Here is a 57671-nt window from a genome sequence, read left to right on the forward strand (position 1 = left end):
TACCAGCGTACGGCCCACAGAATGATGTCACGCTGAAAATGCCGGCCTTTGAATGGGTTCATGTGCAGCTCCATCAGCAAAAGGGGATGATAAGTTTATCACCACCGACTATTTGCAACAGTGCCGGAGGGATGATGAAAACGATTGGTCTGTTAGGCGGTATGAGCTGGGAATCAACGATTCCTTACTACCGGTTGATAAATGAAGGTATTAAAGCACGCCTCGGCGGTCTGCACTCCGCCAGCCTGCTGTTGCACAGCGTCGATTTCCACGAAATTGAAGCCTGTCAGTCAAACGGCGACTGGGAACGCGCGGGCGAGATCCTCGCGCAGGCGGCCTTCGGCCTGCAGCAGGCGGGCGCCGAAGGGATCGTCCTGTGTACCAACACCATGCATAAAGTCGCGCAGGCGATAGAAACGCGCTGCGACGTGCCGTTTTTGCATATTGCCGACGCTACCGGACGAGCGATTATCGCAAAGGGCCAGCGCCGCGTTGCGCTATTAGGCACGCGCTATACCATGGAACAGGATTTTTATCGCGGCCGCCTGCAGCAGCAGTTTGCTATTGATACGCTGATTCCGGAAGCTGAAGATCGCACGCGGATTAACCAGATCATTTTTGATGAACTGTGCCTCGGCGTCTTTAACGCGCATTCACGCGACTACTATCTGCAGGTCATTGACGCTCTGGCGGAGCAGGGGGCGGAAGGGGTCATTTTTGGCTGCACCGAAATCGGCCTGCTGGTACCGGAAGAGAGCAGTCCGCTGCCGGTGTTTGATACCACAGCGATTCATGCGGCGGACGCGGTTGAGTTTATGCTTTCGTAAGTACCGCTTCGAGCGGGGTCAGGATGCGAGACATGCTGTTTTGCAAATGCAGTGCAAACGCATCGACCAGCGCGGATCCCGGGCGGTGGAGCGGGCGAACCAGGCTTACGGTAAAAGGCACTTCAACGCTAAAGCGTCGGACCACCACGCCGTTCCCGGCATAATCGAGCGCGGTGAGCGGGTTAACCACTGAAATGCCGACTCCGGCGCGCACCATAGCGCAAATGGAGGCGGCGCTGTGCGTTTCCACCACCATCCGCCGTTTCACCTGATGTTCATGAAACCGCGCATCGAGCAGCTGACGGTAGCTGTCGGTGCGCGACAGGCTAATATAGTTTTCACCATTAAAGTCTGCAGGCGTTAATGCTTGCTTAGCGGCAAGCGGATGGCCCTGCGGCAATACGCACACTTCATTCAGGGTCAACAGGGGCGTACGCTCGGTTCCGGCGGGAGTATGCAGGGTCTCCGTCAATCCCAGATCGTGGCGCTGGGCGGAAAGCCACTCCTCCAGCAGCGGCGACTCCTGCGGGACGATTTGCAGGCTGACCTCCGGGTAGCGCGTCAAAAAAGGCTCCAGCAGTAGCGGCAGGAATGATTGGGAAAATACCGGCAGACAGGCGACCGACAGTTCGCCCTGGCGGAACTCGCGCAGGCTTTCCGCAGCGCTGACGATTCTGTCCAGGCCGTACCAGGAGCGCTGCACCTCTTCAAACAGGCGTAAACCCTGAACCGTTGGCTGCAGACGGCCGCGGGCGCGGGCGAACAGCGTTAATCCCAGCACCTTTTCAAAACGCGCCAGCTCGCGGCTGACGGTCGGCTGCGAGGTATGCAGCATTCTTGCGGCCTCGGTCAGATTGCCGGTGGTCATGACGGCATGGAAGATTTCAATATGACGCAGATTAACGGCGGGCATGAGTGTTCCTTAAGTAACGCAAGCCATATCATTTTTGCATAGACTGGCAATAAAACGATATTTTTTATTCCCCACGCGCTGTGGCGTAATCGTAAAAAAACAGAGATAACGCACACACAGCACCGGAGTTCTTTATGCCACACTCGCTTTACGCCACCAATACCGACCTGAACGCAGACAATCTGCTGCGTTTGCCCGCCGAGTTCGGCTGCCCGGTTTGGGTCTACGACGCGCAAATTATCCGCCGCCAGATTGCTCAGTTGAGCAAGTTCGACGTAGTGCGTTTTGCGCAGAAGGCCTGCTCGAATATCCACATCCTTCGCCTGATGCGCGAGCAGGGCGTGAAGGTGGATTCGGTGTCGTTGGGCGAGATCGAGCGCGCGCTGGCTGCCGGATACGATCCGCATCAGCATCCGGAAGATATCGTCTTTACCGCTGATCTGATCGACGATGCAACCCTGGCGCGGGTGAAAGAACTGCAGATCCCGGTCAACGCCGGCTCAATTGATATGCTGAGCCAGCTGGGCGAAGTTTCACCGGGCCATCGCGTCTGGTTGCGGGTTAACCCGGGGTTCGGTCACGGTCATAGCCAAAAAACCAATACCGGCGGCGAAAACAGCAAGCACGGCATCTGGCACAGTCATTTAACGGCGGCGCTGGAAGTGATGCGTCGTTATCAGCTACAGCTGGTGGGAATTCATATGCATATCGGCTCCGGCGTAGACTACGGCCACCTGGAGCAGGTCTGCGGCGCGATGGTGCGTCAGGTTGTCGAATTCGGTCAGGATCTGCAGGCGATCTCCGCCGGCGGCGGGCTGTCGATCCCTTACCGCGAAGGCGAAGAGGCGATCGATACCGATCACTATTTCGGCCTGTGGAACGCGGCGCGTGAACAGGTCGCTAAACACCTGGGCCATCCGGTCGCGCTTGAGATCGAACCGGGTCGCTTCCTGGTGGCGGAATCCGGCGTGCTGGTTTCTCAGGTTCGCAGCGTAAAAGAGATGGGCAGCCGCCACTTCGTGCTGATTGACGCCGGTTTTAATGATTTGATGCGTCCGGCGATGTACGGCAGCTATCACCATATTACCGCTCTGGCCGCGGACGGCCGCGATCTGAGCGCCGCAGCGGAGATAGAAACCGTGGTGGCCGGGCCGCTGTGCGAATCGGGCGATGTCTTTACCCAGCAGGAGGGAGGGAAAGTGGAAACCCGCCTGCTGCCTGCGGTGGTGCCGGGCGATTATCTGGTGCTGCACGATACCGGCGCTTACGGCGCGTCGATGTCCTCAAACTACAATAGTCGTCCGCTACTGCCGGAAGTGCTGTTCGACAACGGTAAAGCGCGGCTGATCCGCCGCCGTCAGACTATCGAAGAGCTGCTGGCGCTCGAGCAGCTGTAAGGCGCTGCCCGATGGCGCTTTGCTTATCGGGCCCGCTAATTATGCGTAATACGGCCCGGTGGTGACCGACTCGCGCAGCACCAGTTTGCCGGTAAACGGCGGTATGGTTTCGATCGGCTGACCGTTAGCCAGCTTGATCGCCTGATCGATAGCGGTGGTGATCATGTTATCGATCGGCAGATAGACCGTCGATAGCCCCGGTTCCAGCCATTTAGCGCTCGGCGCGTCATCAAAGCCAAACAGCGAAATATCCTGCGGGATCCGCAGCCCTGCCTGGTGCAGCGCCTTCGAAGCGCCCAGCGCCATATCATCGTTACAGGAAAACAGCGCGCTAAACGGCGTTTTCTCTTCCAGCAGCTCGCAGCAGAGTTCATAGCCGCGGCTCATGGTGGAGTCGCCGTATTTCACTTTCGCCGGATCCCACTTAATGCCGTGCTTTTTCAGCGCGTTACGATAGCCTTCCAGGCGAGCTTTACCCGTCGGCGTGTGCATCGGCACGGTAATACAGGCGATATCGCGATGGCCCTGGGTTATCAGATATTCCACCGCCTGAAACGCTGCATCCTGCTGTTCGAAAAACACGCAGCGCTCTCTCGCCTGGCTTACATCACGGTTAATCACCACCAGCGGCATGTCGATGGATTCAATCAGCGACATGATTTTCTTTTCGCTCATATGGCGGGTGTAAAGCACGATAGCATCGCACTGGCGGTCGGCCAGCATCTGCACCGCCTCTTCTTCACGTTCCGGCGCATCGTGGCCGTCGGTAACGATCAGCTGTTTACCCCAGGCTTCCGTCTGGCGGGAAGCCTGCTGCAGCAGGCGGCCAAAATAGAAGCCGTCAAAGGTAGAAACCACCAGTCCGATACTGTTGCTGGTGCGGTTCGCCAGCGAGCGGGCGAGAAAATTAGGCCGATAGCCCAGCTCTTCCATCGCCTTAAAAACCTGTTGGCGGGTGCTCTCTTTCACCTGACCCGTGCCGTTCAACACGCGGGAAACCGTCGCTTTAGAGACGCCTGCGCGAATTGAGACATCCAGCATTGTAGCCATTCATCCGATTCCTGATATCACGTGGTAACCCGCAGTTTATCACAGACATTCAGGGGGATATGGCTTGATGGCGGCGCAAAAAACTATCGCGATCACGCTTTTACAGGAATTGATCGCGCGGAAAATAAAACTGTAAATGCGGTATGCCAATTTCCGCCTTTCTGGAATACCAATAAACGAGTTGGGAGCTTAATCACAGAACTTATTCTCACCAGTGGCTATTTTTTGGTATGCCAATAGGTGTTTGGCTGTACACCTGGTGCGCTAAAAGCCCTTAAAACTGAGGTATCCTCTATGGCATTGCAGGACAAATTGATCGACTCACTGGGGAGTTTCGCCACGAAATTCAACAGCTACCGCTACATCATGGCGATAAAATCCGCCTTTATTACCCTGATGCCGGTGATCATCGTTGGCGCCTTTTCGGTGCTGATCTCCAATATGGTGCTGGATCCAAAAAACGGCCTCGCCAGCTTTCAGGCGCTCTCGTTTCTGGCGGCGCTCAAACCTATTACCAGCGCGATCAACTACGCCACCCTTAACTTTCTCAATATTGGCGCGGTGTTCCTTATTGGCATTGAGCTGGGGCGGATTAACGGCATTAAGAGCCTGTTCCCCGGACTGCTGGCGGTGATCTGCTTTATCTGCGTCACGCCGACCACCGTCGAGATGATGGTCGACGGGCAAATGCATGAAGTGAAGGATGTCCTGCTGCGCCAGTTCTCCGATACCCGCAGCCTGTTCCTTGGCATGTTTATCGCTATTATGTCGGTGGAGATCTACTGCTGGCTGGAGGGCCGTAAGGGGCTGAAGATTAAGATGCCGGATACCGTGCCGCCCAACGTATCGGCATCATTTTCCGCGCTGATCCCGGCCATTATCACCACCACGGTGATTGCCACCTTTGGCTTTATTTTTCATCAGGCGACCGGCATGTATCTGTATGACGCGGTCTATCAGGTGGTGCAGCAGCCGCTGGAGCGGGTGGTGCAAAGCCTGCCGGGGATCCTGCTGCTGATGTTTGTCGCGCAGCTGTTCTGGGTTATCGGCATTCACGGTAATCAGATGATCAAACCGATCCGCGAACCGCTGCTGCTGGGAGCCATTACCGTCAATATGAGCGCCTTTGAGCAGGGCAAAGAAGTGCCGAATATCATCACCATGCCGTTCTGGGATGTCTATATGAGCATTGGCGGATCGGGACTGACGATTGGTCTGCTGATTGCGGTGATGATTGCCACTAAACGCAAAGAGATGAAAGAGATCGCCAAGCTATCGATTGGACCGGGCCTGTTCAATATCAACGAACCGGTCATTTTCGGGATGCCGATCATGCTCAATCCGATCCTCGCGATCCCCTTTATTATTACGCCGCTGGTGACCGGCAGCATCGGCTACTTCGCGACTGCCGCCGGTTTTGCCGGTAAAGCGGTGGTGATGGTGCCCTGGACCACGCCGCCGCTGATCAACGCCTGGCTGTCAACGGCGGGCTCGATGGGCGCGGTGGTGACGCAGCTTATCTGCATCCTGACCGCGGTGCTTATCTACCTGCCGTTTGTCAAAATTGCTTCCCGTCGCGCGGAAAACGCCCAGCGTCAGGCGGACAACGCGCAAGCCAGCGAAAATGCATGAGGACACCATGACGACAGTAAAGATGGCCATTCCCCGCGACTTTATCCTCGGCGCCGCCGCTTCGGCGTGGCAAACCGAGGGCTGGAGCGGCAAGCAAGAGGGTCAGGATTCCTGGCCCGATCTCTGGTACAAGAACGACCGTCACGTCTGGCATAACGGCTACGGTCCGGCTGTGGCGACGGATTTTATCAACCGCTTCCGCGAAGATGTGCAGTTGATGAAGCTGGCCGGGCTCACCCACTACCGTACGTCGATAAACTGGTCGCGCTTTCTCACCGATTATGAAAACGTCACGGTCGATGAAGCCTATGCGACGTACTACGACCAGTTGTTCGATGAACTGCTGGCCAACGGCATCGAGCCGATGATCTGCCTTGAGCACTATGAACTCCCCGGCTATCTGCTGGAGCAGTACGGCGGTTGGGCGTCAAAAAAGGTGGTTGCGCTGTTTGTGCAGTATGCAGAGAAAGTTTTCGCCCGCTATCACCGCAAGGTTACGCGCTGGTTTACTTTCAATGAGCCGATCGTCGTGCAGACCCGCGTTTACCTGGACGCGCTGCGCTGGCCCTACGAGCAGAATACCGGCACCTGGATGCAGTGGAACCACCACAAGGTGCTGGCGACGGCAAAAGTGGTCCAGCTGTTCCGCGAGAAAGGCTATCGCGGCACGGTAGGTTGCATTCTTAACCCGGAGGTAACGTACCCGCGCTCAACAGCGCCGCATGACGTGCGCGCCGCCGAGCGCTACGATCTGTTCTATAACCGGATTTTTCTCGACCCGCTGGTCCACGGCGAATACCCGCCCGAGCTGCTGGCCCTGCTCGAACAGCACGAGGTTGCATGGGATTATCGAGCGGAAGAGCTGGCGATTATCCGCGAAAACACCGTCGATGAGCTGGGGATTAACCTTTACTATCCGCATCGCGTTAAAGCGCCATCGCGCGCCTGGCACCCGCAGACGCCGTTCCATCCGGCTTACTACTATGAGCCCTTTGAACTACCGGGACGACGGATGAATCACTCCCGCGGCTGGGAAATTTATCCGCAAATCATTTTTGATATGGCGATGCGGATCAAACGGGACTATCGCAATATTCCGTGGTTCGTGGCGGAAAGCGGCATGGGTGTGGAAAACGAAGGGCAGTTTCGCAATAGCGAAGGCACTATCGCCGACGACTACCGGATCCGTTTTATCAGCGAGCATCTTTGGCAGACGCTGCGCGCGCGGGAAGCGGGAGCCAACTGCCAGGGTTACATGCTATGGGCATTTACCGATAACGTTTCGCCAATGAACGCCTTTAAAAACCGCTACGGGCTGATTGAAATCGATCTGCAAAATAATCGTGCCCGGCGGCCCAAGGCGTCCGCCAGCTGGTTCCGTAAGCTTGGCGAGAGTCGCGAATTGACGCTGGATATTGATGATGAGTGGCGCTAGCCGGGCTGAAATTTTGCTAAGATAGCGGCCGATATTGACTCGCAGGCTCATAACGCACAGGTGATATTGTGGAGAAGGCTATCATTCCGCCGGAAAAGAAACCCTACCAGGAAATAGGTGATGATTTACGCGCACAGATTGCGCAGGGGCGCTATCCTATCGGGTCGCGCCTGCCGCCGGAACGCAATATCGCCGAGACCTACGGCGTGAGCCGTACCATCGTCCGTGAAGCGCTGTTGATGCTGGAGCTGCAGGGGACGGTTGATATCCGCCAGGGCTCAGGGGTGTATGTGATGCGCATCCCGCACGAGGACGATAGTGAGGAAGAACAGATGCTGAGCAGCGACGTCGGGCCCTTCGAAATCCTGCAGGCCCGCCAGCTGCTGGAGAGCAACATCGCCGCCTTTGCCGCCAAAATGGCCACCCGCGCCGATATCGATAACCTGAAGCGCATTATCGAGCAGGAGCAGCGGGCCATTGCCGCTAACGATACCAGCCAGGACAACGCCCGGCTGTTTCACCTGGTGCTGGCCGGCGCGACGCAAAATCAGATGCTGCTGGCGACGGTCGAGCGCATCTGGCTGCAGATGGACAGCAGCCCGCTGTGGCAGCAGTTCAACGTGCATATTGCCAGCCGGGCGTATCGCCTGAAGTGGCTCGGCGATCGGCAAACGCTTCTCGCCGCCCTGCGTCGTCGCGATGTGATGGGGGCCTGGCAGGCTATGTGGCAGCATCTCGAAAACGTTAAAAACAGTCTGCTGGAGCTGTCCGATGAAGACGCGCCGGACTTTGATGGCTACCTCTTTGAATCGGTGCCTATTTTTCAGGGGAAGCTGGTGTGATGATCCAACCCCTCTACGCCGCGCCGCAGCACGCTTCACGCGTGACGGAATGGCTATGGCGGGCTTTTGGCGGTGAAACGCTGCCGCAGGCGTTCTTCGCCAGTATTGTCGGGCATAGCCAGACGCCGGGGGCGCTGCCTATGACCTTTATTGCCGCTGAGGGGGAGACGCTGTTAGGCACCGTCGGCCTGTGGCGCTGCGATTTAATCAGCCGTCAGGACCTTTATCCATGGATGGCGGCGCTCTACGTGGCTCCTGAAGCGCGCGGGCAGGGGCTGGCCGGGAAACTACAGCAGCACGTTATCGACTATGCCCGAAAGCAGGGCTATGGCGAGCTGTTTCTCTACTCCGCCTGCCGCGATTTTTATGAACGTTTCGGCTGGCAGTACATCGGCGAAGGCCTGGATTATCCGGCCGCCGCCGTCAGTTTATACCGCTACGATTTGTCGCTATCGAGAGGCGCAATCACCGAGTGACGGCGGACCAGCGTAGGGCTGAAAAGATGCGTTATCTCCGGCGGAGGCCGATGTTCCGCCAGCGCTAATGCCAGCTCAGCGGCCTGAGTCGCCATGGTGATAATCGGATAGCGCACGGTAGTCAGCCGCGGCCGCACGTAGCGTGAAATCAGCACGTCATCAAAACCAATCAGCGAAATCTCGCGCGGCACATCAATCCCGTTATCGTTCAGGACGCCCATCGCGCCGGCGGCCATTGAGTCGTTATAGCAGGCGACGGCGGTAAAATTTCTGCCGCGGCCCAGCAGCTCGGTCATAGCCAGTTCGCCGCCGCTCTCATCGGGTTCGGCAAAGGTCACCAGCCGATCGTTGCACGGCAGGTTGCTCTCTTTTAACGCCGAATAGTAGCCCTGCAGCCGATCTTCGGCATCGGAAATGGCGTGGTTTGAGCAGAGATAGCCGATACGGGTGTGCCCCTGCTGAATCAGGTGGCGGGTAGCGAGCCACGCGCCGTAGCGGTCATCCAGCGCCACGCAGCGCTGCTCGAAGCCGGGCAGGATGCGGTTAATCAGCACCATGCCGGGGATTTGCTTCATCAGCGAGGCCAGCTCGTCGTCGGGGATAATTTTGGCATGAACCACCAGCGCAGCGCAGCGGTGGCGGATCAGCTGTTCAATCGCCTGACGCTCTTTGTGAAGGCTGTGATAGCCGTTGCCGATCAGCAAAAAATTGCCGGTATTGTAGGCAACCTGCTCGACGGCTTTGACCATCGCGCCGAAGAAGGGGTCGGAGACATCACCCACCACCAGGCCGACGGTTTCTGTTGACTGCTGCGCCAGCGCGCGGGCGTTGGCGTTGGGGTGATAATTTAGCGTTTCCATCGCCGCGCCTACTGACTGGCGCGAGGCTTCACTGGCTTTCGGTGAATTGTTAATCACGCGGGAGACGGTAGCGACAGAAACGCCTGCGAGTCGGGCTACATCCTTAATGGTCGCCATACCAGACCTTTTTTAGGGTAAGCGTTTACATACCGGTTATGGTACGGGAAAGCGCGGCAGATTCAAGGCCTGGTCGTTTCAGGTTAATGCAATTGTGACGCAGAGTAGCGTTGCCGGTGAAATAGTTACCCACAGGGGAACGGAGAATGATACCGGGAAACGATAATTCACACCTTTGCTTACACTTTGCGATTAGCTGTTGCGAATGTTCGCTGGTTAACCCATTCAGTGCATTGATACTCTGGCTATCCCAGAGGTATTGATAGGTGGAGTCGACTTCAGGTTGACCACTCTAATTACACCAGCCTGCGCAGATGCGCAGGTTTTTTTTTGCCTGCCGCTGCCGTTGTTACAGTTAGCGAAAATAGCAATAACTGGTTGCACTTAGGCTTATTCCCTTGCGTTTTATGGCTGGCACCGGCGGAGGAAAAAACGAGACAATCAGGATCCCAGAGGTATTGATTGGTGAGTTTTTTACGTACGCTCTTCGTACTGATTATCTTGCACCGACCTGCGCGGATGCGCAGGTTTTTTTTGTCCTGAATTCCGCTCCCCACACTGCATTTCCCGCCGCTTCTCGTGTAACCTGCTTTGACTGATTAACCGGTCAAACGGAGTTGTTATGCTTTTGGGATTTTTTAGACTGCTATTCAAAGGATTGTATCGGGTAAGGCTTACCGGTGACACGCAGGCGCTGTACCAGCAAAAGGTACTGATCACCCCAAACCATGTCTCTTTTATTGACGGCGTTCTGCTGGCGCTTTTCCTGCCGGTGCGCCCGGTCTTTGCGGTCTATTCCTCGATTAGCGAGCGCTGGTTTATGCGCGCGCTAAAGCCGCTGATTGATTTTGTCCCGCTGGATCCCACCAAACCGATGTCGATAAAGCATCTGGTACGCCTCATTGAGCAGGGGCGCCCGGTGGTGATTTTTCCGGAAGGGCGCATTTCGGTGAGCGGTTCGCTGATGAAGATTTACGACGGCGCGGCTTTTGTGGCGGCGAAGTCGCAGGCAACCATAGTGCCGTTGAGAATCGAAGGCGCCGAATTAACCCATTTTAGCCGTCTGAAGGGGCTGGTCAGACGCCGCCTGTTCCCGCGCATTCAGCTGCACCTGCTGCCGCCGACTCATTTGCCGATGCCCGAGGCGCCGCGCGCCCGCGACCGGCGAAAAATTGCCGGTGAGATGCTGCATCAGATCATGATGGAGGCGCGGATGGCGGTGCGCCCGCGCGAAACGCTGTACGAGTCGCTGCTGGCGGCCCAGGACCGCTTCGGCGCGCGTAAAAACTGCGTGGAAGATATCAACTTTCAGCCGGACACCTACCGCAAGCTGCTGACCAAAACCCTGTTCGTGGCGCGTATTCTGGAAAAATACAGCGCTCAGGGCGAAAAAATCGGCCTGATGCTGCCGAATGCGGGAATTAGCGCGGCGGTGATTTTCGGCGCGATCGCCCGTGGACGGATCCCGGCGATGATGAACTATACCGCCGGAGTGAAAGGCCTGAGCAGCGCCATTACCGCGGCGGAAATCAAAACCATCTTTACCTCACGCACCTTTCTCGATAAAGGCAAGCTCTGGCACCTGCCCGAGCAGTTGACTCAGGTGCGCTGGGTGTTTCTCGAAGATTTAAAAGGCGACGTTACCGCCGCCGATAAGCTGTGGATTTTTGGCCATCTGCTGATGCCGAAGCTGGCGCAGGTGAAGCAGGAGCCGGAAGATGCGGCGATGATCCTGTTTACCTCCGGCTCGGAAGGCAATCCGAAAGGAGTGGTACATAGCCACAAGAGCCTGCTGGCCAACGTCGAACAGATTAAAACAATTGCCGACTTTACCGCTAACGACCGCTTTATGTCGGCGCTGCCGCTGTTCCACTCCTTTGGCCTGACGGTCGGCCTGCTGACCCCGCTGTTTACCGGCGCGGAAGTCTTCCTCTATCCCAGCCCGTTACACTACCGCGTGGTGCCGGAACTGGTATATGACCGTAACTGTACCGTGCTGTTCGGCACCTCCACCTTCCTCGGCAACTACGCCCGCTTTGCGAATCCCTATGATTTCTATCGCCTGCGTTACGTTGTCGCCGGCGCAGAGAAGCTGCAGGAGAGCACGAAGCAGATCTGGCAGGACAAGTTTGGTCTGCGCATTCTTGAAGGCTACGGCGTCACCGAATGCGCGCCGGTGGTGTCGATTAACGTGCCGATGGCGACAAAAGTGGGCACCGTTGGCCGAATTCTGCCTGGAATGGATGCGCGTTTGTTGGCGATGCCCGGAATTGAAGAGGGAGGCCGGCTGCAGCTTAAAGGGCCGAACATCATGAACGGCTATCTGTGGGTGGAAAATCCGGGCGTACTGGAAGCGCCCGCGGCGGAGAATCAGCACGGAGAAGTGGAAAACGGCTGGTACGACACCGGAGATATCGTCAGCTTTGACGAGCAGGGCTACGTGCGGATACAGGGCCGCGCGAAGCGCTTTGCCAAAATCGCCGGCGAGATGGTGTCGCTGGAGATGGTCGAGCAGGTGGCGCTGGCGGTTTCGCCGGACAAAATGCACGCCACGGCGATTAAACAGGACGCCAGCAAAGGCGAGGCGCTGGTGCTGTTTACCACCGATAATGAACTGAATCGTGAAAAACTGCTGCGCTATGCCCGCGAACACGGCGTACCGGAGCTGGCGGTACCGCGCGACATTCGCTGGCTGAAACAGCTCCCGGTATTGGGCAGCGGCAAGCCGGACTTTGTCACTCTTAAAAGTATGGTTGATCGGACGGAAGATTCGGATGAGTGAGTCAGTACACACTAACAATTCGCTGTACTCGAAAGGAATGATAGCGGTTATCTGCGCCCAGTTTCTCTCAGCATTCGGCGACAACGCGCTGCTGTTCGCTACCCTGGCGCTGATGAAGCAGCTGTCCTACCCGGAGTGGAGCCAGCCGGTATTACAGATGTTGTTTGTGGGCGCTTACATTCTTTTTGCGCCGTTTGTCGGGCAATTTGCCGATAGCTTCGCTAAGGGACGAGTGATGATGGTAGCCAACGGCCTGAAGCTTATCGGCGCGGGCTGCATCTGCTTCGGCGTGAATCCGTTTCTCGGCTATACCCTGGTCGGTATCGGCGCCGCCGCTTATTCTCCGGCTAAATACGGCATCCTTGGCGAGCTGACCACCGGCGATAAGTTAGTGAAAGCGAATGGCCTGATGGAGTCATCCACCATTGCGGCGATCCTGCTCGGCTCGATGGCGGGCGGTATTCTCGCCGACTGGCACGTTGTGGCGGCGCTCAGCGTCTGCGCGGTGGTGTACGCCGGGGCGGTCGTTGCCAACCTGTGGATCCCGAAGTTGCCCGCGGCGCGTCCGGGGCAATCCTGGCGCTTCAGGCCGATGACCCACAGCTTTTTCAGCGCCTGTACGACCCTATGGCGCAACGGCGAAACCCGCTTTTCATTAGTCGGCACCAGCTTGTTCTGGGGAGCGGGCGTGACGCTGCGCTTTCTGCTGGTGCTGTGGGTCCCGGTAGCGCTGGGCATTACCAGCAACGCGATGCCGACCTACCTTAACGCGATGGTGGCGGTGGGGATCGTGCTGGGAGCTGGCGCGGCGGCGAAGCTGGTGACGTTGGAAACGGTGTCGCGCTGTATGCCTGCCGGGATATTAATTGGCGTGGCGGTCATCTTTTTCGCCATTCAGCAGGCGCTGCTGCCGGCGTTTGCTCTGCTGCTGCTGCTCGGCGCGTTTGGCGGCTTCTTTATCGTGCCGCTCAATGCGCTGCTCCAGGAGCGCGGCAAGCATACGGTCGGCGCGGGCAACGCTATCGCGGTGCAGAACCTGGGCGAAAACGTGGCGATGCTGCTGATGCTGGGGCTCTATTCGCTGGCGGTGAGCATCGGCATTCCGGTGGTCGGCGTGGGGATGGGTTTTGGCGTAGTGTTCGCGCTGGCAATTACCGCCCTGTGGATCTGGGGACGGCGCAAATAACATCCCCGGCTCGCGCTGCGCTTAGCCAGGCTACCGTTCCGCCTATGCGGTGACGCTGTAGCCCGGATAAGGCGTCAGCCGCAATCCGGGAGCTTTTAGAACTTGTATCCCGAAAAGATGCTTAGCATTGCCTCCGGGAAAGAGGCCTGCATGGTTGCGCCATTTTGTCGCCCGGACAAGGCGTTCACGCCGCGACCGGGACTTTACGCTCTTACGGCGCCGGGTAGGTATAAACCTGATGCACCGCTTCAATCTCCGCTAACACCTCTGCGCTCAGCTCCAGATGGAGGCTTTCGACGTTGGTTTTCAGCTGTTCCATGGTCGTCGCGCCCAGCAGGGTACTGGCGACAAACGGCTGACGACGCACGAAGGCCAGCGCCATTTGTGCCGGGTCAAGGTTATGCCGCTTCGCGATATCGACATAGGCCGCCACCGCTTTTTGCGTTTGCTCGCCGCTATAGCGCGTAAAACGGCTGAACAGCGTATTGCGCGCGCCGGCCGGTTTTGCGCCATTGAGGTACTTCCCGGTCAGCGTACCGAACGCGAGGCAGGAATAGGCCAGCAGTTCAACGCCTTCATACTGGCTAACTTCCGCCAGGCCCACTTCATAGCTGCGGTTCACCAGGCTGTACGGGTTCTGGATCGTCACAATGCGCGGCAGGTCGTGTTTATCCGCAAGATGAAGGTAACGCATGACGCCAAATGCTGTTTCGTTGGAAACGCCGATATAGCGAATTTTGCCGGCACGCTGGAATTCAGCCAGAGCATCCAGCGTATCCAGGAGAGTGACGACCGGCGCGGAATCGGCCCAGGTGTAGCCCAGTTTGCCGAAACAGTTGGTTGGGCGCTGCGGCCAGTGTACCTGATAGAGATCGAGATAATCGGTCTGCAGGCGCTTCAGGCTGTCGTGAAGCGCCTCGCGGATATTTTTACGATCCAGTTTGTGGTCAGGACGGATGCTGCTGTCGTTATTGCGGGCAGGGCCGCTGACTTTAGAGGCGATAACCAGCTTCTCGCGGTTACCGCGCTTCGCCAGCCAGTTGCCGACGTAGGTTTCCGTCAGACCCTGGGTTTCCGGGCGCGGCGGGACGGGATACATTTCAGCGACATCGATCAGGTTTATGCCCTGGCTCACGGCGTAATCGAGCTGCTCATGGGCGTCTGCCTCGCTATTCTGCTCACCAAACGTCATTGTGCCCAGCCCCAGCGTGCTGATTTCAAGAGAACTGTGTGGGATACGGTGATACTGCATAGCCGGCTTCCTTTTTTTATCAACAAGGTCAGGCGTTCCCCGACAAAGGAATATAAAAATGGCAGAGGGGAAGAAAAAGGGGAAGTAAAAAAATCAAAAAAGCCGGGCTGGCGGAATCAGGCCTGACGAATCCTCACGGACAGATCAGGTGTATCCCGACTTTTATTTTAATGCTGAAGAATATTGAAACCTGCTCAGGCGAGCGATAAAGGAGCCATCGCTGCGTAGCGGCGAGTCTTAACGTTTAATAATCTGCGAAACGTCATCACGATTGATCTGCATTTTATTACCCTGCTGATCTTCGTAGCTGATAAGGCCGGTATCGTCGTCTATAGCGGGTTTGCCGTCAGTCAGAATCATGCGACCATCTTTGGTTGCCATGACGTAATCGCTGCTGCAACCTGAAACCGAGAACGCCAGTCCTACGGCGGAAATCAATACTGCCCATTTTTTCATCGTTATCACCCCTATTATAGCCGCACCTCGTACCAGTATATTAATAGCCTGATTTGTGAGACATAAAAAGCAGTTAAGTCTTAAAAAAAGATTGCAGCCCGTTTCAGGGCTGCATTTTAGCGCTCTACAGCGGATTTTTTTTATTTCGCAGCAGGTTGAGGCTCTCAACCGCAATCGAGAAGAACATGGCGAAATAGATGTAACCTTTCGGCACGTGCACGTCGAAACTTTCGAGCATCAGCGTAAAGCCGACAAGGATCAAAAACGACAGCGCGAGCATTTTTACCGAAGGGTGGCGATCGACAAAATCGCCTATCGAGCGGGCGGCAACCATCATCACCAGCACCGCGATAACTACTGCCGCCATCATTATAAACAGATGATCCGACAGCCCAACGGCGGTAATGACCGAATCGAGGCTGAAAATAATATCCAGCAGCATAATCTGCACGATAGCGCCCATAAATGAATGGACGTTGGTTTTCAGCCCTTCTTCTTCGCCTTCGATGGATTCGTGGATCTCTTTACTCGCTTTCCAGATCAGAAACAGCCCGCCGAGCAGCAGGATCAGATCGCGAAAAGAGATCTCCTGACCTAATACGGTAAAGAGAGGGTTAGTGAGCTTGACGACCCATGCGATTGACGCCAGCAGCGCCAGACGCATGATCATCGCGCCCATCAGCCCAATGCGGCGGGCATGTGCCCGTTGCGCCGTGGGCAGCTTAGCGACCACCAGAGAGAGGAAAATAATATTATCGATCCCGAGCACTATCTCCAGCAGCGTCAGCGTACCAAGCGCCAGCCAGGCGTTAGGATCGGTTACCCATGCAAATAACATCGTTCAAAGTCCTGCAAAATAGAAAGAAGCAATTATATGCAACCGTCATGGCAGAACAAAAAATTAATCATCATCCAGGCCGTTCAGCTTTGGTTTCCCTTATTGTTAGCCGATTGCGCTGACCCAGGTCGCGTAAGGTTTCTACGCTTCGGCAGGCGTTTAATGACCGCCGTGAAGCAAGCCGATTTATTTAGGGTAAAGAAGAAAATGGCGGGCGAGCAGGGCGGCGGTAAAATTTTTCTTCAGATAGAAACCGCGCGGTAAGGTGAGGATCGGTTCGCCGCGGGCGCCTACGGCCTCGGTCAGCGCTTTGCTGTTGGCCGCTTTCGGGCGCAGCTGCAGAACTTCGCCGTGGCGAGCGGTGATACGTTCGACCTGGCCAAGGACGATCAGGTCCATCAGCTCTTCCCAATCCATACGTAGCTGTCGCTCTTCTTCTTCGCTGGGGCTCCACAGCAGCGGAGCGCCAACGCGGCGGTCGGCTAAAGGGATCGCGCGATCGCCCTCTACCGGTACCCACAGCACGCGCTTAAGCTTGTGACGAACGTGGCTGCTCTCCCAGGTAACGCCGCTGTTGCCGGTTAGCGGCGCGACGCAGACGAAGGTAGTTTCCAGCGGCCGGCCAAAAGCATCGATGGGAATCGTTTTCAGCTCAACGCCGAGGGCGGCGAAATCCTGCTCCGGCTTGCTGCCTGCGCTCGCCCCCAGCCATATTTCCAGCAGAATACCGATCCAGCCTTTATCACGTTTTAAATCGCGCGGAATGGGAATTCCGGCAAGCATCGCCAGCTCTCCCAGCGAATAGCCTGCCAGCTGCTGCGCCTGGGCCAGCAGTTGCGCCTGGCTTTGCGGGGGGGATAACAGCGGCGCGATGGTCGACATAACGTAAAACCTCTGGCTAAAAAATGAGCGGTAATTTCATCCGTTGTGGATAGAGTTTACCTTTTCTTGGGTAAGTATGACAATTTGATGATTCATATAGCTTTTTTTGCGATTTTTTGCCGCGATGAAATTTGTAAAACCGGGTTTTCCAGAACTGGTCACCGACAATGAACAGGATCTTACACCATGTTATCCACAGAAAAATGGGATAACTGGGGAAAAGCCCCACTACTGTTTCCATTTACAGCCTTGACGTGAGAGGAAAATCGAGTTTTTAGACAAAATATGCCCAGAGCGCTTGCGTAATCTGTGGATAAAACCAACATTGCTCGATCTTTCATCAGTTCCAGGATCGCTTATGTGATGATCGTCACGTTATGCAGTGGATTATGAAATTTTACCATGCTAACTTAATGAAAATTAGGTCATTATTATCGAGGGTTATGACTACGCCGTTCGGATGATTCCGGGTTTTCCCTGGTTAATTCCGTACTTCTTCACAACTCTATCCACAGAAAAAGTGAATAAAATCGTCCGGGTACGGCTTTCGCTGTTTATAACTCCGGGTATTACTGTGAGTTATTCAAATGTTATTCGATCTCATCGCCCTCACAGAGTGGTTTACCGTTTCCAGCGAGTGTGAAACAATCATTCACATTGAAGCTTATTTTGAGGTAGTCCGGTGATTGATGACGATGGCTACCGCCCAAATGTCGGTATTGTAATCTGTAATCGCCAGGGCCAGGTTATGTGGGCCAGGCGCTATGGTCAGCACTCGTGGCAGTTCCCGCAAGGGGGCATAAATCCAGGAGAATCAGCAGAGCAGGCGATGTATCGGGAATTGTTCGAAGAAGTCGGGCTTAGCCGCAAAGATGTGCGGATCCTCGCTTCAACCCGTAACTGGTTGCGTTACAAATTGCCTAAACGTTTGGTGCGTTGGGACACAAAGCCGGTATGTATCGGCCAGAAACAGAAGTGGTTTCTCCTGCAATTGATAGGCAGTGATGCAGATGTCAATATGCAAACCAGCAGTACACCTGAGTTTGATGGCTGGCGATGGGTAAGCTACTGGTACCCGGTGCGTCAGGTGGTGTCGTTTAAGCGCGACGTATACCGCAGGGTGATGAAAGAGTTTGCCAGCGTCACAATGGCGCTGGCGGAAAACACGCCTAAGCCGCAAAGCGCGCCTGCATATCGACGTAAAAGAGGTTAAGCCACGCACATTATGCTCACTCGGTTGCGAGAAATAGTCGAGAAGGTCGCGAGTGCGCCACGTTTAAACGAGGCGCTGGATATCCTGGTAACCGATATCTGCGCTGCGATGGAGACGGAAGTTTGTTCGGTTTATCTGGCTGATCATGACCGACGCTGTTATTACCTGATGGCGACGCGCGGGTTGAAAAAGCCCCGCGGGCGCATCGTTGCGCTTGCTTTTGATGAAGGCCTGGTCGGCCTGGTCGGCCGCCTGGCGGAACCCATCAACCTCGCCGACGCGCAAAAGCACCCCAGCTTTAAATATATTCCTGCCGTAAAAGAGGGCCGCTTTCGCGCTTTCCTCGGGGTGCCGATTATCCAGCGGCGTCAGCTGCTCGGCGTGCTGGTGGTACAGCAGCGCGAGCTGCGCCAGTTTGACGAAAGCGAAGAGTCTTTTCTTGTCACGCTGGCCACGCAAATCGCCGGCATTCTCTCCCAGTCCCAGCTAAACGCGCTATTTGGTCAGTATCGTCAGACCCGCATCCGCGCGCTGCCCGCATCGTCCGGCGTAGCAATTGCCGAAGGCTGGATGGACGTCAGCCTGCCGCTGATGGAGCAGGTTTATGAAGCCTCAACCCTCGATACCGCTTCCGAGCGCGAGCGGCTGACCGGCGCGCTGGAAGAGGCGGCGAATGAGTTTCGCCGCTACAGCAAACGCTACTCTGCCGGCGCGCAGAAAGAGACGGCGGCCATTTTTGACCTCTATTCACACCTGCTCTCTGACGCGCGCCTGCGCCGCGAGCTGTTTGCCGAAGTGGATAAAGGCGCGGTGGCCGAATGGGCGGTGAAAAAGATCATCGAGAAATTCGCCGAACAGTTTGCCGCGCTCAGCGATGGCTATCTGAAAGAGCGCGCGGGCGATCTGCGCACGCTGGGCCAGCGGCTGCTTTTCCATCTCGACGACAGTATTCAGGGGCCAAATACCTGGCCGGAGCGCATCGTGCTGGTGGCGGATGAACTGTCGGCCACCACCTTAGCGGAGGTTCCTCAGGATCGTTTAGCCGGCGTGGTGGTGCGCGATGGCGCGGCGAACTCCCATGCCGCGATTATGGTCCGCGCGTTGGGCATTCCGACGGTGATGGGGGCGGATATCCAGCCTTCGTTGCTGCACGGCCATACGCTGATTGTCGATGGCTATCGCGGCGAGCTGCTGGTCGACCCGGAGCCGGTGCTGCTGCAAGAGTATCAGCGCCTGATCAGCGAAGAAAACGAGCTTAGCCGCCTGGCTGAGGACGATCTTGAACGCGCTTCGGAACTGAAAAGCGGCGAGCGGGTAAAAGTGATGCTCAACGCGGGCCTGAGCCCCGAGCATGAAGAAAAGCTCGGCAATTTCGTCGACGGGATTGGACTTTACCGTACCGAAATCCCCTTTATGCTGCAAAGCGGCTTCCCCTCTGAAGAGGAGCAGGTTGCCCAATATCAGGGCATGCTGCAGATGTTCAACGATAAATCGGTGACGCTGCGCACGCTGGACATCGGCGCGGACAAACAGCTGCCGTACATGCCGATCAGCGAAGAGAACCCGTGCCTTGGCTGGCGTGGGATTCGGATCACGCTCGATCAGCCGGAGATCTTTCTGGTTCAGGTCCGCGCGATGCTGCGTGCCAACGCGGCGACCGGAAACCTCAGCATCCTGCTGCCGATGGTTACCAGCCTCGATGAAGTGGATGAGGCTCGTCGCCTGATCGATCGCGCCAGCCGCGAAGTGGAAGAGATGATCGGCTACGCCATTCCCCGCCCGCGTCTTGGCGTGATGCTGGAAGTGCCGTCGATGGTCTTTATGCTGCCGCAGCTGGCGAACCGCGTCGATTTTATTTCCGTCGGCACCAACGATCTGACCCAGTACATTCTGGCGGTGGATCGCAATAATACCCGGGTCGCCAGTATGTATGACAGCCTGCATCCTGGGGTTCTGCGGGCGCTGGCGATGATCGCCCGCGACGCCGAGCGTTTTGGTATCGATCTGCGCCTGTGCGGAGAAATGGCGGGCGATCCGATGTGCGTGACGATCCTGATTGGCATGGGTTATCGTCATCTGTCGATGAACGGCCGTTCGGTGGCGAGAGTGAAGTACCTGCTGCGGCGCATCGATATCAATGAAGCTCAGGAGCTTTCACAGCGAAGCCTGGAAGCGCAGATGACCGCCGAAGTGCGCCATCAGGTCGCGGCATTTATGGAACGACGAGGACTCGGCGGCCTGATTCGCGGCGGCCGTTAGCGCGGGCTACGGTTCAAGAATTTGTAGCCCGGGTAAGGCGTTAGCCGTGGCCCGGGACAACGCTGACGAGGTTCGAGCGGCCTGAGGGTTGGGTAGCCCGGACAGGCGCAGCGCGCCGCCTCCGGGAATGCTCAGCCGCGAATTCGCATTCGTATACATATCTTTTACATGTCCAACGGGGATCGCCCCTGGCGCTTATGCTATCATTCGCAGCCTTTGGAGCGCCCGTTTCTGACGCGCGTGAACGATCCCCGCTGTCCACTTTCGGCGGAATAACAAGTCTTTATGGTGACAGATGAATAGTGGCTACCTGCATTTTCCGGAGTTTGATCCGGTAATTTTTTCCATTGGACCGGTCTCCCTCCACTGGTACGGCCTGATGTACCTGGTTGGGTTTGTTTTTGCGATGTGGTTGGCCACCCGTCGGGCCAATCGTCCAGGCAGCGGTTGGACAAAAAACGAAGTTGAAAACCTGCTGTACGCCGGATTCCTTGGGGTTTTCCTCGGCGGGCGTCTTGGCTATGTCTTCTTCTACAACCTGCCGGTGTTCCTCGACGATCCGCTCTATCTGTTCCGCGTCTGGGACGGCGGTATGTCCTTCCACGGCGGCCTGATCGGCGTGATTCTGGTGATGATCATTTTCGCCAAACGCACCAAGCGTACCTTCTTCCAGGTTTCTGACTTCATTGCGCCGCTGATTCCGTTTGGCCTCGGCGCCGGGCGTCTGGGTAACTTTATCAACGGTGAACTGTGGGGGCGCGTCGATCCGAACTTCCACTACAGCATGATTTTCCCCGGCTCTCGGGCGGAAGATCTGGCGCTGCTGCCATCGCATCCGGAGTGGCAATCGCTGTTCGATACCTACGGCGCGCTGCCGCGTCATGCTTCGCAGCTCTATGAACTGGCGCTGGAAGGTGTGGTGCTGTTCCTGATCCTGAACCTCTTTATCCGTAAGCCGCGTCCGGCCGGTTCGGTTTCCGGGCTGTTCCTTATCGGCTATGGCTTGTTCCGCATCATCGTGGAATTCTTCCGCCAGCCTGATGCGCAGTTTACCGGCGGCTGGGTACAGTACATCAGCATGGGGCAGATTCTTTCGATTCCGATGGTGCTTGCGGGTATCATAATGATGGTCTGGGCGTACCGTTCTCGTCCGCAGCAACAAAATTCTTGAGGAACCATGAAACAGTATCTTGATTTGATGCAGAAAGTGCTCGACGAGGGCACGCAAAAAAATGACCGCACCGGTACCGGCACCGTCTCTATTTTCGGCCACCAGATGCGTTTTAACCTGCAGGAAGGATTCCCGTTGGTGACGACCAAGCGCTGTCATTTACGCTCCATCATCCATGAACTGCTGTGGTTCCTGAAGGGTGACACCAACGTCGCGTATCTGCACGAAAACAACGTCACTATCTGGGATGAATGGGCGGATGAAAACGGCGACCTGGGTCCGGTTTATGGCAAGCAGTGGCGTTCCTGGCCCGCGCCGGACGGCCGTCACATCGACCAGATTAGCACGGTGATGGAACAGCTGAAAAACGATCCGGACTCTCGTCGGATTATCGTCTCGGCCTGGAACGTCGGCGAACTGAACAAAATGGCGCTGGCGCCGTGCCATGCGTTCTTCCAGTTCTATGTCGCCGACGGCAAGCTCTCCTGCCAGCTCTATCAGCGCTCTTGCGACGTGTTCCTCGGCCTGCCGTTCAATATCGCCAGCTACGCGCTGCTGGTGCATATGGTAGCCCAGCAGTGCGACCTCGAAGTGGGCGATTTTGTCTGGACCGGCGGCGACACGCACCTGTACAGCAACCACATGGAGCAGACGCACCTGCAGCTAAGCCGCGAACCGCGGGCGCTGCCGAAGCTGGTGATCAAACGCAAGCCAGCGTCGATTTTCGACTACCGTTTTGAAGATTTCGAAATCGAAGGCTACGACCCGCATCCGGGGATAAAAGCACCGGTCGCGATTTAACCCCGAAGTCATGATGAAAACCGGCGCCTGCGAGCGCCGGTTTCTTTATGCGCCAGCCCGGCCGAGCCGCGGCTGTAAGCCGCTGGTCGTACGGATTTTTTGCGAGCAGATTTCCTGTACTTTTGTAATCCGTTGCAACGCCTTGAATACTCTCCGAGGCGCGACGCAAAGCGCCATTTTCCCGTTCGTATAAAGCCTCAATGCTACGCATACTCGGCCCATGAACAGAGAACATGGCTATACCCTGATTGAAACCCTGGTCACCATGGTCGTCGTCGTCATTCTTGGCGCCAGCGGACTTTATGGCTGGCAGAGCTGGCAACAGCAGCAGCGTCTGTGGCAAACCGCCTGCCAGGTTCGCGATTATCTGGTGCTGCTACGCGATGACGCCAACTGGCACAACCGCGACAGGGTATTAAGCGTCGACCGAAGCGCGGAGGGCTGGTGCCTGAGCGTCAGCGGAGCGACGAACGACTGTAGCGTCAGCAACGCTTTCACGCTGCAGCCGCTATGGCCGGAGGTTTCGCTCAGCGCGATGACGCCGGGGCTAGGATTTTACGGCCTGCGAAATACCGCCTGGGCGGGACATATCCGCCTGCAAAGCGCGGCGGGCGGCTGGAATATTATCGTTTCCAACTGGGGGCGAATCCGCCTGTGCCGCGGCGAGGAGACGGCATCATGTCTGTAAAACGTCGCGGTTTTTCGCTGCCGGAAACGCTGATCGCGATGGCTATTAGCTCCGTGCTATTGCTCGGCAGCGCGCGTTTTCTCCCGGCGCTGCAGTGGGCCGCGCTTCGCCAGACCCGGCAGCAGGCGCTGGAAAATGAACTATGGCAGCGAATCTACACCGTAGCGAAGCATCTGCAGCGCGCAGGTTATTGCCGTGGCCGCTGTAGCGGGCAACCGCTGTATATCGCAGAGAGCGGCGATTGCCTGCTTGTTCGTTGGGATGGCAACAGCGATGGCGTCTGGAATCGCTCTCCGTCATCAGAATCTGATACTACCGGATTTCGCCTGCGCGACGGGGCGCTGGAAACCCTGAGAGGGGCGGAGGAGTGTAGCGGCAAGGGCTGGGAGAAAATGACCAATCCAGCGGCGATTCAGGTCACCGTTTTTCAGGTTACCCGGCAGAATAAAACGGATTTTTCGCCTGAGTTGTCGATAACGCTGGCGGCGCATTCCGTTGCCGACCCGCAAATCCGCGCGCGAGCGGAATATGGCGTAACGGGGTATAACCTGTGAATCGCCAGCGCGGGCTCTCTTCGCTGCTGATGGTGCTACTGCTTTTAGCGCTTGGCACACTGTTACTCCAGGGGCTGCACCAGCAGCAGCGTTCGCTGTTAGCGCAGACGGCCAGCGAAACGCGGGCGCTTCGCGACGCTGCTGATGCGCATTCCGCGCTGCAGTGGGGAAAAACGCTGACCTGGCCGTTGCAAGAAGCGGTTAGCTGCCAGCAGAAGGCTGCACTCGACTGGCGCGCCTGTCTGAGGATCTTTAGCGACGCCTCGGTATTGCTCATTGGCAGCAGCGGCGGTGGCAGAATGCTGCTGTGGCAGTCGGGCGCTGTGGAACAAAACCGCGTCCATTTTTCACCACACGGCTGGAGCGATTTTTGCCCGTTAAAGGAGACGAGCCTATGCCAGATGCCCTGAGCCGGCAGAGAGGGTTTAGCCTACCGGAAACGCTCCTGGCTTTAGTCTTGCTGATCGTCACCGTTACCGCGCTGGCGGGCTATCAACGCGGGCTGGCCAGCAGTTCTATACAGCTCACCCAGTACCGTCAGCTGTGGCGCGATGCGTGGCGATTTGGTCAGCTTAGCCCTCCGGCGATTGCCGGGGGCCACCAGATATCCCGTATGCAGACATCGATGCAAAGATGTGTCAGCATCACGGTAACGATCACGATGCCCGCAGCCAGGCGGGCGCAGATGACCCGGCTCCATTGCCCGGTCAGTCAGTAGCCAGGAGCGAATATGTTAAGGGTGTACCACTCAAACCGTCTGGATGTGCTTGAAGCCTTGATGGAGTTTATCGTCGAGCGCCAGCGGCTGGATGACCCTTTTATGCCGGAAATGGTGCTGGTGCAGAGTACCGGGATGGCGCAGTGGCTGCAGATGACGCTGGCGAAGCGCTTCGGGATTGCGGCCAACATTGAGTTCCCGCTACCCGCCAGTTTTATCTGGGACATGTTCGTGCGGGTGCTGAAAGATATTCCCGGAGAAAGCGCGTTCAGCAAGCAAAACATGAGCTGGAAACTTATGACTCTGTTACCAGAGCGGCTTAATGATGAATCTTTTACGCTACTGCGCCACTACCTGCATGACGATAGCGACAAGCGTAAACTGTTTCAGCTGGCCGCCAGAGTGGCGGATCTCTACGACCAGTATCTGGTTTATCGCCCGGAGTGGCTGATGCGCTGGGAGGCTGACCAGCGCGTTGACGGGCTGGGAGAGGCGCAGGAGTGGCAGGCGCCGCTGTGGAAAGCGCTGGTGGAATATACCGCTGAGCTGGGCCAGCCGCTGTGGCATCGCGCCAACTTGTACCAACGTTTTATCAGCGCGCTTGAAGACGCCGAACAGCCGCCCGCCGGGCTGCCATCGCGGGTCTTTATTTGCGGAATATCGGCGCTGCCGCCGGTGTATCTGCAGGCGCTCCAGGCGCTGGGTAAACATGTTGATGTATATGTCCTCTTCACTAACCCGTGCCGCTACTATTGGGGCGACATCAAAGATCCGGCATTTCTGGCCAAACTGCTGTCCCGCCAGCGGCGCCACCACCGCGAAACGGCGCGAGAGCTGCCACTGTTCCGCGATGCGGAACAGGCGCCGGGGCTGTTCAACGACGCCGGTGAGCAGGATGTCGGCAACCCGCTACTGGCCTCCTGGGGTAAGCTGGGGCGCGACTATATCTACCTGCTGGCGGGTCTTGAACGCTATGAAGAGCTGGACGCTTTTGTCGATATTGTGCCGGATAACCTGCTGCATAATCTTCAGGCGGACATTCTCGAACTGCGCAATGAAGCCGTGGCCGGGCGCAGCGCCGAAGAGTTTGCCAATAGCGGCAGCAAGCGGCCATTGGCAGCGGACGATCGCAGCCTGACGATTCATGTTTGTCATAGCCCACAGCGAGAAGTTGAGGTGCTGCACGATCGGCTGCTGGCGATGCTCGAAGAGAATCCCGAGCTCACGCCGCGCGATATTATCGTCATGGTGGCGGATATCGATAGCTATAGCCCGTATATTCAGGCGGTTTTCGGCAGCGCCAGCGGCGAACGCTGGCTGCCGTGGGCGATTTCCGATCGACGCGCCCGTGAATCGCATCCGGCACTGCAGGCCTTTCTCACGCTCCTTTCGCTGCCCGATAGCCGCTTTGCCAGCGAAGATGTGCTGGCGCTGCTTGACGTGCCGGTGCTGGCGGCGCGCTTTAACATTGACGAAGAGGGGCTGCGCTACCTGCGACAGTGGGTGAACGAATCCGGCGTACGCTGGGGGATGGATGATGACAACGTGCGTGAACTCGACCTCCCGGCAACCGGCCAGCATACCTGGCGCTTTGGCCTGACGCGCATGTTATTGGGCTATGCCATGGACAGCAGCGAGGGTGAGTGGCGCTCGGTGCTGCCTTATGATGAGTCGAGCGGGCTGATTGCCGAGCTGGTGGGCAACCTGGCATCGCTGCTGATGCAGCTTAATCTCTGGCGTCGCGGGCTGGCCCAGGAGCGGCCACTGGCCGAGTGGCTACCGGTATGCCGCGATCTGCTGAACGACTTTTTCCTCCCGGATAACGAAACGGAAGCCGCCCTCGCGCTGATAGAACAGCAGTGGCAGGCGGTGATTGACGGCGGCGTCGACGCCCAGTATGGCGAAACGGTACCGCTCTCCTTGCTGCGCGATGAGCTGTCCCTGCGCCTCGATCAGCAGCGTATCAGCCAGCGCTTTCTCGCCGGGCCGGTTAATATTTGCACCCTGATGCCGATGCGTTCGATTCCTTTCAAGGTGGTCTGCCTGCTGGGGATGAACGACGGTGTTTATCCGCGCACGCTTGCGCCGCTGGGCTTTGACCTGATGAGTCAGAAGCCGCAGCGCGGCGACCGTAGCCGTCGCGATGACGACCGCTATCTGTTCCTTGAAGCCCTGATGTCCGCCGAGCAGAAACTCTATATCAGCTATATCGGCCGTTCTATTCAGGATAACAGCGAACGCTATCCCTCGGTTCTGGTTCAGGAGCTGGCGGACTATATCGGTCAGAGCCACTGCCTGGAAGGAGACGAAGATCTGGATTGCGATGCCAGCGAGCGTCGCGTTAAAGAACATATTACTCATCTGCATACCCGCATGCCTTTTGATGCCGCGAATTTTCTGGCGAACGAAGATCAAAGCTATGCCCGGGAATGGCTGGCGGCTGCCAGCCAGCAGGGGGAAGCCCACGGTGAGTTTATCCAGCCGCTACCGGTCCCTGAACTCGATCACCTGCCTCTGGAACAGCTGCTGCGCTTCTGGCAGCATCCGGTACGCGCCTTCTTTCAGCAGCGGCTGCGGGTGAATTTCCGCTCGGAAGAGAGCGAGATCCCTGACGATGAACCTTTTACCCTCGAAGGGCTGAGTCGCTATCAGCTGAACCAGCAGTTGCTTAATACGCTGATTGAGCAGCAGGACGCCTCGGCAATGTATCGCCGTTTTCGTGCCGCCGGGGAGCTACCCTATGGCGCATTCGGCGAACTGGCCTGGGAAACGCAGCGTCAGGAGATGCAGAACCTGGCAGAGCGGGTGATAGCCTGCCGTCAACCGGGGCAGAGCATGGAAATCGATCTGCAATGTAACGGAGTCAACATTACTGGCTGGCTACAGCAGGTACAATCCGACGGTTTGCTGCGCTGGCGGCCATCGTTATTAAGCGTGGCGCAGGGAATGCAACTTTGGCTGGAGCATCTTGTCTATTGTGCTAGCGGCGGTCGCGGCGAAAGTCGGCTGTTTGTGCGCAAAGAAGGCGAGTGGCGCTTTCCCCCGCTGGCGCAGGAACAGGCCCAGGAATACCTGAATGAGCTCGTTGACGGTTACCTGCAGGGAATGTCAAAACCGCTGCTGTTGCTGCCGGAAAGCGGCGGCGCATGGCTAAAAGTCTGTTATGACGCCGAAAAGAATGTCATGTTAATGGACGAAGAGACGCAGCAAAAAGCGCGCAGTAAATTTCTTCAGGCTTATGAAGGGAACATGGTGGTCAGAGGCGAAGGTGCCGACGTCTGGTATCAGCGCCTGTGGCGCACCCTGGAGCCGGAATACTATGAAGAGATCCTTACGCAAACGCAGCGTTATTTGCTACCGGTGTTTCGTTTTCATCAGTCCGAATAACATTGTAATAGTATAAAAATTGCGCAATAGATGGCACTTCATTTATGATGCGCAACCAATCACGGACTGATGTTTTATAAAGGCTGCATAGCGTGCAGCGCCAGGTTTGTTAATGATGAGGTCCGTGAATGCCCCGCAGTTTATGGTTCAAGGTTATTGTTTTACTGGCCGCCCTCTGGGCGCCGTTAAGTCAGGCAGACACCGGATGGCAACCGATTCAGGAAACCATCCGTAAAAGCGACAAAGATACCCGTCAATATCAGGCGATCCGCCTCGATAACGGCATGGTGGTATTGCTGGTTTCCGATCCCCAGGCGGTAAAATCGCTATCGGCGCTGGTCGTTCCCGTGGGGTCGCTGCAGGACCCCGCTGAGCATCAGGGACTGGCCCACTTCCTGGAGCATATGACGCTGATGGGGTCGAAAAAGTACCCGCAGCCGGATAGCCTCGCCGAATATCTCAAAATGCACGGCGGCAGCCATAACGCCAGTACCGCTCCGTACCGCACTGCCTTCTATCTTGAAGTAGAAAACGATGCTCTGGACGGCGCGGTCGATCGCCTGGCCGACGCCATCGCCGCTCCGCTGCTGGATAAAAAATATGCCGACCGCGAGCGTAATGCGGTCAACGCCGAGCTGACGATGGCGCGCAGCCGCGACGGGATGCGGATGGCGCAGGTCAGCGCAGAAACCATTAACCCGGCGCACCCCGGCTCGCAGTTTTCCGGCGGTAACCTTGAAACGCTGAGCGACAAGCCCGGCAAGCCGGTGCTTGATGCCCTGCACGCCTTTCGCGATAGCTGGTATTCCGCCAACCTGATGAAGGCGGTGATCTACAGCAACAAGCCTCTGCCGGAGCTGGCAAGTATCGCGGCGGCCACCTACGGTCGCGTGCCGAACCACGATATCAACAAACCGGAAATAACCGTCCCGGTGGTGACCGATGCGCAGAAGGGCATCATCATTCACTATGTCCCGGCGATGCCGCGTAAAGTCCTGCGCGTGGAGTTCCGCATTGATAACAATAGCGACCAGTTCCGCAGCAAAACCGACGAGCTGGTGACCTATATGATCGGTAATCGCAGTCCCGGCACGCTCTCAGACTGGCTGCAAAAGCAGGGGCTGGCTGAGGGTATTCGCGCGGACTCCGACCCGGTTGTCAACGGCAACAGCGGGGTGCTGGCTATTTCTGCTACTCTGACGGACAAAGGCCTGGCGCACCGCGATGAAGTGACCGCGGCCATCTTCAGCTACCTCAATCTGCTGCGTAGCCAGGGAATTGATAAACGCTATTTTGATGAACTGGCCCACGTGCTGGCGCTCGACTTCCGCTACCCGTCCATCAACCGCAATATGGATTACGTCGAATGGCTGGCGGACACCATGATCCGCGTGCCGGTCGAACATACCCTGGACGTAGTTAACATCGCCGATCGCTACGATCCGCAGGCGATCAAAGACCGTCTGGCGATGATGACGCCGCAAAATGCCCGTATCTGGTACATCAGCCCGAAAGAGCCGCATAACAAGACCGCCTACTTCGTTAATGCGCCCTATCAGGTGGATAAAATTAGCGAGCAGACTTTTGCCGACTGGCAGCAGAAGTCCAGCGCTATCGATCTCAAGCTGCCGGTGCTGAACCCCTATATTCCGGACGATTTTAGCTTAATCAAAAGCGATAAGGCTTACCCGCATCCGCAGCTGATTGTCGATGAACCGACGCTGCGGGTGATCTACGCGCCGAGTCAGTACTTCGCCAGCGAACCAAAAGCGGATATATCGCTGGTGCTGCGTAACCCGCAGGCGATGGACAGCGCCCGCCGTCAGGTGATGTTTGCCCTCAATGATTATCTGGCGGGTATCGCGCTCGATCAGCTCAGCAACCAGGCTGCGGTTGGGGGCATCAGCTTCTCTACCGGTGCAAATAACGGGCTGATGGTTAACGCCAACGGCTATACGCAGCATCTGCCAGAGCTGTTTAACGCCCTGCTGGACGGTTACTTTAGTTATACGCCAACCGAAGAGCAGCTGGAGCAGGCCAAATCCTGGTACGCGCAGATGATGGATTCGGCGGACAAAGGCAAAGCCTACGATCAGGCGATCATGCCGATTCAGATGGTTTCACAGGTGCCGTACTTTCAGCGTGAAGATCGCCGGGCGCTGCTGCCGTCGATTACGCTGAAAGAGGTGCTGGAGTATCGCGATAACCTCAAGGCGAAAGGGCGACCGGAGCTGCTGGTCATCGGTAACCTTACCGCCGAACGGTCAACGGCGATGGCCCGCCAGATCCAAAAACAGCTGGGGGCGGACGGCAACGAATGGTGCCGCAACAAAGACGTACTGGTTGATCGCAAGCAGCTGGCGATTTTTGAGAAAGCGGGTAACAGCACCGACTCCGCCCTTGCCGCTGTCTTCGCGCCGCCGAACCTGGACGAATACGCCAGCTCAGCTGCCAGCTCGCTTCTCGGGCAGATCGTCCAGCCGTGGTTCTACAACCAGCTGCGTACGGAAGAGCAGCTGGGATACGCGGTCTTCGCCTTCTCGATGAACGTGGGCCGCCAGTGGGGAATGGGCTTCCTGCTGCAAAGCAACGATAAGCAGCCGGCTTTCCTCTGGCAGCGCTTCCAGGCCTTCTTCCCCACGGCGGAAGCCAAACTGCGGGCGATGAAGCCGGAAGAGTTTGCGCAGATTCAGCAGACGGTCATCAGTCAGATGCTGGAGGCGCCGCAAACGCTGGGCGATGAAGCATCGAAGCTGAGCAAAGATTTCGATCGCGGTAATATGCGCTTCGATTCACGTGATAAAGTAGTGGCTCAGATTAAACTGCTGACGCCGCAAAAGCTTGCCGACTTCTTCCATCAGACGGTGGTGGATCCGCAGGGCATGGCAATTCTCTCCCAGGTTTCCGGTAGCCAGAATGGCAAGGCGGAATACGCGCATCCGCAGGATGGCAAAGTCTGGGAGAACGTCAGCGCGTTGCAGAAATCCTTACCCCTGATGCGAGAGAATGAATGACCGACACCGCCGAGTCTCTTGACCCACTGCGCTTGCCCCTGACGGGCGAGCGCCTGATAGAAGCCTCTGCGGGCACCGGAAAAACGTTTACCATCGCCGCGCTCTATCTGCGGCTGTTGCTGGGATTGGGTGGTGAATCCGCTTTCCCCCGGCAGATCAGCGTGGAAGAGCTGCTGGTGGTGACCTTTACCGAAGCGGCGACCGAAGAGCTGCGCGGACGTATCCGCAGCAATATCCACGAGCTGCGGATCGCCTGCCTGCGCGAAAGCACCGACAATCCTCTTTATGCCGGGCTGCTGGCGGAAATTGCCGATAAAGCCCAGGCGGCGCAAACGCTGCTGCTGGCCGAACGCCAGATGGATGAAGCAGCGGTATTTACCATTCACGGGTTCTGCCAGCGGATGCTGAGCCTTAACGCCTTTGAGTCCGGCATGCTGTTCGAACTGCAGCTGATTGAAGATGAATCCCGCCTGCGCTATCAGGCCTGCGCCGACTTCTGGCGTCGCCACTGCTACCCGCTGCCGCGCGAAATTGCTGCGGTTATCCACGAGGCGTGGAAAGGGCCGCGCGACCTGTTGAAATCCATCGACCGCTGGCTGCAAGGAGAGGCGCCGCAGCTAAAATCTCCGCCCCCTGCTGAAGAAACGCTGGCCGAACGCCACCAGCAAATTATTGAACGCATTAACGCGCTCAAACAGCAGTGGCTGGAACAGGCGAGCGAGATTGAGGCGGTACTGGAAACCTCCGGTCTCGACCGGCGCAAGTTCAATCGCGGCAATCAGGGCAAATGGCTGGAAAAAGTGACCGCCTGGGCCCAGGAAGAGACTTTGAGCTACCAGCTGCCGGATGCGCTGGAAAAGTTCTCTCAGCCCTTCTTGCTTGAGCGCACCAAAGCGGACGGCGCGCCGCCGGTACACCCGCTGTTCAGCGCGATAGAAGCGCTGCTGGCGACACCGTTAACCCTGACCGATCTGGTGATCGCCAGGGCGATGGTTGAAATCCGCGAGGCGGTCGCGCGGGAAAAACGCCGCCGCGGCGAGCTGGGATTTGACGATATGCTTAGCCGCCTGGATGACGCCCTGCGCGGAGAGAGCGGAGAAGCGCTGGCCAGCGCGATTCGTCAGCGCTTCCCGGTGGCGATGATCGATGAGTTTCAGGATACCGACCCGCAGCAGTACCGAATCTTTCGCCGCATCTGGCGGCGCCAGGCGGATACCGCGCTGCTGCTGATTGGCGACCCTAAACAGGCTATTTACGCCTTCCGCGGCGCGGATATCTTTACCTACATGAAAGCGCGTGGAGACGTCACCGCTCACTATACGCTCGATACCAACTGGCGCTCCGCCCCGGGGATGGTTGACAGCGTCAATCGCCTGTTTAGCCTCAGCGATAACCCTTTTATGTTTCGCGAAATCCCGTTCCTGCCGGTGAAATCGGCCGAGAAAAATCAGGGGCTGCGCTTTACCGTTGATGATACGGCGGTTCCGGCGATGAATATCTGGCTGATGCCGGGCGAGGCCGTGGGCGCAGGGGATTACCAGACGTTTATGGCCCAGCTGTGCGCGGCGCAAATTCGTGACTGGCTAAGCGCGGGCCAGCAGGGCAAGGCGCTGCTGTGGCGCGGTGAAAAAGCTGAACCCGTGCGGGCTTCAGACATCACGGTGCTGGTGCGCAATCGTCAGGAGGCGTCGTTAATTCGCGATGCCCTCCAGCTGCTGTCGATTCCTTCCGTCTATCTCTCCAACCGCGATAGCGTGTTTGAAACGCCGGAGGCGCAGGAGCTGCTGTGGCTGCTGCAGGCGGTGCTGGCCCCCGAGCGCGAGAATACCCTGCGCAGCGCGCTGGCGACCTCAATGTTCGGTCTTAACGCGCAGGATATCGAAAACCTCAACCAGAACGAACGGGCGTGGGATGAGCTGGTAGAAGAGTTTAGCGGCTACCGGCAAGTCTGGCGGCAGCGCGGCGTTATGCCGATGCTGCGCGCGCTGATGACCGCGCGGCGCATTGCAGAAAACCTTCTCGCAACCAACGGCGGCGAGCGGCGCCTGACCGATATCCTGCATATCAGCGAGCTGCTTCAGGAGGCGGCGAACCAGCTGGAGAGCGAACATGCGCTGGTGCGCTGGCTGGCGCAGCATATCGCCGAGCCGGATAGCAACGCCTCCAGCCAGCAGATGCGCCTGGAAAGCGACAAGCATCTGGTGCAGATCGTCACCATCCATAAATCGAAAGGGCTGGAGTATCCGCTGGTCTGGCTGCCGTTTATCGCGCGTTTTCGCAAACAGGATCAGGCGTTTTATCACGACAGAACCTCCTTTGCCGCCGTGCTCGATCTGGGCCAGGATGAGGGCAGCATGGAGCTGGCTGAGGCCGAACGTTTGGCCGAAGACTTACGTCTGCTGTACGTTGCGCTGACCCGGGCGGTCTGGCACTGCAGCCTGGGCGTTGCGCCGCTTAGCCCCCGCCGCAGCGACAAGCCCGGCGCCAGCGATTTTCACCACAGCGCGCTGGGGCGGCTGCTGCAGGGCGGAGAAGCGATGGACGCCGCAGGGCTAACGGCGCGACTGCAGGCGTTTTGCAGCGGGGATATCGCCCTGCAGCTCCCCGCGACGACGACGCAGACGCCCTGGCAGGCTCCACAGTCGGCGCTGCCGCCGCTCTCCGCGCGTCTGCTTGAGCGTTCGATGAGCGATGACTGGCGCGTCACCAGCTACTCCGGCCTGCAGCAAAACGGACACAGCGCGGCGCAGGACCTTTTACCGCGTCTGGATATCGATGCCGCAGGCGTCGGCGATGTGGCGGAAGAACCGCAGCTTACGCCGCACCACTTCCCGCGCGGAGCATCGCCAGGCACGTTTCTGCACAGCCTGTTTGAAGATATTGATTTCACCCAGCCGGTCCTAGCCGACTGGATGGCGGAAAAGCTCCAGCTTAGCGGCTTCGAGGAGAAATGGGCCCCAGTACTGACCGAATGGCTCGACAGCGTGCTGCGTACCCGTCTCCCTGGCGCGGAGATCGCGCTGAATCAGCTTAGCGAGCGTGATAAACAGGTGGAGATGGCTTTTTATCTGCCCATCGAGCAGCCTCTGGATCCGCTGCGCCTGGATGCGCTGATTCGTCAGTACGATCCGCTCTCCGTCGATACCCCCATGCTCGATTTCCGCCAGGTGCGCGGTATGCTGAAAGGCTTTATTGACCTGGTATTTCGCCATAACGGCCGTTATTACCTGCTGGATTACAAATCCAACTGGCTGGGGAAAGATCGCGAGGCCTATACCCAGGAAGCGATGATGCAGGCTATGCGCACCCATCGTTACGATTTGCAGTATCAGCTCTACAGCCTGGCGCTGCACCGTTATCTGCGCCACCGTATTGCCGATTATGATTACGAACGCCACTTTGGCGGCGTCATTTATCTCTTTTTACGCGGTATGGATGGACAGGACGGCGGGCAGGGTATTTTTACCACCCGTCCGGCGCGACCGCTGATTGACGGCCTTGATGCGCTGTTTGCTGGAGAAACTCAGGAGGTGGCGCTATGAACCTGGATGAACTATTGCTGCAGGCGGTTGAGCAGCGACTGCTGCGCCCGCTGGACGTTCAGTTTGCGCTAATGGTGGCGCAAGAAGCGCATCCGGCGGTGAAGCTGGTCGCGGCGATCCTCAGTCGCGATGCTGGTGAAGGGCACGTCTGTCTGCCGATTTCGCGTCTTGTCGATGATGAACTGTTGAAGGCTAAAGCAGGTGGCCTGAGCGAGCGAATTCTTGAACTGACCGGCGCGCCGGACGGCTGGCTGCCGCTGCTCAATGATTCCGAGGCCGTCAGCTGCGGAGAGCGGCCAGCGCCGATGATTCTCTGCGGCGATCGGCTTTACCTTAACCGCATGTGGCGCAACGAATTAACCGTCGCGCGCTTTTTCAATGAAGCCAATCAGGTGCTGGAGGTGGATGAAGCCCGGCTGGCAGCGACGCTCGACGCGCTGTTTCCGCCCGCAGAGGAAACTGACTGGCAAAAAGTGGCGGCTGCTGTCGCCCTGACCCGGCGGATTTCGGTAATTTCCGGCGGACCGGGCACAGGTAAAACCACGACCGTCGCTAAACTCCTGGCCGCGCTGATCCAGACCTTCTCCAGCCCGCGCTGCCGTATTCGCCTGGCTGCGCCGACCGGTAAAGCCGCGGCGCGCCTGACCGAGTCCCTTGGCGCTGCGCTGCGCCGTCTTCCTCTCACCGACGAACAAAAGGCGCTGGTGCCCACCGAAGCCAGTACCCTCCATCGCCTGCTGGGCGCGCAGCCGGGAAGCCAGCGGATGCGCTATCACAGCGGAAACCCGCTGCATCTTGATGTGCTGGTGGTCGATGAAGCCTCAATGATTGACCTGCCGATGATGTCGCGCCTGATCGATGCGCTACCTGAGCACGGAAGGGTGATTTTCCTTGGCGACCGCGATCAGCTGGCTTCGGTCGAGGCCGGGGCCGTGCTCGGCGATATCTGCGCGTGGGTTAATGCAGGCTATACCCCGGAGCGGGCGACGCAGCTCGCCCGGTTAACCGGCCAGTCGGTTCCGGCAGGCGAGGGTAATATGGCCGGTTCGCTCCGCGATAGCCTGTGCCTGCTGCAGAAAAGCTACCGTTTCGGTCGCCATTCCGGTATCGGCCAGCTGGCCTGGGCGGTGAACAGCGGCGATCGCAGCGCGGTACGCGCAACGCTGCGCCAGTCATTTGACGATATCGCTCTGTATCCGCTGAGCGCCACCGAAGAGTATGAAGCGATGCTGAATCAGGCGCAGGCGGGCTACGGCCGCTTCCTGCAGCTGCTGCGCGCTCGGGCAGAGCCCGAAGAGATGATCGCCGCTTTTGGCGAATTCCAGCTGCTGTGCGCGCTGCGCGAGGGCCCGTATGGCGTCAGCGGAGTTAATGAACAGCTGGAGCAGATGCTCAACCGCAAGCGGGCGATTACGTTACCGCGCCATTCGCGCTGGTATGAAGGTCGGCCGGTGATGATCTCGCGCAACGACAGCGCGCTGGGGCTGTTTAACGGCGATATCGGTATCGCGCTGGAAAGAGGTGATGGCCTGCGCGTCTGGTTCCCGATGCCTGATGGCAGCATCAAGTCGGTACAGCCGAGTCGTCTGCCGGAGCATGATACCGCCTGGGCGATGACGGTGCATAAATCGCAGGGGTCGGAGTTCGATCACGCGGCGCTGATCCTGCCTTCGCGCAGCGTGCCGCTGGTGACCCGCGAGCTGGTTTATACCGCTATAACTCGCGCGAAACGGCAGCTGTCGATCTATGCCGATGAGCAGGTACTGACCCAGGCGGTTGTCGCGCGTACCGAACGACGCAGCGGCCTGGCGGATATTTTTTCCGCTCAGTGATGTTTTCCCCGGTCAGCCATGCGCTTTCCGGGGAGAGAATCAGGCCAGGTCTGCCATCAACACCTTGGAGCGGCGCTGGTAGTTGTACATCTCTTTTTTGCTCTCCGGCAGCAGGTCAACGTCTACCGGCGTAAATCCGCGCTCCTGGAACCAGTGAATGCTGCGGGTTGTCAGAACAAACAGTTTGCTGAGGCCCATTTGCTTCGCCTGCGCGGCAATTCGTTCGAGCAGCACTTCGCCGCGCGATGAGCTGCGGTAGTCCGGATGCACCGCCACGCAGGCCATTTCGCCGATCTTCTCTTCCGGGAAAGGATAGAGCGCGGCGCAGGCGATGGTGGTGTTGTCGCGCTGAATAATGGTGAACTTATCGATTTCCATCTCCAGCTGTTCGCGAGAACGCCTGACCAGAATGCCCTGCTGCTCCAGCGGGCTTATCAGCTCAAGGATGCCGCCGATGTCGTTAATGGTGGCGCGGCGGATCTGCTCGGCGCTCTCCATCACTATCTGAGTGCCGATACCGTCGCGTGAGAACAGCTCCTGCAGCAGAGTGCCGTTTTCCTGATAGCTAATCAGGTGGCAGCGGCGCACGCCGCTGCGGCAGGCTTTTACCGCGCCGCGCAGGAAGCGCACGGTACCGGAGCTGTAGTCTTCGTCCGCTTCCATCTCTTCAACCCGCGCCTGGGCTTCGTTAGGGAATAGCTCGGGGACGATCTCACCATCCTGGTTGTACACCCCCTGTGACGAGCAGAAGCCAATCATCTTTTCGGCTTTGAGCTTAATCGCCAGCTGGGTTGCAATCTCTTCGGAGGTCAGGTTAAAGCTTTCGCCGGTGACCGACACCGCAACCGGGCCCATCAGCACAATCGCGCCGTTATCCAACTGACGGTGAATGGCTTCTTCATCGATGCGCCTGATGCGCCCGCTGTGACAGTAATCCACGCCGTCATCCACGCCTAACGGCTGCGCGATAATGAAATTGCCGCTGACCACGTTGATGTGGGCGCCCTGCAGCGGGGTGTTGTTGAGGCTCATCGACAGGCGAGCGGTAATTTCCAGCTGCAGCATACCCGCCGCCTGCTTAACCAGCTCGAGCGTTTTGGCGTCAGTCACTCGGGTTTGTTTGTGATAGACCGGTTCGTGACGGTGCTCCGCCAGGTTGGCGTCGATCTGCGGACGGGCGCCATAGACCACTACCAGACGAATTCCCAGGCTGTGAAGCAGGCCAATGTCGTTGACTATGCTAGAGAAATTATCATGCTCGATGGCTTCCCCGCCCAGCATGATGACAAACGTTTTACCTCTATGGGCGTTAATATAGGGGACAGAATGGCGGAATCCCTCTACCAGTTCGGTGCGACGTTCCTTCACCATGACACAACCTCAATGCATGATTATTCGTAATTTATGTATTTTTATTCTGTTTTGCCGGCAAACGCAAGCCCCAATTTCTCGCGCAACCGAGAAAACAGTGTGAGCCAAATCAGGGTGTCAAAGATTGTTTACCCTTTTATAGATGACAGGTTATGCGCCTTTCGTTAAAGTTTCTGGTCAATCTGTTTGTTTTAAATACGAATGATTTCTTACTGCTTGGGAGTGGCATGTCGGGATACAAGTCAGGATTAAGCCGCCGCCGATTTTTACAGGGGGCGGGCGCCATGTGGTTAATGAGTGTGAGTCCGGTTGGGTTGGCTGCCGCGGCGCAGGTGGTTGCCGTACGCGTCTGGCCATCATCGACCTACACGCGCGTCACCGTGGAGTCCAACCATATCCTGAAATATCGGCAGTTTGCGCTCAGTAATCCTGAACGTGTGGTTGTGGATCTGGAAGGCGTTAACCTCAACTCCGTCCTAAAAGGCATGGGTAACCAGATTCGCAGCGACGATCCCTATATTCAGTCCGCCCGCGTGGGACAATTCGACCCGCAAACCGTACGCATGGTGTTCGAGCTGAAACAGAACGTAAAACCGCAGCTGTTCGCGCTCGCTCCGGTCGCCGGTTTTAAAGAGCGTCTGGTCATGGATCTCTACCCTTCCAACGCGACCGACGTGCAGGATCCGCTGCTGGCGCTGCTCGAGGATTACAATAAAGGCGATCTGCAGCGGCAGGTTCCGCCTGCGGAGAGCGGGCCGAAACCGGGTAAAGCCGGGCGCGATCGGCCTATCGTTATCATGCTCGATCCCGGACACGGCGGCGAGGATTCCGGCGCCGTCGGTAAATACCGCACCCGCGAGAAAGACGTGGTGCTGCAGATAGCCCGACGGCTGCGCGCGCTGATCGAGAAAGAGGGCAACATGAAGGTCTATATGACCCGCAACGAGGATGTCTTTATCCCGCTGAAGGTTCGCGTCGCCAAAGCGCAGAAGCAGCGCGCCGACCTGTTTGTCTCTATTCACGCCGATGCGTTTACCAGCCGTCAGCCGAGCGGCTCGTCGGTATTTGCCCTGTCAACCAAAGGGGCTACCAGTACTGCGGCTAAATATCTGGCTCAGACCCAGAACGCCTCGGATCTGATCGGCGGCGTCAGCAAAAGCGGCGATCGCTACGTCGACCACACGATGTTCGACATGGTGCAGTCGTTGACCATTGCCGACAGCCTGAAGTTTGGCAAGGCGGTGCTGGAAAAGATGGGAAATATTAATAACCTGCACAAGAATCAGGTTGAGCAGGCGGGCTTCGCGGTGCTGAAAGCGCCGGATATTCCATCGATCCTGGTGGAAACCGCGTTTATCAGCAACATCGAAGAAGAGCGTAAACTGAAAACGGCGAAATTCCAGCAGCAGGTTGCAGAGTCGATTCTGGCAGGGATTAAAGCCTACTTCGCCGACGGCGCGACGCTGGCAAGGCGAGGATAACGCAACAGGAAAGTGAAATGGCTCTATTAAAGAGCGCGCACGGCGGCAATATTCGCGAGGCCGCCGCGCTTATGGGCATCTCTGGGGAGCAGTTGCTGGATTTTAGCGCCAACATCAACCCGCTGGGGATGCCGGAAAGTTTAAAGCGCGCAATCCTCAACAATATGGACTGCGCTGAACGCTATCCCGACGTTGAGTATCAGCAGCTGCACCTTGCGCTGGCGGAACATCATCATATTCCTGCGTCGTCGATCCTTGCAGGAAACGGCGAAACTGAAGCGATTTTTACCCTGGTTCAGGGGCTGAAACCGCGCCAGGCGATGATCGTCACTCCGGGTTTTGCCGAATATCGCCGGGCGCTGCAGTCGGTGGAGTGCGCGGTGCGGGAATTTCTGCTGCGCGAGGAGGATGGCTGGCAGCTCACCGGAGCGATTCTTGACGCCCTGACGCCGGATCTGGACTGCTTATTTCTCTGCACGCCGAACAATCCAACCGGCCTGCTGCCCGATCGTCGACTGCTGGCGCTGATTGCTGAACGCTGTCAGTCGCTGGACATCGCCCTGATCCTCGATGAGGCGTTTATCGATTTTATCCCCGATGAGCCGGGATTTATTCCGCTTCTGGCCCACAATCCGCACGTGTGGGTGCTGCGTTCGCTCACCAAATTTTATGCCATACCCGGCCTGCGCCTGGGGTATCTGGTCAATGGCGATGCGCGGGCGGTGGCAAGAATGCGCGAGCGCCAGATGCCGTGGTCGATAAATGCTTTTGCCGCCCTGGCGGGGGAGATCATTCTCCAGGATAGCGCCTACCAGCAGAAAACCTGGCAGTGGCTGGCGGAGGAAGGGCAGCGCTTTTATCATCAACTGCGCCATATTCCCGGCCTGACGGTCTATCCCGGACAGGCAAACTATCTGTTTCTGCGCTGCGACGTTGCGGATCTGGATCTGCAATACGCGATGCTGCAGCAGCACATCCTGATCCGCAGCTGTGCCAATTATCCAGGGCTCGACGGGCGCTACTTTCGCGTCGCGATCCGCAGCCAGCAGGAAAATACCCGACTGCTGACGGCCTTCAGGCGGGTATTTAACGAGTAGATGTCTGCCGCTATTGTTCGTCTGCGGTTCTTCCCGGTGGCGCTGCTGTATGACCGGGCTACGGGTTCATAGTCGTCTGTGGTCCGGTAGCCCGGATAAGGCGCGCAGCGCCGCCTCCGGGGAATGCGCCGGGATTAATGCATCGGTGCGGCTTCTTCCCGGCTCGCGCTGCGCTTAGCAGGGCTACGGGTTCATAGCCGTCTGTGGTCCGGTAGCCCGGACAGGCGCGTAGCGCCTGTCCGGGGCATAGCTGCGGCAGCGTTAGCGCAGTTCGACGCCGCCCTGCACCATGCGCAGCAGGTGCTGCCTGGGCCAGAGCTCGCTAAGTCGCGTCTCTTCCAGCCGTCGCTGTAAATACTCAATGTCGTGACGTTGACGGTCGAGCATCAGGCCGACCACGCTGCCGCTGTGCGCCACGTTAATACCGTATAAATCGCACTCTTCCACCAGCCCCCGCAGCGTATCAAACCCCGGCTTTGGTAACAGATGCTGACTGGCGACGGCGCTAAGCGTCGCGGCCTCTCCCATCCGCCGGGGATTATCCGTCTCGCAGGCCAGCTGAACTTTCTCCCAGGCTAGCTGCAGAGACGCGGAGTGGGCGTGCAGCTTTTCAAGCCGGGGAAGTCGGTGGTAATCGGTGGTCAGCAGCGTAGCGGGGCTTTCCAGCACCAGCAGATCGAGCTGAGGCTGGCTGTCACAGGCAATCTGCGTGGCGGCGGTGTTGTGGTCGAACAGGGTGAGCTGACGAAACAGAGTGCTGTCGGTGGGCTCCAGGGAGACGCAGAGCCGGGCGAGGGTGGGTTCATCCAGCGGATGGCCGAGATGATGCGCGGCGGCTACCGCCGTCGCGGCGATGTCCGCGGTGCTGCTGGCCATACCTTTGGCAACCGGAATCGTGGAGCAGATATCGATCCGAATCTCCTTGCTCAGCGCCGGCGGATAACGCCAGTAGCTCAGCAACTGGTCGACCATCGCCCGCGCCAGCGGACGTTCATCCGCCCGAGGCGAACCGTAGTCCACCTCGACGGTGCTGTACCAGTCAACGGGGCAGGAGACCAGCTTCTCGCTGCCGAGGATCCAGCCCTGGATGAGTTCCCCACAGGAGGCGGGGCATTGCGCTACGGCCACGTATTCACCTTTTTACCCGTTATACTTCAAGCTACGGGACAAAGCACCAGTGCTTTGTCCTGTGACCTGAATTATTTAGGGTAAAGTTTTCAGAATTTTAAGCGCATAGTGTCATGCCGATCCCGCTATTTCCATGATTCACCGCAATTTGCCTGGCGGCGAGCTCAGGCTGAAACGGTTAATGTCTGCGCTTCGGGAAGCGCCAGGCGCATCACATCGCGGGCAATCATCAGCTCTTCATTGGTATTGATGACCGCCACTTTGACCATCGCATTTTCGGCCTGAATAAAGGTAGCGTTGTGCTGGTTTTTCTCTTCATCGACCGAGAGCCCGAGGAAATTCAGGTTATGGCAGATGGCGCTCCTGGCGCGGGCGGAGTTTTCGCCGATGCCGCCGGTAAAGATCAGCGCGTCCAGGCCGCCCATCTGCATAATATAACTGCCGATGGTGGCGCGAATGCGCTCGGCAAACAGCGAGAGCGCCAGGGCTGCCTGACGATTACCGCTGTCCGCCGCCTGCTCGACATCGCGATAATCGTGCGAGATGCCGGAAACCCCCAGCAGGCCGGACTCGTTATTCAGCAGCTGATTAAGCTGCTCCGGCGTTTTTCCCTCATGCAGCGCCAGCCACGGTAGAATCGACGGATCGATATCGCCGCTGCGGGTGCCCATCATCACGCCGGACTGCGGCGTAAAGCCCATTGACGTGTTAACCGAGCGCCCGCCTTTGATTGCACAAACGCTGCTGCCGTTGCCGAGATGGCAGCACACCACGCGCAGAGCGCTCAACGGTACGCCCAGCTTTTCCGCCAGCGTCGCGCTAACGTACTTGTGGCTGGTGCCGTGGAAGCCGTAACGGCGAATGCCCAACTCGCTGTAGTAGCGCCAGGGCAGCGGATAGATAAACGCGCGCTCGTCCAGCGTCTGGTGAAAAGCGGTATCAAACACCGCCACCGACGGCGCGTCGGGCAGCAACTGGCGGAAAACTTTAATGCCCAACGCGTTGACCGGATTATGCAGCGGGGCCAGCTCCGCCAGGCGCTCGATTTCCGCTAAGGTCTCATCGGTCACCGGCGTCGAATCTTTAAAGCGCTCCCCGCCGTGCGCCACGCGGTGGCCGACGCCATCGATATCCTGCAAACTCTGGATAATCCGATGGTCGAGGAGCTTTTCCAGCAGCAGGGTGACGGCTTCACGGTGATCGGCTACGGGCGCCGTTTCCTGCCATTTTTGCGCCGGCGTTTTGAGGGTCACCTGGGCGTTTGCCATGCCGATACGCTCGATCAATCCCTGGCAGAGCATATCGCCCTGAGGCATCTCCAGCAGCTGGAATTTTAACGATGAACTGCCGGCATTAATGGCCATTATTTTGTAAGACATAAAGGTTCCTTCGAATTCAGAAAATCCAGCACGGCATCAAGACCCAGATTATTCAGCGCGCTGGTGATAAAAATCTGCTGGGCGCCAGCCTGCCTGAGCCACTCGCCGATTAGCGATATCCGCTGCGCATCGGCAAGGTCGGCTTTAGTGACCAGACCAATCGTCGGGCGGTTCATCGGAGCGGTAAAACCCGGAGAAAACGGCGACCACTGGGCGTCGGCGTTCAGCACCAGAGCGATAACGTCGGCCTCGCAGGCGCTGGTCAACAGAGCGCTATAAAGGCAGCGGTTCTCCAGATATTCGCCCGGCGTGTCGATGGCCATCGGCGACCATTCAATCGCCTGGGTTTTCTTATAATGGAGCGCTTCGCCGCGCAGGCCCTGGGTCAGCGAGGTTTTGCCGCACTGGCTGGGGCCGATCAACATCAGACGTTTCATCGCGCTACGTCCGGGTTATTGAGCAGGTAGTAAACTGCATCATCTCGCCCAGGGTGCGCGTCACCTGCTTGAGGGCGTACTCGACGGCGGAAACGTCGCCGGTCAGCACCACGGCGCCGGTAAAGCGGTCAAGAAAACCGATCTCCACCGCGCCGGATTTGGTGGCGATATCGCAGGCGATAATCGACGCTTCGCTGGGCGTAATGGTGAGGATGCCGATGGCGGACACCGCATCCTGCAGGCCGAGTTTCTTAAAGAGATCTTTCCCGGGATTGGCAATCAGGTGCGCGAGGGTTACCTGTTTCCCGGGAACGTATTCCTGAATCATGCGATCCGTTGTTGGCTGTCTTTCCATTATCCCTCCACCATCTGTCGCCACATGGCTTCATGCGGTCGCGGGATCACCGAACGATAAACCAGCAGCCCTTTTTCACCCGCGCTTTCGCTGGCTACCGTAACCGCGTTGTTGACGTCGGAAACGTCGCCCGCCACCACCATGTAGCATTTACCGCCGATGCCGAAGGCCATATGCACCCGTACCAGGGTGACGTTGGAGCCTTTCACCGCCCGGTCCGCGGCGCTGATGCAGGCCGCAACGCTCCAGGTTTCAACGATGCCGACCGCCTGGCGTTTGTCTACGCTGTTCAGGCCGCTGATGGCCGGGAGTACGCTGGGATGGATATTCGCCAGCACCAGGCTGTCGACGAGCATTTCGCCGGCCTGCGAAGTGCCGGTTTCAATGGCCTGCTGAATGGCGCCGATATCCCCGCCGAGCATCAACAGAAACTTACCCGGGCAGATAGTCTTGCTGACCAGCAGATTGACGTTGGCGCTTTTCAGCATCGCATCGCCGAGTTCCATTCCTTTGGCAATGCTGGTGAGTTCTAAAATTCCTATAGCCTGAGACATGGTTAACCTCTTACAACCGTGATGGCCTGTTCGCTGATGGCCGCAACCACGCCGTCGATGCTGGCGTGAACCGGCGCGCCTAATGCGCCTGCCGGGATATCGGCAACGCATTGCCCGCGGGTAACGCGTTCTCCCACTGCAACGTTCGCTACCGCGCTGGCGCCGATATGCTGGCGCAACTGTAAAGTCACTGATTCTACTGCCGGTTCGTCTTCCACCAGCGGCGCCTCCTGATACCAGGGGCTCAGCCCCAGTTTGGCGATCAGTCGCTTCACCGGCATGAGGCGATATTTCGCCATTTCGTCGGCCGGATAGAGCGGTCCTTCATAGCGCTGGTTTTGCGCGCGCAGCTCGCGTTTCAGCATGCGGTTGATGCGCATCGGCGAGATCCCCACCGGACAGGCCACGCTTTCGCAGACGTTGCATTCCGAACAGGTGAGCGCGCTCAGCAGCAGCTGGGGCGTGGCGGCCTGATGAAAGTTCACCGCCCGCACCAGCAGGTGCGGGGAGAGTTCGTGGCCGATCAGATGCCGTGGGCAGAGATCGGTACACAGGCGACACTGTTCGCAGACGGTACGGGCCACGGAAAGCACCGTGCGCTCGTCCTGCATCCGCCGCTGGATAAGCGGATGGCTTTTGGGCAGCACCAGCAGGCCGCCGGTAGTTTTGGTTACCGGGCTATCGAGAGCAGTCATCAGGCCGCCCATCATCGGGCCACCGTTAATAAAACCGGGGTCGTCGACCGTCGCGCCGCCCGCCAGCGCCAGCACTTCGCGCAGCGACATGCCGATGGGGGCGGTGACGGTCAGCGGTCGGGCGACCGCGCCGTTAACGGTTAGCGTGCGGCGGGTCACCGGAAACTGCTGCTCAACCGCACGGGCAATATTGAGCACCGTTTGTACGTTATTCACCACGACCCCAACGCTGGCTGGCAGCGCGGCGGGTGCGACCCGTCGACCGGTAGCTAACCAGATAGTCAGCACCTCATCGCCTGCGGGATAGACATCCGGCAGAATATGCAGGCGAATACCGGCAGGCAGCAGCGGGGTGAGGGCGTCGATAGCCCGGCGGTACTTCTCTTTCAGGGCAATCACCCCTTCGCGCGCGCCGGTTGCCGTCATCGCGTACTGCACGCCGCGGACCAGACGTGCAGCCTGCTGCCACATTAGCTGCTGGTCGACCTTGAGCATCGGTTCGCACTCGGCGGCGTTAACCAGAAAGATCTCCACCTGCGCCTGCAGCTTCACGTGGGCGGGAAAACCCGCTCCACCCGCGCCGACTACGCCCGCAGCGCGCACGCGCTCGCGGATCTCCTCGGCGCTTCTGGCCATTTCAACAGCGTTGACGGCGGTACTCATAGCAGTTCCTCCAGCAGTTCCTGAATTTCCCCGGCGCTGGCCGGGCGAGGATTCGTGCACAAGGTCACGTCAGCCAGTGCGGCCTGCACCATGGCCGGAATGCGCGCTGAGTACTCGGCACGTCCCTCTTTCAGCGCGACCGCCAGTGACGGCAGCGCACAGCGCTGCTTGAGCCGTTCGATTTGCTGGATCAGCGCATTGATCGCCGTACTATCGCTGGCGTCTGCCGGACAAAAGCCGCAGGCTTTGGCCAGCCGCGCGTAGCGTTTTCCGGCGCGCGGATGACCGGCGTTAAAGCGGATAACCGCGGTCAACAGCAGCGCGTTGGCCAGTCCGTGCGGGAGATGAAACTGCCCGCCAAGCTGGTGGGCGATAGCATGGTTAAGCCCCAGCCCCGCCTGGCTGAACGCCATCCCGGCAAGCGTTGAGGCATTGTGCATTTTCCCGCGCGTCGCCACGCAGTCGCCTTTTTCCACCGCGGTGGGCAGATACTGGAACACCAGTTTGGCGGCTTTTTCCGCCAGCGCGTCGGTAAAGTCGCTGGCGTGCGGAGAGACCCACGCCTCCAGCGCGTGGGTCAGCACGTCCATGCCGGTGTTGGCTGTAATCTGCGGCGGCACGCTGACCACCAGCTCCGGGTCAAGGATCGCCATATCGGGATAGAGCGCATTGTTGAACAGCGGGTACTTGATGCCTTTATCCGGATCGCTAATTACGCAGGCGCTGGTTACTTCTGAACCGGTACCGCTGGTGGTCGGTATAGCCACGCAGGTTTCGATGCTGATGCCGCTCTGCTGACTGAACCAGACGATAGCTTTCGCCGCATCCATTGCCGATCCGCCGCCGAAGCCGATGACCACCTGCGGCTGCAGGGCCTGCATTTGCGCAATGCCCTGTACCACGGTGTGGATAGTGGGGTCCGGGGTTATCTCGCTAAAGACGCTAATGCGGTTATCTGCGGGCAACGCCTGACGCAGGGTTTCCAGCAGCGGCGAGCGCGCAAGAAAGCCATCGCAGATAATCCAGATGTGCTTGTTGGTAAAGCGCTTGAGCACCGCCAGGCTACCCTGACCGCTGTACAACCGCGTTTGTAGTGAGAAAGTTTTCATCGCGACCTCGGTTAGCGAATGGAAAAGCCGTTGGTCAGCACGCAGCGACGGGATCGGGCAAACGTGCGCGCCGAGGTTGTCCCTTCACCGGTCGGCGTGGCGATAGTAAAGGTGGTAAAGCCTTCGCCGCCGACGCCGATCCCGGCATAAGAGGGGCCGTTCTTGACGAATATCGAGGTTTGCAGGGTGCGGGCCGCGAGGTTCAGGCGCGACACGTTCTGCGAGTGCATAATGGCGGTATGATGCAGTCCTTCTTCAACCTTCAGCGCCAGGGCCAGCGCGCTATCGAAATCGCTAACTTTCACTATCGGCAGCATCGGCATCAGCTGCTCGCTGGTGACCCACGGATCGTCGGCGTTAACCAGCGCTATCAGCAGACGCGGCGCTTTCGCCGGAACGGCGATCCCGGCCGCTTCGAGCATGGCTGATGGGCTTTTGCCGACCAGTTTTTTATTCGCCTGGCCTTCAGGCAGGCAGGCGGCCCGGAGTTTGTCAGTGTCGGCAGGGCTCAGCAGCAGCGCGCCGAAGGTTTGCATTTGCTGCACCAGACGTTCGGCGACGCTCTCCACCACAATCAGGCTCTTCTCGGCAATGCAGGGCAGGTTGTAATCGAACGAGGCGCCGTTGATGATATCTTCCGCCGCTTTAACCAGATCCGCCGTTTCATCAACGATGCAGGGCGGGTTACCCGCGCCAGCGCCAATGACTTTCTTACCGCTCTTCATGCCCATCGCCACAATACCCGGGCCGCCGGTAATGGCCAGAACCGCAATGCGCGGATGGGCCATCATCTGCTGGGTGGCTTCGAAAGTGGGTTCTGCTACGGTAACCACCAGATTGCGGATGCCGCAGCAGCGGAAAACAATCTCTTCAATCATGCTAATCAGCTTCAGTGAGACCTTTTTTGCTCCCGGATGCGGGCTGAAGTAGACGCTATTGCCCGCCGCCAGCATGCTGATGCTGTTATTAATGATGGTTTCCGTCGGGTTGGTGCTCGGTGCGACCGACCCGATAACGCCAAATGGCGAATACTCAAACAGCACCATGCCGCCGTCGCCGGTCAGTGCCGTGGTGGTGAGATCTTCCACGCCCGGCGTGTTGTCCAGCGCAGCTTTGTTTTTCAAAAATTTATCTTCTTTGTTGCCCATCCCCGTTTCATTGGCGCTCTCTTCCGCCAGGGCGGCCAGATGCGGCGTCAGCTCCTGACGCATTGCGCTAATGATGGCGCTGCGGGTTTTTAGCGGGCACTGCTGATAACGTAAGAACGCCTGATGCGCGGCATCAATGGCCTCGCTCACGGACTGAAAAATCCCTTTGCCCTGCGCCGGGTTCGGCGTTTGGGCTGGGGTTAACTGTTCGCTAAGAATGGTGCGAATAAGCGTTTCGAGTTCAGAAGTATTCATTGATGAGTTCCCACGTTAATGGCCGCGATGGCGGTCTGTGCTATATCCATGTCCTGTTCAACGCTGCCGCCGCTGATGCCAAGACCCCCAATTAATGAGCCGTCGCGCCACAGGGCGTAACCGCCGCCAAAGGTAACCACTTTTCCCTGCAAATGCGTTTCGAGGCCATAAAGCGCGGCGCCCGGCTGAACGGCCTCGCTCAGCTCATGGGTCGCCGTTTTCATCGCCACCGCGGTCCAGGCTTTTTTCGGCGCCAGTTCGCTGCTGACCAGCAGGGCGTCCGGCATCCGCCAGGTCACGGTTTCGGTGCCGTGTGCGTCAACGATGCTGATCACCACCGGCACCTGAAGCTGCTGCGCGCGCTCAACGGCGGCGCGGGTGAGCTGGTGCAGATCGTGGAATGAAAGGTCCAGGGGCGTCTTCTCCTTGCTGCGGCTCGGTAGAGTGGCGGCCAGATAGCGCCGGCTCACTTCACGAATGATGTTGTTCTGGTGCGCATCGCTATCTTCCGCGCGCGCCAGGGCGTACAGGCAGTCTGACAAGCGATTGATGTAGCGCATCAGCACCTGGCGCACGTTGACTTCCGCCGCCAGCTCAACCAGTCGCCGTTCGGCCCGGCGGGCCAGCGTGCGGGCAAAATGCAGGCGGCTCGCGGCTTCGCAGCGGCCGGGTAAAATAAAACTGTGCAGCGGTTCGACGCGGGCCATGGCCCGATCGATGGCGGCTTCCAGAGCGGAAATCTCTTCGCTGCTGATGTAGCGCTGTTTCGGTGACGGCCGTTCGCTGTCGCTGGCCAGTTCTGCGCTAAACCAAAAAAGCTGCTGCTGGATGGCCTCAAGTAAGGCGCGGTGTTTTTCATCCGCGGCGGCGCAGGCGCACAGGCTCAGCGCGGCGTTCAGCTCATCCAGCGTGCCGTAGGCTTCAACCCGCGGGTGGGTTTTACTCACCCGCTGGCCGGTAAAGAGTGAGGTGGTGCCAGCGTCGCCCGTTCGGGTATAAATCGCCATATTCGCTCCTTAACGTGAAAGCGTATCGACAATGCCGACAACGGCGAGGTCGATGGCCTCGTTTGGCCCGGAAAAAACGTGCCTGGCGCTGGAGCCGCCGCTGAGCAGAACCAGCTCGCCGATCCCCGCGCCGACGGAATCCACGGCGACTTCATCGCCGGAGGTCGGCGAGGCGGGAAGCTCGCCATCGGCGCTGACCCGCCGCACCAGCAGCAGCTTTTTGCCGATCAGGGAAGGCGATTTTTGCGTGGAGACAACCGCGCCCGTGACTCGTGCCAGATGCATGATTTACTCCTGCTTAATTAATTGAATATGCCGCGCCTGTGCCGCTTCGCGCGCCAGCGCGGTCACGATGCATTTGCGGTGGATAACCAGGCGACCCTGGCCCAGCTGCGCGACGTCGCGATAGCTCAGCACCGATCCTGCGTGCAGGATCAGCGGCAGCCCGCGCTCGTCGGTGAAGATCGTCGGCAGGCGCGCCAGTTTTTTGACCGGGATAACCGGCAGCAGCTGGCTGTGCAGGGTGAGCTGCACGCGGATGCCGAAAGCCAGCGCGTCGTGAATTTTCCGGGCCGCAGGATCGTCGGTTTCCGCCTCCGTCAGCTGGCCCAGCAGCGGCAGGTCGACAAGCAGGATGCGCAGCGAGGCGTGCTGGCTGAACAGCCCGGGGCAGTCGGCATCGCGCAGCTGCGCAACGCTCAGCGTCGCCGTGCTGTGGGCGCGACGCTGCAGCCTGGAGACGATTTCCTCCACGATGCGCTGCAGAACTTCGCCGTTCATCGCGGGCCTACCAGCCGGGCAAAGGCCTGCGGATTATCGGCGCCAGCGGCGTTGGCTTCATCGGTATCAATGTGCATTTCGAGACGCATATCCGGTGAAACGCGAATCGCCACGTTGTTGAAAATCAGCCCGCGCTCGTCGCCTTCAATGGCCACGGAGACCCTATCGCCGTGGGAAACCCGCAGGATCAGCGCATCGAGCGGCGACATATGAATATGCCGCTGCGCGACGATAACCCCTGACGACAGCGTCAGTTCGCCATAGGGGCTGACCAGACGGATGCCCGGCGTCCCTTTCAGATCGCCGGACATTCTCAGCGGCGCCGCAACCCCCAGGGTTCTGGCATCGGTACGCGATATTTCCACCTGGCTTACCGAACGCAGTGGGCCGAGCAGGCGCACATTTTTAAGCTGCCCCTTCGGCCCTACCAGGGTGACGGTTTGCTCCGCAGCGTACTGTCCCGGCTGCAGCAGCGCTTTTTTCTCGCTGATGGGATGGCCAGGAAACAGGCGTTCATAATCCGACGCCGACAGGTGGATATGACGATTTGAAACCCCCAGCGGAATGGGCCGCAGACGCATCTCGTCGAGGACTTTACTGACCGTTGATTCGAGAAGCTGTTTATCCATTACGCTTCACCTCGCTTGCCGGGATGAATGCAAAGGGTGCGCGGCTCGCCCTTCTGGCGCGGACATTTTGGATCCAGACACAGGTTGCAGCTGACCACGCCTTGTTGCTGGAGGGGCTCTTCTGCTGGCGCTTCAGAAACGACATTAGCCGTCTCTGACTCTTCAGGCTCAGGTTCCATGACGGAGGGGGGGGGAGCCTCTGCGGGCAGGATCCCTTCTCCGGGTCTGGCGATGACTTTATGAGCCACCAGACCGTTTCGCTGTTCGGCAAACTGTGCACCGGTGGTGATGGCCGCCTGTACTGAGGCCACATCACCGGTAATTTTAATGACCGTCCAGCCTGAACCATTGGTCTTTTCGAGGGCGACCAGCGTGATAGAAGCGGATTTCGCCATGATATCGGCGCAGCTAATAGCCAGTGCCAGACCACAAACTTCAAGTAATCCCAGTGATTGCTTCACGCGGTGCTCCTTATTCGCCATCAATCAGGCTGATTTCGGTAAAATGGCCTCAACGTCGCTGTGCGGACGCGGGATCACGTGGCAGGATTTCACTTCGCCTACGACGCTTGCCGCCGCGCTGCCCGCATCTACCGCCGCTTTGACCGCGCCGACATCGCCGCGAACCATTACGGTCACCAGACCCGAGCCAATTTTTTCGTAGCCGACCAGCTGCACGTTGGCCGATTTCACCATTGCATCGGCGGCCTCAATGGCGCCTACTAACCCTTTTGTTTCAACCAGTCCCAGTGCGTTATTCATACTGCTGTTCTCCTGTTGCTTAGCTATTCAGATCCCGGAACGGGATCCCTTTGACCAGCCGTGCCGCGTTATTACCGGTGTTACGTTGGGCCTGACTGTCCTGATGATGCATCAGCGTAAAAAGCGGCGCCGATGCGGGTAAATTCTTGTAGTGCACGACCAGCGTATGGCGATCGCAGGCGATGCCCACCAGTAGCGGCGAGCTGCGCGCCGCCTGCCAGGCGCTGTCCACGACATCCCCGGCCGGGTGATGCTGGAGCAGGAAAGGAATGCCTTCCTCTTCGATACCCAGCAGCACTTCGCGCCACAGGCCGTCGCAGCCGTCGATGGCGGCGATCACAATAGCCGGAGCGCTGTGATTACTGTCCATGTGCGAACTCCTTATGCCAGGAGAGAATCAGGCCGGTGGCCACCGCGTTTCTGGGGCCCTCGCTGCCGCGAATATTTCCCCGCCCGGCAACCAGGCGGTAGTGCGCCAGCGCATCGGTGACCAGCTGCGGGACCTCGAAATCCAGCGACGAACCGCCGACCAGCACCACGAACGGAATATCGCGAATGTTGCCGGTGGGGCTGACCTGACGCAGTGCGCGCAGGGCGTTGGTGACAAAGACCCGCTCTTTGGCGCTGCGGCGAATGGCGCGTACTTTTTCCAGCGCTAAGTCGCCGGGTAGTGGCACCAGTTCGTCCGGTTTCACCACGCAGACGCGGGCGAATACGGCGGGGGGCAGCGGCGTGGAGAAGAACTGCACGCTGCCGTCCTCGTGGCGTAAATGGAACAGACTTTCCACCTTGGCCAGCGGATACTTCTTGATCTCTTCCGCCAGATAGCGGTCTTCCAGCCCCAGCTCGCGGGCAATAATCATCGTCACCATATCGCCAGCTCCGGCGAGGTGAGTGGCGATGATTTCGCCTTTGGGGTTGATGATGGAGGCATCGGTGGAGCCTGCGCCGAGGTCGAGGATCGCCAGCGGTCGGGTGGTACCCGGCGTGGTCAGCGCGCCCAGAATGGCGGCTTCGGCCTCGGCGCCGCCGATCTGCACGTCGATATTGAGCTTCTGCTCGATTTCGCGGGCAATCATCGCCATCTGCAAACGATCCGATTTCACCATTGAGGCGATGCCCACGGCCTGCTCCAGCGAGAACTCCCCGGCAAGACCGCCGGTGACGCTCACCGGCACCGAGGTATCGACGGCCAGCAGATCCTGAATGAATATTTCGCTGCTGGGCTTGTTGGTCAACTCGGCCATGGTCTGGCGCACGTGTTCCAGCATGCCGCCGATATTGGTCCCCGACTCGCCGGTGACGTTATCGAGCTTGCCGCAGCCGTCGACCGCTTTCATGATGGCTTCGGCGCCAGCGGCAACGTCTACGCGTACGCTCCGGCCCTGGGCCAGCAGCTCAAGGTTACCGGCGGGTATCGCACGCGCTTTGACGTCACCGGATGGCGTTTTGACCACCACGGCGGAACGGTTGCCAATCAGCGCGCGAGCCATCGGGACGATGTTTTTCGTCTCCTCGGCGTTGAGGTTGAATACGGTGGCGATGCCGTAGGGGTTAGAGAGCGTTTCGATGACCTTCCCCGGGACGGCGACCTCAATTGCCGCCAGCATTCCCAGCGGAATGCGGTCGATGTACAGCACTTCGTCAACAATCGGCAGCGGTTTTTCCAGCCGGTTGCTGACCAGCACGCCATCGTCGCGTTGCAAAATGACGCCGGTAATCTGATATCCGGCGCGCAGGGAAGCGTTAATCACGCTGGCGATATCGGCAAAATCGAACGCCGACGACACCACCAGGATATAGGGCGCGTCCGCCGGGCGGGTTAACAGCTCCTGCGGCGTAATGGTGATGCCCACGCCAAGCCCCGCGCCGCCGGGCGTTTTCGGGTTATGGCCGATCATGGTCGATTCGGTGATGATGGTCTCGGTAATGGTTTCCATCGCCACATCGCCAATCACCGGCGTAGCTTCATTAATGCGGATGAGCGAAATATCGCTGACAGCGATCCCGGCGCCTCTGGCGACGAGGGTGAGCGCCTCCTGAATACCGAACACGTTACGCAACGTGCCTTTGATCCCGGTGGTTTCCGCCAGCGCGCTGTGGGTGATTGTCAGCGTACCAGCCTCATTCAGAGTCGCCAGGGCGACTTCCGTCGATGAGTTGCCGATATCAATGCCAGCTATATATCGCATCACATACCCCTGTAATTAATCGTCGCCTTTGAGTTTTTTACGCTCGACGTACAGCGTTGCCGCTTCGCGAACGAAAGCGGCGCAAATCTTCGCCTGATAGCGGCTTTCGAGATCGTTGGCGATCGCCAGCAGCTCCTCTTTCGTCGAGCGATAGGGGCGGAGGGCGTTGTAGATTTCAAGAATGCGATCGTCCGGTACCGCGGTCAGTTCGGCGGCGCGTTCGAAGTTCATCGCCAGCCGGTCGCGGCCCGCGTCCCTGGCGATAGAAGCCTGTAAGCGCAGCGTTTCCGGGGTAATACGCATATCCTGGGCGGTAACTTTGTTGCTCAGCACGTTTTCCAGCGTAAAGTCGTCCAGCGTTTTATTGGTGGCGGTTTTCACCCATTCCGGGTGTTTGTTCGCCAGCGGGTAGTCGCTGACCTTTGCGCTACGGGACGTGCCGTCTGCCGCCGGAGCCGCCGTCGGCGCCTCGCCCTGCAGGCTGTTCATGCGGCTTAATACGTCGCGCACCATCGATTCAATTGCGTCGGTATTCATGGAGTTATCCTTTATCAAAGCGCCACGCGCAGTTCCTGCGGGTTTTTGCCCGTTACCACGTACTTGGTCTCTTTAATGTGCAAAATGGCCGATTTCGCCTGGTATTTTGGCCGCGCCATCTGGTCGTTCAGCGTCGGGACCGGTTGCGGCGATTCGCGTTTCGCATAGCGGGCGGCGTTTTTACCAATCTGGCGATAGGTTTCCAGGGTCAGCAGCGGCGCCTGGGGGAACAGCTCCAGGTTAGAGAGCGGCGGCAGCCCCTGCTGGTGAATCACCGTGGTGCCTTTTGACTGGATGCCGATAGAGATGCCGGAACCGCTCAGGCGATTGCCTTCAACGGCGACGAAGGCCACGTCGGAGGATTTAAAGCAGCGAATCACGCGCGCCTTAATGCCTTCTTCTTCAATACCGGCAATGACTTCGCGCAAAATGCTCTTATGCGGTATGCCGACGATATTGACGGTCTGCGCCAGGCCGAAAGCCGGGCCGACGGCGATAATCACTTCGTCCTGCTGGGTTCCCTGACGCGCTTCGCCCACTTCCGTCAGGAAGCCGTCGCCGGCGGGCGGCGTGGCCTGGGGCGCCGCGGAGGCCGCTGGCGCAGTAAACGAGACGGGTTTATCGCTGCCCTTCATCTCGCTGAGCACTTCTTCAATTATCTGGCGCAGCAATTTTTCATTAATTTCCATTTCTCACCCCTTAATCAATCTCGTTGGGATCAAGAGCGCCAGGGATGTTTTTAATCTCTTCCCAGCGTTCGCCCTGCAGGCGATAGCCCGTTGCCGGACCGGCATAGTCGTTAACGTCGTTGACGGCTGACAGCACCTGCCCATCGCCGACGATAATTGCGGAGGTATGCAGATAGTCTCCGGTCAGCTTGGCTTTCTGGATGTTGAGCATGTCCTGGGCCACGTCGGTGAACCCGCCCTGCGCCAGCGCTTTCACTACTTCCAGGCCGTTGCGGTTTTTATTGATGATTTCCTGGGCGAACTTGATGTCTTCGACGATGTTGCGCTCCGGCATATCTTTCGAACCGTGGGCGTAGGTCGCGGCTTCCACTTCTTCATCGGTAATCGGCGGCAGCCCCATTCCGGCAAAAACGGCCTGCAGCGCGCGGGCAGCCTTATTACGGATGGCGATAACATCTTCTTCGCGAACCGGACGCAGACCGCCGTCCACCTTCAGGTCGCGCTGGATGACGTTGTAGTCGTCAAAGTCTTCGGCATCTTCGTTGGAACCGGCGAACATGTTGTCGTAGTTCGGCACCGCGGAATAACCGGAAGAGATAAAGTCGGTCCCCGGCAGAAACTGCATCAGCAGACGCGCGGTACGACGCATATCGGAGTGGGTGAAGGTCTGGTCGTTACTGGAGGCGCACTCCAGATCCAGCGACGAACAGATCAGGTTTTCCGCCAGCACCGCGCGAATGCCGGAAGGCACCGCAGACGGCACGCCGATGCAGCTAACGGAACCGTTTTGCAGCCCCTGTACGCCCGCGGCTTTGGTGATGTAGATGCAGCGCGCTTCCAGGTAAAGCATGGATTTGCCTTCGGCGTAGCCCATCTGCACTTCGGAGCCGGAGCCGGAGGTGAAGCGCATTTTCAGACCGCGAGAGGCGTAGGAGGAGGCTAAGAAACCCTTCGACCACGGCGTGTCGTCGCCGTCGGTAAAGACCGGTTCGGTACCGTAGACGGAGATGGTTTCGGCGTAGCAGGTGTGGCCCAGCATGCCGAGCTTCAGCTCGGTGGCTTCTTCCAGCGAGCACTGAGTCAGTACGCCCGGACGGCCTACCTGCGAGCCGACCAGCAGCGCGATGGCGTTGAACGGCGCGTAGCGCGCTACCGCAACGGTGGTTTCCTGTTCGTCAAATCCACGCCATGCGCCTTCGGCGGCGTCGGCGGCAATCTGTACCGGATTATCTTTGACGTTGGTGACGTGCGCCTGCTGGGATGGGGTGCGGCGGGCGCGCATTTTCTGCATCGCCATCATCATCTCAACGACGTTCATATGCGAAACCACTTCGACAATTTTTGCCGGCGTCATCGCGGTGGTCAGCGGGACGATTTCGCTGCGTTTAACGTTCGGATCGCACAGCATATTGGCCAGCTTAACCGAATCCATCGCCATCACTTCTTCGGCGCGATTCAGGTTAATGCCGTAGCGGGCGATAAAGTGGTCGATCAGGTCAAAATCGCTCACCGGTTTCCCGTCCAGCTCGGTCACCGCGCCGTTAACGATTTTTATCGACGGTTTCGGATCGTTCGGGCTTTCCATCGCGATAAAGCCTTCTTCGATCCACTCCTTAACGAAGCCGTCCTGATTCACAGGGCGTTTCGCCAGTGCTTCAAATCTTTTCGATCTCATGAATCAGCCTCGTGGGTATCAGATGTAGGACGGGCGATCGTTTTTCGGTTCAGAACCGAGGGTCGCAAGGACGGTTTTACCGATTTCGCGCGCGGAGGTGACTGCCTGGCGGACCGCGCCGGAGTCGCCGGAAATCACCAGGATGGCTTCGTTACTGAAGCTGGTGCCGTGCGCCGGAGAGCTATACGCCACGACTTCTACGTTGGCTGACTTCAGGGCGGTATCGGCCATCAGCACGCCAACGGAGGCCGGTGCGCCGACGATAATGCCGCAGGCGCGGCCAATCGGCGCGCCGAAGGCTTTTTCCAGGGCGTAGCTGGCGCGGGCGGTGTACTGCAGTTCGATATGTCCGGCTTCATTGCCGTAAACATCGCCGAAGGTGCGGTCGAGCTCTTTCAGCGCAACTTCAATCCCGCGCTTAACGTCGGAAACGTCGTTGCCGCCTAAAATAATCAACGAACCGTGGCCTGCACCGCCTTTGGTATCGCGCGGAAGCTCAATGCTGACCACTTCGGTGTTGGTGGCTTTCACCGCTTCGTCCGCCGCCATAATGTGCGGGCCTGCGCCGGTACGGGCGCCGAGAATGCCGATGGAGCGATAGCGCTTTTCAAGCTTCATCGCGTCCAGCAGGGCGGTATCGACGTTGGCGATAACCAGACCCAGGGTGTCGCCAATGGCGGTCCCGACAAATTCCGTTAAACTGCAGCTTTTTTCTGCCATAGCCGTCTCTCGTATTGGATGGTTTTCAGTAGGGATGGCCTGCTGTTCCGGCGTTGCCACGCGGGCAATCACCTGAGCCATGATCTGTTCAACCAGCTCATTGCTGCTCATTGGCTAATTCCCTTCGGTAAGATTTTTTCTACATCGGTGTGAGGGCGTGGGATGACGTGTACGGCTTTCACTTCACCCACGTTACGTGCGGCGGCGGCACCCGCATCGGTGGCCGCTTTTACCGCGCCAACATCGCCGCGCACGATGACGGTTACCAGCCCGGAGCCAATCTTTTCATAGCCCACTAACATCACATTGGCTGACTTAACCATTGCATCAGCGGCCTCTATGGCTGCGGTTAAGCCTTTGGTTTCTACCATTCCTAGTGCTTCTTGTTGCATAAAGACCTCGCATGGAGTGTTCCGATAGTTGGGACTATAAGAAGATGCGAGGAAAAAGAATGGCTGACTTCAATTTGATGGTGAAAAAATAGTGGGTGTTGGATAATATAAAATTGTCGTTTATTTATTTAAATATTTGATTTTATTTGTTATTTTTATTTTCGCTTATGTGATTATCTTGTTTTGTATATTCCATATTTACAAATTTGTTCATGACGATTTTAATTTTATCTGCTATGCGCGAGAAACTGATTTGTGATGTTTGTTGGAAAACGATGAGTTGGTTTTAGCAATATTTTTGCATGCCATGGCGGTGGCATAATTGCGAAAGCCGCGCGTGAGCAATGCAATTCTGAGTTATTTAATGACAATAATTTGTTATTGATGCCCGAATTTTCCGGAGGCTGCCGTCAGCAGGTTGCCAACAATTTGCGGACGGGAGTTCATATAGTGGTGCCCGTTGTACTCTACTGCCAGCAGGATGTTGGCTGGT

Annotated in this window: 54 protein-coding genes and 1 pseudogene; 23 read left to right on the forward strand and 32 right to left on the reverse strand. The window is 58.2% G+C overall.

Features of this window, described 5'->3' with window-relative positions:
- On the reverse strand, positions 1–62 hold a 62-nt coding region (locus ACSIPU_RS26400; protein WP_001549973.1), incomplete at its 3' end, for a hypothetical protein.
- A gap of 72 nt (positions 63–134) precedes the next feature.
- On the opposite strand from ACSIPU_RS26400, the gene ACSIPU_RS26405 reads away from it, so the two are divergent.
- Complete coding sequence (locus ACSIPU_RS26405; RefSeq protein WP_004105281.1) at positions 135–827, forward strand: aspartate/glutamate racemase; 693 nt, start codon at positions 135–137, stop codon at positions 825–827.
- Here ACSIPU_RS26405 and ACSIPU_RS26410 read toward each other — a convergent pair.
- The gene (locus ACSIPU_RS26410) at positions 814–1740 is read right to left on the reverse strand and encodes a LysR family transcriptional regulator (protein ID WP_004105279.1); all 927 of its coding nucleotides are present in this window, start codon (positions 1738–1740) and stop codon (positions 814–816) included. The genes ACSIPU_RS26405 and ACSIPU_RS26410 overlap by 14 nt on opposite strands.
- A gap of 134 nt (positions 1741–1874) precedes the next feature.
- Here ACSIPU_RS26410 and lysA point away from each other — a divergent pair, with 134 nt between their 5' ends.
- Positions 1875–3137 carry a diaminopimelate decarboxylase gene (gene lysA / locus ACSIPU_RS26415; RefSeq protein WP_023321566.1) on the forward strand — a complete coding sequence of 421 codons (1263 nt, stop codon included), beginning with the start codon at positions 1875–1877 and terminating at the stop codon, positions 3135–3137.
- A gap of 39 nt (positions 3138–3176) precedes the next feature.
- On the opposite strand, the gene ACSIPU_RS26420 is transcribed toward lysA, so the two are convergent.
- Positions 3177–4178, reverse strand: a complete 1002-nt coding sequence (locus ACSIPU_RS26420; protein ID WP_162098332.1) for a LacI family DNA-binding transcriptional regulator — start codon at positions 4176–4178, stop codon at positions 3177–3179.
- A 303-nt stretch (positions 4179–4481) separates the two neighbouring features.
- Between ACSIPU_RS26420 and ACSIPU_RS26425 the strand changes: the two genes are divergently transcribed.
- The 4 genes from ACSIPU_RS26425 (at position 4482) to ACSIPU_RS26440 (ending at position 8572) form a co-directional block, all read left to right on the forward strand.
- Positions 4482–5819: a PTS sugar transporter subunit IIC gene (locus tag ACSIPU_RS26425; protein WP_004105273.1), complete on the forward strand. Its 1338-nt coding sequence runs from the start codon at positions 4482–4484 to the stop codon at positions 5817–5819.
- Positions 5820–5826: 7 nt separating this feature from the next.
- A complete protein-coding gene (locus ACSIPU_RS26430; protein WP_004105271.1) occupies positions 5827–7254 on the forward strand; it encodes a glycoside hydrolase family 1 protein in 1428 nt (475 codons plus the stop codon).
- Between the two features lie 68 nt (positions 7255–7322).
- On the forward strand, positions 7323–8096 hold the full coding sequence (locus ACSIPU_RS26435; protein ID WP_004105268.1) for a GntR family transcriptional regulator: 774 nt from the start codon (positions 7323–7325) through the stop codon (positions 8094–8096).
- Positions 8093–8572, forward strand: coding sequence for a GNAT family N-acetyltransferase (locus tag ACSIPU_RS26440; RefSeq protein ID WP_016809909.1), 480 nt, complete (start codon positions 8093–8095; stop codon positions 8570–8572). The genes ACSIPU_RS26435 and ACSIPU_RS26440 overlap by 4 nt, the downstream gene beginning before the upstream one ends.
- Here the strand turns inward: ACSIPU_RS26440 and galR are convergent.
- Entirely contained in the window at positions 8533–9549 is a 1017-nt protein-coding gene (gene galR / locus ACSIPU_RS26445) for an HTH-type transcriptional regulator GalR (protein ID WP_004105264.1), read from the reverse strand. The two genes, ACSIPU_RS26440 and galR, sit on opposite strands and share 40 nt — an antisense overlap.
- A 622-nt stretch (positions 9550–10171) precedes the next feature.
- Here galR and aas point away from each other — a divergent pair.
- Entirely contained in the window at positions 10172–12331 is a 2160-nt protein-coding gene (aas, locus tag ACSIPU_RS26450; protein WP_004105262.1) for a bifunctional acyl-ACP--phospholipid O-acyltransferase/long-chain-fatty-acid--ACP ligase, read from the forward strand.
- Positions 12324–13517, forward strand: a complete 1194-nt coding sequence (gene lplT / locus ACSIPU_RS26455; RefSeq protein WP_004105260.1) for a lysophospholipid transporter LplT — start codon at positions 12324–12326, stop codon at positions 13515–13517. The genes aas and lplT overlap by 8 nt, the downstream gene beginning before the upstream one ends.
- 211 nt (positions 13518–13728) lie before the next feature.
- Here the strand turns inward: lplT and ACSIPU_RS26460 are convergent, their stop codons facing one another.
- From ACSIPU_RS26460 to ACSIPU_RS26480, 5 genes and pseudogenes are all read right to left on the reverse strand, one after another.
- Complete coding sequence (locus tag ACSIPU_RS26460) at positions 13729–14769, reverse strand: NADP(H)-dependent aldo-keto reductase (protein ID WP_004105257.1); 1041 nt, start codon at positions 14767–14769, stop codon at positions 13729–13731.
- Between the two features lie 237 nt (positions 14770–15006).
- On the reverse strand, positions 15007–15225 hold the full coding sequence (locus tag ACSIPU_RS26465; RefSeq protein WP_004105255.1) for a YgdI/YgdR family lipoprotein: 219 nt from the start codon (positions 15223–15225) through the stop codon (positions 15007–15009).
- Between the two features lie 124 nt (positions 15226–15349).
- On the reverse strand, positions 15350–16063 hold the full coding sequence (locus tag ACSIPU_RS26470) for a TerC family protein (RefSeq protein ID WP_004105253.1): 714 nt from the start codon (positions 16061–16063) through the stop codon (positions 15350–15352).
- A 186-nt stretch (positions 16064–16249) separates the two neighbouring features.
- Positions 16250–16945, reverse strand: a complete 696-nt coding sequence (gene mutH, locus ACSIPU_RS26475; protein ID WP_004105252.1) for a DNA mismatch repair endonuclease MutH — start codon at positions 16943–16945, stop codon at positions 16250–16252.
- 88 nt (positions 16946–17033) lie between these two features.
- Positions 17034–17174: pseudogene (locus ACSIPU_RS26480) on the reverse strand (hypothetical protein); the annotation flags it as partial.
- 453 nt (positions 17175–17627) lie between these two features.
- Here ACSIPU_RS26480 and rppH point away from each other — a divergent pair.
- Both rppH and ptsP read left to right on the forward strand, forming a co-directional pair.
- A complete protein-coding gene (gene rppH / locus ACSIPU_RS26485; protein ID WP_004105248.1) occupies positions 17628–18158 on the forward strand; it encodes an RNA pyrophosphohydrolase in 531 nt (176 codons plus the stop codon).
- A gap of 12 nt (positions 18159–18170) precedes the next feature.
- Positions 18171–20417 (forward strand): phosphoenolpyruvate--protein phosphotransferase, encoded by a 2247-nt coding sequence (ptsP, locus tag ACSIPU_RS26490; RefSeq protein ID WP_004105247.1) that lies wholly within the window; start codon positions 18171–18173, stop codon positions 20415–20417.
- A 6-nt stretch (positions 20418–20423) separates the two neighbouring features.
- Here the strand turns inward: ptsP and ACSIPU_RS26495 are convergent, their stop codons facing one another.
- Positions 20424–20576 (reverse strand): hypothetical protein, encoded by a 153-nt coding sequence (locus ACSIPU_RS26495; protein ID WP_227685286.1) that lies wholly within the window; start codon positions 20574–20576, stop codon positions 20424–20426.
- 136 nt (positions 20577–20712) lie between these two features.
- Here ACSIPU_RS26495 and lgt point away from each other — a divergent pair, with 136 nt between their 5' ends.
- The 10 genes from lgt to recD all read left to right on the forward strand — a co-directional run bounded on the left by lgt (position 20713) and on the right by recD (position 36124).
- On the forward strand, positions 20713–21588 hold the full coding sequence (lgt, locus tag ACSIPU_RS26500) for a prolipoprotein diacylglyceryl transferase (protein ID WP_004115094.1): 876 nt from the start codon (positions 20713–20715) through the stop codon (positions 21586–21588).
- Between the two features lie 6 nt (positions 21589–21594).
- Entirely contained in the window at positions 21595–22389 is a 795-nt protein-coding gene (gene thyA, locus ACSIPU_RS26505) for a thymidylate synthase (RefSeq protein ID WP_004105244.1), read from the forward strand.
- Positions 22390–22609: 220 nt separating this feature from the next.
- A complete protein-coding gene (locus ACSIPU_RS26510; RefSeq protein ID WP_016809903.1) occupies positions 22610–23077 on the forward strand; it encodes a prepilin peptidase-dependent protein in 468 nt (155 codons plus the stop codon).
- Complete coding sequence (locus tag ACSIPU_RS26515; protein ID WP_004105241.1) at positions 23068–23631, forward strand: prepilin peptidase-dependent protein; 564 nt, start codon at positions 23068–23070, stop codon at positions 23629–23631. Before ACSIPU_RS26510 ends, ACSIPU_RS26515 begins: the two co-directional genes overlap by 10 nt.
- Positions 23628–24041: a DUF2509 family protein gene (locus ACSIPU_RS26520; RefSeq protein ID WP_004105239.1), complete on the forward strand. Its 414-nt coding sequence runs from the start codon at positions 23628–23630 to the stop codon at positions 24039–24041. The genes ACSIPU_RS26515 and ACSIPU_RS26520 overlap by 4 nt, the downstream gene beginning before the upstream one ends.
- Positions 24026–24349, forward strand: a complete 324-nt coding sequence (locus ACSIPU_RS26525) for a prepilin-type N-terminal cleavage/methylation domain-containing protein (RefSeq protein WP_024274652.1) — start codon at positions 24026–24028, stop codon at positions 24347–24349. Before ACSIPU_RS26520 ends, ACSIPU_RS26525 begins: the two co-directional genes overlap by 16 nt.
- A 12-nt stretch (positions 24350–24361) precedes the next feature.
- Positions 24362–27736: an exodeoxyribonuclease V subunit gamma gene (gene recC, locus ACSIPU_RS26530; RefSeq protein ID WP_196558178.1), complete on the forward strand. Its 3375-nt coding sequence runs from the start codon at positions 24362–24364 to the stop codon at positions 27734–27736.
- Positions 27737–27864: 128 nt separating this feature from the next.
- Entirely contained in the window at positions 27865–30750 is a 2886-nt protein-coding gene (gene ptrA, locus ACSIPU_RS26535; RefSeq protein WP_053064397.1) for a pitrilysin, read from the forward strand.
- The gene (gene recB / locus ACSIPU_RS26540; RefSeq protein WP_196558179.1) at positions 30747–34292 is read left to right on the forward strand and encodes an exodeoxyribonuclease V subunit beta; all 3546 of its coding nucleotides are present in this window, start codon (positions 30747–30749) and stop codon (positions 34290–34292) included. Before ptrA ends, recB begins: the two co-directional genes overlap by 4 nt.
- Positions 34289–36124 (forward strand): exodeoxyribonuclease V subunit alpha, encoded by a 1836-nt coding sequence (gene recD, locus ACSIPU_RS26545; protein WP_049094250.1) that lies wholly within the window; start codon positions 34289–34291, stop codon positions 36122–36124. The genes recB and recD overlap by 4 nt, the downstream gene beginning before the upstream one ends.
- A 39-nt stretch (positions 36125–36163) precedes the next feature.
- Here recD and argA read toward each other — a convergent pair whose 3' ends face one another.
- The gene (argA, locus tag ACSIPU_RS26550) at positions 36164–37495 is read right to left on the reverse strand and encodes an amino-acid N-acetyltransferase (RefSeq protein ID WP_004105227.1); all 1332 of its coding nucleotides are present in this window, start codon (positions 37493–37495) and stop codon (positions 36164–36166) included.
- A 227-nt stretch (positions 37496–37722) separates the two neighbouring features.
- Here argA and amiC point away from each other — a divergent pair, with 227 nt between their 5' ends.
- The 3 genes from amiC to ACSIPU_RS26565 are packed head-to-tail and all read left to right on the forward strand — an operon-like array spanning position 37723 to position 40251.
- The gene (gene amiC / locus ACSIPU_RS26555; RefSeq protein ID WP_024274647.1) at positions 37723–38976 is read left to right on the forward strand and encodes an N-acetylmuramoyl-L-alanine amidase AmiC; all 1254 of its coding nucleotides are present in this window, start codon (positions 37723–37725) and stop codon (positions 38974–38976) included.
- A gap of 17 nt (positions 38977–38993) precedes the next feature.
- Entirely contained in the window at positions 38994–40073 is a 1080-nt protein-coding gene (gene cobD / locus ACSIPU_RS26560; protein WP_049094249.1) for a threonine-phosphate decarboxylase CobD, read from the forward strand.
- A 49-nt stretch (positions 40074–40122) separates the two neighbouring features.
- Positions 40123–40251 (forward strand): hypothetical protein, encoded by a 129-nt coding sequence (locus ACSIPU_RS26565; RefSeq protein ID WP_263440524.1) that lies wholly within the window; start codon positions 40123–40125, stop codon positions 40249–40251.
- Between the two features lie 83 nt (positions 40252–40334).
- On the opposite strand, the gene ACSIPU_RS26570 is transcribed toward ACSIPU_RS26565, so the two are convergent.
- From ACSIPU_RS26570 to pduA, 21 genes are all read right to left on the reverse strand, one after another.
- Entirely contained in the window at positions 40335–41201 is an 867-nt protein-coding gene (locus ACSIPU_RS26570) for a GHMP family kinase ATP-binding protein (RefSeq protein ID WP_004105221.1), read from the reverse strand.
- Positions 41202–41365: 164 nt separating this feature from the next.
- Complete coding sequence (locus ACSIPU_RS26575; protein WP_004105218.1) at positions 41366–42580, reverse strand: acetate/propionate family kinase; 1215 nt, start codon at positions 42578–42580, stop codon at positions 41366–41368.
- Positions 42565–43017 carry a propanediol utilization protein PduV gene (gene pduV, locus ACSIPU_RS26580; protein WP_004105216.1) on the reverse strand — a complete coding sequence of 151 codons (453 nt, stop codon included), beginning with the start codon at positions 43015–43017 and terminating at the stop codon, positions 42565–42567. Before pduV ends, ACSIPU_RS26575 begins: the two co-directional genes overlap by 16 nt.
- Positions 43018–43021: 4 nt before the next feature.
- Positions 43022–43372, reverse strand: coding sequence for a propanediol utilization microcompartment protein PduU (gene pduU / locus ACSIPU_RS26585; RefSeq protein ID WP_000441103.1), 351 nt, complete (start codon positions 43370–43372; stop codon positions 43022–43024).
- A complete protein-coding gene (pduT, locus tag ACSIPU_RS26590; RefSeq protein ID WP_000075777.1) occupies positions 43372–43926 on the reverse strand; it encodes a propanediol utilization microcompartment protein PduT in 555 nt (184 codons plus the stop codon). Before pduT ends, pduU begins: the two co-directional genes overlap by 1 nt.
- Positions 43927–43928: 2 nt before the next feature.
- Positions 43929–45284, reverse strand: a complete 1356-nt coding sequence (gene pduS / locus ACSIPU_RS26595) for a cobalamin reductase PduS (RefSeq protein ID WP_196558180.1) — start codon at positions 45282–45284, stop codon at positions 43929–43931.
- A complete protein-coding gene (gene pduQ, locus ACSIPU_RS26600) occupies positions 45281–46393 on the reverse strand; it encodes a 1-propanol dehydrogenase PduQ (RefSeq protein ID WP_049094905.1) in 1113 nt (370 codons plus the stop codon). The genes pduS and pduQ overlap by 4 nt, the downstream gene beginning before the upstream one ends.
- 11 nt (positions 46394–46404) lie before the next feature.
- Positions 46405–47796, reverse strand: a complete 1392-nt coding sequence (gene pduP, locus ACSIPU_RS26605) for a CoA-acylating propionaldehyde dehydrogenase PduP (RefSeq protein ID WP_016809893.1) — start codon at positions 47794–47796, stop codon at positions 46405–46407.
- Entirely contained in the window at positions 47793–48803 is a 1011-nt protein-coding gene (gene pduO, locus ACSIPU_RS26610) for a two-domain cob(I)yrinic acid a,c-diamide adenosyltransferase PduO (protein WP_196558181.1), read from the reverse strand. The genes pduP and pduO overlap by 4 nt, the downstream gene beginning before the upstream one ends.
- 9 nt (positions 48804–48812) lie before the next feature.
- A complete protein-coding gene (pduN, locus tag ACSIPU_RS26615) occupies positions 48813–49088 on the reverse strand; it encodes a propanediol utilization microcompartment protein PduN (protein WP_000549823.1) in 276 nt (91 codons plus the stop codon).
- A 3-nt stretch (positions 49089–49091) separates the two neighbouring features.
- Complete coding sequence (gene pduM / locus ACSIPU_RS26620) at positions 49092–49583, reverse strand: microcompartment protein PduM (RefSeq protein WP_024274643.1); 492 nt, start codon at positions 49581–49583, stop codon at positions 49092–49094.
- Positions 49580–50212: a phosphate propanoyltransferase gene (locus ACSIPU_RS26625; protein ID WP_004115022.1), complete on the reverse strand. Its 633-nt coding sequence runs from the start codon at positions 50210–50212 to the stop codon at positions 49580–49582. The genes pduM and ACSIPU_RS26625 overlap by 4 nt, the downstream gene beginning before the upstream one ends.
- A complete protein-coding gene (locus ACSIPU_RS26630) occupies positions 50212–50694 on the reverse strand; it encodes a BMC domain-containing protein (protein WP_086075064.1) in 483 nt (160 codons plus the stop codon). Before ACSIPU_RS26630 ends, ACSIPU_RS26625 begins: the two co-directional genes overlap by 1 nt.
- A 3-nt stretch (positions 50695–50697) precedes the next feature.
- The gene (pduJ, locus tag ACSIPU_RS26635; RefSeq protein ID WP_001057755.1) at positions 50698–50973 is read right to left on the reverse strand and encodes a propanediol utilization microcompartment protein PduJ; all 276 of its coding nucleotides are present in this window, start codon (positions 50971–50973) and stop codon (positions 50698–50700) included.
- A gap of 19 nt (positions 50974–50992) precedes the next feature.
- Positions 50993–51343, reverse strand: coding sequence for a propanediol dehydratase reactivase beta subunit PduH (pduH, locus tag ACSIPU_RS26640; protein ID WP_004105142.1), 351 nt, complete (start codon positions 51341–51343; stop codon positions 50993–50995).
- Complete coding sequence (pduG, locus tag ACSIPU_RS26645) at positions 51333–53165, reverse strand: propanediol dehydratase reactivase alpha subunit PduG (protein WP_196558182.1); 1833 nt, start codon at positions 53163–53165, stop codon at positions 51333–51335. The genes pduH and pduG overlap by 11 nt, the downstream gene beginning before the upstream one ends.
- A gap of 15 nt (positions 53166–53180) precedes the next feature.
- The gene (pduE, locus tag ACSIPU_RS26650) at positions 53181–53702 is read right to left on the reverse strand and encodes a propanediol dehydratase small subunit PduE (RefSeq protein WP_196558183.1); all 522 of its coding nucleotides are present in this window, start codon (positions 53700–53702) and stop codon (positions 53181–53183) included.
- 14 nt (positions 53703–53716) lie between these two features.
- Entirely contained in the window at positions 53717–54391 is a 675-nt protein-coding gene (gene pduD, locus ACSIPU_RS26655; RefSeq protein WP_004105135.1) for a propanediol dehydratase medium subunit PduD, read from the reverse strand.
- 10 nt (positions 54392–54401) lie between these two features.
- Complete coding sequence (gene pduC / locus ACSIPU_RS26660) at positions 54402–56066, reverse strand: propanediol dehydratase large subunit PduC (protein ID WP_004105132.1); 1665 nt, start codon at positions 56064–56066, stop codon at positions 54402–54404.
- An 18-nt stretch (positions 56067–56084) separates the two neighbouring features.
- Positions 56085–56897 carry a propanediol utilization microcompartment protein PduB gene (pduB, locus tag ACSIPU_RS26665; RefSeq protein ID WP_004105122.1) on the reverse strand — a complete coding sequence of 271 codons (813 nt, stop codon included), beginning with the start codon at positions 56895–56897 and terminating at the stop codon, positions 56085–56087.
- Entirely contained in the window at positions 56894–57178 is a 285-nt protein-coding gene (pduA, locus tag ACSIPU_RS26670) for a propanediol utilization microcompartment protein PduA (protein ID WP_001183618.1), read from the reverse strand. The genes pduB and pduA overlap by 4 nt, the downstream gene beginning before the upstream one ends.
- Between the last annotated feature and the right edge of the window lie 493 nt (positions 57179–57671).

Source organism: Klebsiella sp. HN106 (genome assembly GCF_051209435.1).
Lineage (GTDB): Bacteria > Pseudomonadota > Gammaproteobacteria > Enterobacterales > Enterobacteriaceae > Klebsiella > Klebsiella oxytoca.

Bases quoted from the DNA above. Each gene is read 5' to 3' on its own strand.
- ACSIPU_RS26405 (WP_004105281.1), top strand. From the start codon at position 135: ATGAAAACGATTGGTCTGTTAGGCGGTATGAGCTGGGAATCAACGATT.
- ACSIPU_RS26410 (WP_004105279.1), bottom strand. From the start codon at position 1,740: ATGCCCGCCGTTAATCTGCGTCATATTGAAATCTTCCATGCCGTCATG.
- lysA (WP_023321566.1), top strand. From the start codon at position 1,875: ATGCCACACTCGCTTTACGCCACCAATACCGACCTGAACGCAGACAAT.
- ACSIPU_RS26420 (WP_162098332.1), bottom strand. From the start codon at position 4,178: ATGCTGGATGTCTCAATTCGCGCAGGCGTCTCTAAAGCGACGGTTTCC.
- ACSIPU_RS26425 (WP_004105273.1), top strand. From the start codon at position 4,482: ATGGCATTGCAGGACAAATTGATCGACTCACTGGGGAGTTTCGCCACG.
- ACSIPU_RS26430 (WP_004105271.1), top strand. From the start codon at position 5,827: ATGACGACAGTAAAGATGGCCATTCCCCGCGACTTTATCCTCGGCGCC.
- galR (WP_004105264.1), bottom strand. From the start codon at position 9,549: ATGGCGACCATTAAGGATGTAGCCCGACTCGCAGGCGTTTCTGTCGCT.
- aas (WP_004105262.1), top strand. From the start codon at position 10,172: ATGCTTTTGGGATTTTTTAGACTGCTATTCAAAGGATTGTATCGGGTA.
- lplT (WP_004105260.1), top strand. From the start codon at position 12,324: ATGAGTGAGTCAGTACACACTAACAATTCGCTGTACTCGAAAGGAATG.
- ACSIPU_RS26460 (WP_004105257.1), bottom strand. From the start codon at position 14,769: ATGCAGTATCACCGTATCCCACACAGTTCTCTTGAAATCAGCACGCTG.
- ACSIPU_RS26465 (WP_004105255.1), bottom strand. From the start codon at position 15,225: ATGAAAAAATGGGCAGTATTGATTTCCGCCGTAGGACTGGCGTTCTCG.
- ACSIPU_RS26470 (WP_004105253.1), bottom strand. From the start codon at position 16,063: ATGTTATTTGCATGGGTAACCGATCCTAACGCCTGGCTGGCGCTTGGT.
- mutH (WP_004105252.1), bottom strand. From the start codon at position 16,945: ATGTCGACCATCGCGCCGCTGTTATCCCCCCCGCAAAGCCAGGCGCAA.
- ptsP (WP_004105247.1), top strand. From the start codon at position 18,171: ATGCTCACTCGGTTGCGAGAAATAGTCGAGAAGGTCGCGAGTGCGCCA.
- ACSIPU_RS26495 (WP_227685286.1), bottom strand. From the start codon at position 20,576: ATGTATACGAATGCGAATTCGCGGCTGAGCATTCCCGGAGGCGGCGCG.
- lgt (WP_004115094.1), top strand. From the start codon at position 20,713: ATGAATAGTGGCTACCTGCATTTTCCGGAGTTTGATCCGGTAATTTTT.
- thyA (WP_004105244.1), top strand. From the start codon at position 21,595: ATGAAACAGTATCTTGATTTGATGCAGAAAGTGCTCGACGAGGGCACG.
- ACSIPU_RS26510 (WP_016809903.1), top strand. From the start codon at position 22,610: ATGAACAGAGAACATGGCTATACCCTGATTGAAACCCTGGTCACCATG.
- ACSIPU_RS26515 (WP_004105241.1), top strand. From the start codon at position 23,068: ATGTCTGTAAAACGTCGCGGTTTTTCGCTGCCGGAAACGCTGATCGCG.
- ACSIPU_RS26525 (WP_024274652.1), top strand. From the start codon at position 24,026: ATGCCAGATGCCCTGAGCCGGCAGAGAGGGTTTAGCCTACCGGAAACG.
- recC (WP_196558178.1), top strand. From the start codon at position 24,362: ATGTTAAGGGTGTACCACTCAAACCGTCTGGATGTGCTTGAAGCCTTG.
- ptrA (WP_053064397.1), top strand. From the start codon at position 27,865: ATGCCCCGCAGTTTATGGTTCAAGGTTATTGTTTTACTGGCCGCCCTC.
- recB (WP_196558179.1), top strand. From the start codon at position 30,747: ATGACCGACACCGCCGAGTCTCTTGACCCACTGCGCTTGCCCCTGACG.
- recD (WP_049094250.1), top strand. From the start codon at position 34,289: ATGAACCTGGATGAACTATTGCTGCAGGCGGTTGAGCAGCGACTGCTG.
- argA (WP_004105227.1), bottom strand. From the start codon at position 37,495: ATGGTGAAGGAACGTCGCACCGAACTGGTAGAGGGATTCCGCCATTCT.
- amiC (WP_024274647.1), top strand. From the start codon at position 37,723: ATGTCGGGATACAAGTCAGGATTAAGCCGCCGCCGATTTTTACAGGGG.
- cobD (WP_049094249.1), top strand. From the start codon at position 38,994: ATGGCTCTATTAAAGAGCGCGCACGGCGGCAATATTCGCGAGGCCGCC.
- ACSIPU_RS26565 (WP_263440524.1), top strand. From the start codon at position 40,123: ATGACCGGGCTACGGGTTCATAGTCGTCTGTGGTCCGGTAGCCCGGAT.
- ACSIPU_RS26575 (WP_004105218.1), bottom strand. From the start codon at position 42,580: ATGTCTTACAAAATAATGGCCATTAATGCCGGCAGTTCATCGTTAAAA.
- pduV (WP_004105216.1), bottom strand. From the start codon at position 43,017: ATGAAACGTCTGATGTTGATCGGCCCCAGCCAGTGCGGCAAAACCTCG.
- pduU (WP_000441103.1), bottom strand. From the start codon at position 43,372: ATGGAAAGACAGCCAACAACGGATCGCATGATTCAGGAATACGTTCCC.
- pduT (WP_000075777.1), bottom strand. From the start codon at position 43,926: ATGTCTCAGGCTATAGGAATTTTAGAACTCACCAGCATTGCCAAAGGA.
- pduS (WP_196558180.1), bottom strand. From the start codon at position 45,284: ATGAGTACCGCCGTCAACGCTGTTGAAATGGCCAGAAGCGCCGAGGAG.
- pduQ (WP_049094905.1), bottom strand. From the start codon at position 46,393: ATGAAAACTTTCTCACTACAAACGCGGTTGTACAGCGGTCAGGGTAGC.
- pduP (WP_016809893.1), bottom strand. From the start codon at position 47,796: ATGAATACTTCTGAACTCGAAACGCTTATTCGCACCATTCTTAGCGAA.
- pduO (WP_196558181.1), bottom strand. From the start codon at position 48,803: ATGGCGATTTATACCCGAACGGGCGACGCTGGCACCACCTCACTCTTT.
- pduN (WP_000549823.1), bottom strand. From the start codon at position 49,088: ATGCATCTGGCACGAGTCACGGGCGCGGTTGTCTCCACGCAAAAATCG.
- pduM (WP_024274643.1), bottom strand. From the start codon at position 49,583: ATGAACGGCGAAGTTCTGCAGCGCATCGTGGAGGAAATCGTCTCCAGG.
- ACSIPU_RS26625 (WP_004115022.1), bottom strand. From the start codon at position 50,212: ATGGATAAACAGCTTCTCGAATCAACGGTCAGTAAAGTCCTCGACGAG.
- ACSIPU_RS26630 (WP_086075064.1), bottom strand. From the start codon at position 50,694: ATGGCGAATAAGGAGCACCGCGTGAAGCAATCACTGGGATTACTTGAA.
- pduJ (WP_001057755.1), bottom strand. From the start codon at position 50,973: ATGAATAACGCACTGGGACTGGTTGAAACAAAAGGGTTAGTAGGCGCC.
- pduH (WP_004105142.1), bottom strand. From the start codon at position 51,343: ATGGACAGTAATCACAGCGCTCCGGCTATTGTGATCGCCGCCATCGAC.
- pduG (WP_196558182.1), bottom strand. From the start codon at position 53,165: ATGCGATATATAGCTGGCATTGATATCGGCAACTCATCGACGGAAGTC.
- pduE (WP_196558183.1), bottom strand. From the start codon at position 53,702: ATGAATACCGACGCAATTGAATCGATGGTGCGCGACGTATTAAGCCGC.
- pduD (WP_004105135.1), bottom strand. From the start codon at position 54,391: ATGGAAATTAATGAAAAATTGCTGCGCCAGATAATTGAAGAAGTGCTC.
- pduC (WP_004105132.1), bottom strand. From the start codon at position 56,066: ATGAGATCGAAAAGATTTGAAGCACTGGCGAAACGCCCTGTGAATCAG.
- pduB (WP_004105122.1), bottom strand. From the start codon at position 56,897: ATGAGCAGCAATGAGCTGGTTGAACAGATCATGGCTCAGGTGATTGCC.
- pduA (WP_001183618.1), bottom strand. From the start codon at position 57,178: ATGCAACAAGAAGCACTAGGAATGGTAGAAACCAAAGGCTTAACCGCA.